Source organism: Streptomyces lavendulae subsp. lavendulae, from assembly GCF_002803845.1.
Classification (GTDB): Bacteria; Actinomycetota; Actinomycetes; order Streptomycetales; family Streptomycetaceae; genus Streptomyces; species Streptomyces lavendulae.
Genome location: NZ_CP024985.1, coordinates 7,941,015 through 7,996,821 on the forward strand (window position 1 = coordinate 7,941,015; position 55,807 = coordinate 7,996,821).

A 55,807-nucleotide genomic window follows, 5' to 3' on the forward strand; every position below is an offset into this window, starting at 1 on the left:
TGGGGCCAGGCCCTCGGCCACCGCGCCTACCTGTGGATGGTGGCGGGCCGCCGCGAGGCCGCCCGCACCCTGCTGCGCGGGGCCCCGCTCGGCGCCGCGCTCGCCACCGCGGCCGCCGCCGTCCCCGCCCACGGCTCCCCGGTGATCTGGGCGGCGGCCGCGCAGTCCCTCTACCTGGCCGCCGCGGGCGTACTCCTCGTCCTGAGCCGGGAGACGCTGCTGCTCGCCGCCCTCGCCCCGCTCGCCGTGGGCGCCGCCGTACTGCCCTGGTGGGAACCCGGACCACTGGTGCGCACCGGACTGACCCTGCTGGCCCTCGCCGCCACGGTAGCCGCCGCCGGCCGGACCCTGCGCACCGAATACGCCACCGCGCCCGCGGCGGGCGAAGGCGCCGGGCCACCACTGGTGCGCTCCCTGCCCTACGGCCTGTTCGGACTGGCCGCCGCCCTGCTGGTGCTGCTGGCGGGCCGCCGCGAGCCCTACGCGGTGATCGTGCTCACCGTCAGCATGGGCCCCGCCGAATGGCTGCTCTACCGCTACCGCGGCCTGTCGGCCACCGCGCTCGGAGCCTCCGGCAGCCCCGTCGGCTTCCGGCTGCGGTCGGCCGGGGTCCTGGCCCTGTGCCTGCTCCTCTACACCCTCCCGCTGATACCCGCCGCACTGCTCACCGGCGCCGGACCGGCCACCCTGCCCCTGCTCGCCGCGACCCTGTGGACCGCCCTGCTGCTCCAGGCCTTCGCGGTGGCCTGGGCCCCGGCCCTGATCTGCCTCGTGGCCGCGGGCACCGCCGGCGCGGTCACCCTGTTCCGCCTGCCCCCGGGAGCGTCCGTCCTGCCGCTCTGCTGCGCCGGGGCCGCGCTGTGCCTCATCGGGTGCACGCTGCGGCTCCTCGGCCGGCCCGCCTCCCACGCCTGACGACCCCGTCCGCACCGGACCGCACCCGCACCACCCATCGAAAGGAGAGGTCGGTTGACCTCCGCACCGCTCGCCGCCGTCACCGGAGCCGAAGGCTTCATCGGCTCCCACCTCACCGAGTCCCTCGTCGCCCGCGGCTACCGGGTCAGGGCCATGGCCCAGTACAACTCCTTCTCCTCCTACGGCTGGCTGGAGACCCTCGCCCCCGACGTCCTCGACCAGGTGGAGATCGTCCTCGGCGACGTCCGCGACCCCGGCTCGGTCCGCGGCCTGCTCGAAGGCGCCGACTGCGCCTACCACCTCGCCGCCCTCATCGCGATCCCGTACTCCTACCGGGCCCCGCACAGCTACGTGGACACCAACGTCACCGGCACCCTCAACGTGCTGGAGGCCGTCCGCGCGCTCGGCACACCGCGCCTGGTGCACACCTCCACGAGCGAGACGTACGGCACCGCCCGGACCGTCCCGATCACCGAGGACCACCCCATCAACACCCAGTCCCCGTACGCCGCTTCGAAGGCAGGCGGCGACCGGCTCGCCGACAGCTACCACGCGAGCTTCGAAACGCCCGTGGTGACCCTGCGGCCCTTCAACACCTTCGGCCCGCGCCAGTCCATGCGCGCCGTGATCCCCACCGTCATCGGCCAGGTGGCGGCCGGCGAACGCGTCATCACCCTCGGCGACCTGCGTCCCACCCGGGACTTCAGCTACGTCAAGGACACCGCCGCGGCGTTCCTCGCGGTGGGCACCGCACCCGCCGAGCGGGTGGTCGGCCGCACCTTCAACTCCGGCACCGGCACGGAGATCTCCGTCGGAGACCTGGTGGCACTGATCGCCAAGGTGATGGACGTCCCGATCGAGGTGCGCGAGGACACCGAGCGCCTGCGTCCCGCCGCCTCCGAGGTCATGCGGCTCGTCGCGGACGCGAGCCGGCTCACCGCCGCCACCGGCTGGGAACCGGGCCACAGCCTGGAACAAGGCCTGGCGCACACCGTCGAGTTCTTCCGTGACCCCGCCAACCTCGCCCGGTACAAGACCGGCATCTACAACGTCTGACCCCACCGGACCCCGCACCCCCACGCCCACCCCACCGCCACACCCACGTCCCCCCACCACGGCCCGGCACACGACTGATGGAGGAACTCCCCATGTACGCAGTGATCCTGGCGGGCGGCAAGGGCGTCCGGCTGCGCCCTTACACCACGGCCCTTCCCAAGCCCCTCGTCCCCATAGGCGACCAGCACGCGATCCTGGAGATCGTGCTGCGCCAGCTGTCGTCCGCGGGGTTCACCCGCTGCACCATCGCCATCGGCCACCTGGGGGAGATCATCCGCGCCTATGTGGGCGACGGGTCCCAGTGGGGGATGGCCGTCGACTACGCCACCGAGGAGAGCCCGCTGGGGACCATGGGCCCGCTGCTCAACCTCCGCGACCGCCTTCCCGAAAGATTCCTCGTGATGAACGGTGACGTCCTCACCGACCTCGACTACGCCGACGTGCTGCGCCGCCACGAGGCCTCGCGCGCGCCGCTGACCATCGCCACCTACCCGCGCAAGGTGCACGTCGACTTCGGGGTGCTCACCACCGACGCCACCCGCGTCGTCGGCTTCACCGAGAAGCCCAGCATGGACTACCGCGTGTCCATGGGCGTGTACGGCCTCAGCCGCGAGACCCTCGACGGCTACACCCCCGGCCTGCCGCTCGGCTTCGACGAGCTCGTCCTGGACCTGCTCAAGACCCAGAACCCGCCGCACGCCTACGAGTTCGACGGCTACTGGCTGGACATCGGGCGCCCCGACGACTACGACCGGGCCAACGCCGAATTCACCTCCCGCAAGTCCCTGCTGCTCAAGGGAGCCTGAGCACGTCATGCGCATTCTCGTCCTGGGACGTACCGGCTATCTCGGCGCGCACGTCGCCGACCGGCTGGGCGCCCTGCCGGATGTACGGGTCCTCGGCGCCGGGCGCTCGCCCGGCGCCGGGTTCGGCATCGACCTCGCCGCCGACCGGACCGAACGGCTGGTCAAGACCCTCGCGGGGGCGGCCCCCGACGCAGTGGTGAACTGCGCGGGGGCGACCGGCGCAGACCCGGTCACCCTCGCCGAGGTCAACTCCCGCGGCCCCGCCGTGCTGTGCGCGGCCCTGCGGGAGGCAGCCCCGCAGGCCCGCCTGGTCCACCTGGGCTCGGCGGCCGAGTACGGGCCGGGCGCGTTCGGCGTCCGGGTGGGGGAGTCGGCGGCCACCCGCCCGGTCACCCCGTACGGAGCCACCAAACTCGCCGGGACCGTCACCGTGGCCACCTCCGGCCTGGACGCGGTGGTGCTGCGCGTGGGCAACCCGGTCGGGCCCGGCGCCCCGGCCACCGGGCTGCCCGGCAGGATCACGGCCCTGCTGCGGGAGGCCGGCCCGGACCCGGCGGCGGTACTGCGGCTGGGCGACCTGTCCGCCTACCGCGACTTCGTGGACGTACGGGACGTGGCCCGCGCGGTGGAGCTCGCGGTCACCACCCCCGGCCCGCTGCAGTCGGTGCTGAACATCAGCACCGGCGAGGCCGCACCGGTCCGCGAGCTGGTGCACGGGCTGGCCCGCCGGGCGGGCTTCCGCGGGCGCATCGAGGAGAACGCGGGAGGCGCGCCCGGCTCCGCCCGCTCGGCCGACGTGTCCTGGCAGTGCTCCGACGTCACGGCGGCCGAGCGGGTCCTCGGGTGGCGTCCGGCCCGTCAACTGGACGACATGCTCGCCTCGTTGTGGGAGGCGGCCCCCCGGAGCGGCAGCCCCGCGCCATGACCCTGCTGGTTCCGCTGTACGTACACCCGGCGGAGGACCCGGGGGCCTGGGCGCGGCTGATCGGAGCCGCGCCCCGGACCTACGCGGTGGTGCTCAACCCCGCGAGCGGTCCGGGCCCGCGCCCCGATCCCGCATTCACGGCCGCCGCCTCGGCCCTGCACGCGGCCGGGGCCCGGCTGCTGGCATACGTCGACACCGCGTACGGGCAGCGGGACGCGGCGGAGGTCAACTACGAGATCCTGCGCTACCGGGAGTGGTACGGGGTCGACGGCTGCTTCCTGGACCGGGTGACGGCGGACCGCCGGGGGCTGCGCGCCTGCCGCCGCCTGGTCCGGTCGCTGCGCAGCCTGGGGGCGGGCACCGTCGTCCTCAACCCGGGCGTCCATCCGGACCCCGGCTACCTCCGCCTCGCGGACCTGGTCGTCACCTTCGAGGGCGACTGGAGCACGTACGTCGGGGCGTTCAGCCGGCCCGGGTGGACCGCCCGCCACCCGCCGGAGCGTTTCTGCCACCTCGTCTACGGGGTCCCCGAGGCCCTCGTCCCGCTCGCGGTGCGCACCGCGGGCGAGCGCGGGGCGGCGGTCTCGGGCCCGGTCACCGGAGGTCTCCCCAACCCCTGGACCGAGCCCACCCCGGCGCTCACCGCCCCCGTCGGCTGACCTCCCGCCGGACGGGCCCCCGCGTCACCCCGCGCCGGGGCCCCCGGCGACCCGGCGGGCGGCGGGGCCGGCGGGCGGCAGCGCCGTGGTGCCGGCGCCCCCGGGGTCCGCGGTGGCCCCGTGGAGCGGGCGGGTCCCCTCGGCGGCGCCGGCCAGCCACTGCCAGATCCGGGCCCCGGCGTCGGCGGGCGGCGGTGCGGACTCCCGGCCGGAGATCCAGGTCGTGAGGGTGAACCGGTGGTCGGCGAACCGCCCGCTGGGGCAGGCCGACGGGACGACCTCGTGGAAGGCCGCGGAGGGGAAGAAGACGATCGTGTCGTGCTCGGGCTCGATGGTGCGGTACGTCTCCGCCGGCCGGGCCCGGTGGCCCTCGACCATCGTGTCGTGGAGGCGGAGCTGGCCGCCGCCGAAGCCGCGGGGCCGGCGGTGGAGGTAGTAGACCGCGGACACGGCCGTGCTCACGTCCCGCACCCGTGACGCGTCGGTGTGCATGCCGTAGTGGCCGCCGTCGCCGTGCGCCGTCAGGACCGTCAGGGACCGGTCGAGCGCGGCCCGGTGGCCGAGGGACTCCTGGACGAGCGGCAGGCAGTCGGCCAGGTGCCGGCTGAACACCGCACTGGTGACGGGGAGGACCAGGGAGTCCCTGCCCTTGCGGGACTCCTCTCCGGTCAGGGGGTCCAGTACGGTCCCCGCCGTGAAGTCGCCCTGCCGCCCGATCGCGTACTCCAGCAGGGCGTCGGCGCGTTCGGCGCCGAGGAAGTTCTCGAAGCGGCACACCGGCGCCGGTAACACCAGGGCCGGGGACCATCGGTCGGAGGAGGGCAGGATCCGGGTGCCGATTTCCGTCGCAGTGGCCGGTTCCTTCGCGAATCCGCTCATGGCCCGGAACCGTACGCCCGCCCCGGGTCACGGCGAAGGAGCACAGGGGGGCGCACGGGGGAACGTCCGCGGTGCCCCGTACGTGCGCCCCGGCGCGTGGGGGCCGCCCGGCGGGCCGGGTCAGTGGAAGACGCCCGCCCGGGCCGCCGCGCACGCGGCGCGGGCCGCACGGCGGGGGAGTTCCGGGTCGGGGGTGCTGCGCAGGAGCAGCAGCTCCTGGTAGAGCGGCGCCGTGGCCGTGACGAGCAACGCGCGCGCGTCCACGCCGGGCCGGAGCTCGCCCCGTTCCACCGCCCGGTCGGAGACCTGCGCCGAGCGGGCGTAGCGGCCCTCCCAGAAGCGGGTCAGCGCGCCCGCGGCCTGTGCCGAGCGGAAGGAGGCGGCGATCAGCGCGATGGTGAGGTTCCCGCCGGAGCCGGAGCCGGAGCCGGAGCCGTAGCCGGAGCCGTAGCCGGAGCCGTAGCCGTCGGCGGCGTCGGCCCCGCCCGGCCGCAGGGCCTCGTAGACCTCCTGGTTGAGGGCGGTGAGGTCGTCCTCCAGGGACCCGGTGTCGGCCGGCCGCCAGCCGTCGTCGGCGGCCGCGTCGAGGACGTCGGCCAGCAGCCCGCCGACGTCGCGCCATCGCCGGTACACGGTGGTGCGGTGGACCCCGGCCCGCTCGGCGACGGCGTCCACCGTCAGCGCGTCGTACCCGGACTCCACGAGGAGCGTTCCGACCGCCTCGACGACCTGGGCCCGGACGCGGGCGCTGCGTCCGCCCGTCCGGCGTCGGGCGGCCTCCGGACCGGACTCGGGAAGATCGCTTGCGTTCTCGGGGGATGTCATGTCACGATCTTAACGCAACATCCGTCGCTTTAAGGAGTTCCGATGGACATCCGTCGTATCCGGCCCGCCGGCCGCCGCACCGATTCCGCCCCCGCCCGCCCCTCCCACCACCCGGAGACCCTCCATGACCGCGACCGACACCTCCGCACGGCTCACCGCGCTTGACGTCACCAAGGCCTACGACGGCCGCCTCGTCCTCGGTTCCGTCACCTGCTCCGTCACGGCGGGGGACCGCCTCGGGATCGTCGGCGAGAACGGCTCCGGCAAGTCCACCCTGCTCCGCATCCTGGCGGGCGCCGAACGGCCCGACAGTGGAAAGGTCTTCATCCGCTCCCGGGGCCAAGTCGGCCACCTCGCCCAGGAGGAGGAGCTGCTCGCACACCTCACGGTCCAGCAGGTCATCGACCGGGCCCTCGGCGAACTGCGCGGCATGGAAGCCGGGCTGCGCCGGCTGGAACGCCGCATGGAAGACGGCGACACCTCCGTCCTGACCGACTACGCCGACCTGCTGACCACCTACGAACTGCGCGGCGGATACGAAGCCGACGCACGCGTCGAACGCGCCCTGCACGGCCTCGGCCTGCTGCGGCTGCGCCGCGACTGCCCGGTCGGCGCACTGTCCGGCGGGGGCCGGGTCCGGCTGCGCCTCGCGACGCTGCTGGCCGCCGAGCCCGAAGTGCTGCTGCTCGACGAACCGACCAACCACCTGGACGACTCCGCCCTGACCTGGCTGGAGGAACACCTGCGCACCCGCCGCGGCACCACGGTGGCCGTTTCCCACGACCGCGTCTTCCTCGACCGCGTCACCACCTCCCTCCTGGAGGTCGACGGCGACACCCACACCGTCGTGCGCCACGGCAACGGCTACACCGGCTACCGCGCCGAACGGGCCGCCGCCCGCGAGCGCGCGGAGCAGGCCCACGAGGCCTGGACCACCGAGGTCGCCCGGCTGCGCGACGCCGCGGCCGGCACCGCGCGGCGGGTGGCGCCCGGAAGGGCCCGCAAGGACGGCAACAAGATGGCCTACGACCGGGCGGCCGGCCGGGTGCAGCAGTCCCTGGCGAGCCGCGTGCGCCAGGCCGAGGAACGCCTCGGCCGGCTGCTGGCGCAGCCGGCCCCCCGGCCCGCGCCGCCCCTCCGCTTCACCGTCGTCCCCCAAGGCGGCGAAGCGCGCGGCACGCTGCTGGCGGCGCACTCCGCCGAGGTTCCGGGGCGGCTGGCGCCCACCAGCCTGACCCTCGGCCCCGGCGACCGCCTCCTGATCGGCGGACCGAACGGCGCCGGCAAGAGCACCCTGCTCGACCTGCTCGCCGGAACGGCAGAACCCGCGCACGGCCGCGTCGAACGCCGGGGCCGTATCGGACTGCTCCACCAGCTGCCGGACCCCGGGCCGGACGGACTCACCGTCCTCGCCGCCTACGGGCAGGGACGCGCCGGACACCCGGAGGAACACGCCGAACAGCTGCTGGCGCTCGGGCTGTTCCACCGCGACCGGCTCGGCGTCCCCGTCGGCAGCCTGTCGGCCGGACAGCGGCAGCGGCTCGCGCTCGCGCGCCTGGTGACCGAACCGTACGACGTCCTGCTCCTCGACGAGCCGACGAACCACCTCTCCCTGGCCCTGGTGGAGGAACTGGAGACGGCCCTGCGGGACTTCCCCGGCGCCGTGGCCGTCGTCAGCCACGACCGGATGCTGCGCGCCCGCTGGCAGGGCGCCCGGCTCGACCTCGCGGCGGCCGCCCCCGCCGACGGCCGCTCAGCGGCGCTCCCGACGCCCGCCGCCCACGCGGCCTGACCCCGACGCCCGACGCCGCCCGTCCCGAGAGGACCAGTATGCCCCGCACCCTCGCCCCCGACCGCTCCTTCCCCGTCTCCCACCCGGGCTCCGGCCCGTACGCCCTGACCGTCGGCGCCGACGGCGCGCTGTGGTGCACGCTGGTGCACGCCGGCCGGATCGCCCGCCTCACCCCCGACGGCCGGCTCGACGAGTTCCCGCTCGACTCGGACTCCTGCGGACCCTCCCTCATCACCGCGGGCCCCGACGGCGCGCTCTGGTTCACCCGCATGCGCGACGACCGGATCGGACGGATCGACGTGGACGGGCACGCCCGCTCGTACGCCCTGCCCACACCGGGCGCGGGCCCGTACGGCATCGCGGCCGGCCCCGACGGCGCCCTCTGGTTCACCCAGTTGCACACCGACCGGATCGGCCGCATCGACACCGGGGGAGCGGTCGTGGAGTTCCCGCTGCCCGGCCTCGCAGGGGCCTTCCCCTCCATGATCACGGCAGGCGGCGACGGCGCCTTCTGGTTCACCCTCAACCAGGCACACGCCATCGGCCGGATCACGACCGCCGGCGAGGTGACCCTCCATCCCCTGCCCACGCCCGGGGCGGCTCCCGTCGGGATCGCCGCGGGAGCCGACGGCACCCTGTGGTTCACGCAGATCGGCGCGGGCCGCATCGGGCGGATCACGACGGCGGGGGAGGTGAGCGAGTTCCCGCTCCCGGACCGTTCCTGCCGCCCGCACGCGATCACCACCGCCCCCGACGGCTCGGTGTGGTTCACCCTGTGGGCGACCGGCCGGATCGGCTCCCTCACCCCCGGGGGAGACCTGGTCGAACACGCCCTGCCCGACCCGGCCTGCGAACCCCACGGCCTGGCGTTCGGCCCGGACGGCGCGCTCTACACGGCCCTGGAGGTCGGAGAGGTCCTGCGCCTCGTCCGCGGCGAATCGTGAACCGGGAACCGCGCCGGAGCCGGGCGGCCCGGCGCGGGAGGAGCGGCTTCGCCGAAGCGGTCAGGCGGCCGTGAAAAAGGTGTCGGGCACGCCGTCGAGGATGAACCCGTTGTCGAAGCGGACGCGGAGCGTCACGCGCAGCCGCTGTTCCAGGTAGGCGGCCCAGTCGGGTTCCAGGGCCGCGATCTGCTCTTCGAGCCGCTCCCTGCTCTGCGCGGGCATGTCCCGGCCGAAGGAATCGAGCAGCGAGGCGAGCCGCTCGTACTCGCGGGCCCCGTGGCTCGGCCGGTCGTGCGTTGCCACCTCCACCACGGTCCCCGGCGTGCCCGCCGCCAGCCACAGGGACCCCACGGCTCCGCCCGCCGCCTCCTCGTCCCCGGGGCCGCCTTCCGGGCCGTCCGCGGTGGCGTCCGTGATCGCGACGCGGTCGCTCAGCCTGGTGTCCGCCGCCAGCTCGACCCGCAGGCCCTCGTGGAACGTCATCGGTACTTCATCCCTCGGATCGGTGCACGGTGCCCGCAACCCCGGGCGGTGCCATTATCCGTACCGGACCGGCCGGGTCCGGCAGGGCCGCCGGTCGGCCTACACCAGGGCGCCGTCCCTGGCCACGATCCGGCCGCCGCGCACCACCACGTCGCGCCGCGGCACGTCGACCACGGCCTGGGGGACGCATTCGCCCTCGACGAGCACGAAGTCGGCCGGGGCGCCGGGGGCGAAGTCCGCGTGCGCCAGCCCCATCACGTCGGCGCCGCCGTGCGCGCCCACGGCGAAGCAGGACGTCAGCTCCTCGTCGAGACGGGCGTCGGTGGTCCAGCCCAGGAGGTGCGCGCGGTGCAGCATGTCGGCGTTCCCGAACGGGCTCCAGGAGTCGCGGACCCCGTCCGAGCCCAGGCCGACGCGGACGCCGTGCTCCCGGAGCCGGGCGACGGGCAGCACCAGGGACTCGCTCGGGGCGACCGTCGTCAGGGCGATGTCGAGCTCGGCCAGATCGGCGGCCATCGCGTCGAGGGCGGGCTCGGACAGGAACGGCAGGCAGAAGACGTGGCTGACCGTCACCCTCCCGCGCAGCGACAGCGCCCGGGTGCGCTCTACGACGGCCCGCAGGACTTGCGTGCCCATCTCGTCCCGGTCGTGGAGGTGCAGGTCCACACCGACGCCGTAGCGGTCCGCGAGCCCGAAGACCAGGTCCAGCTGCTCGTCCAGGGCGTGGTCGAAGCCGATCGGGTCGATGCCGCCGATCAGGTCGACGAAGCCGCTGCGCGCCGCGTCCTCCAGGAGCGCGGCCGTTCCCGGGGCCCGGACCACACCGTGCTGGGGGAACGCCACGATCTGCACGTCGAGCGCACCGGCGAGGCGCTCCCGGGCCTCGGCGACGCCCTCGACACCGGCCAGGCCGTACGCGGGCGCCACATCGGCGTGCGCCCGCATGGCCCGGGTGCCGCGCGTCACCGCGTGCGCCATCAGCCCGTAGGCGCGCTCGCCGACCGGGCGGGGCTGGGCCCGGTGGAGCTCCACGTCCTGGTCGCAGTAGCCGGCGATCCCGGTGGCGGGCCGGCGCGAGACCCAGTCGCCGCCCCAGCTCGTCTTGTCCGGGTGGATGTGCGCGTCGACGAGCGAGGGCAGCGCCATGCGGCCCCCGCACTCCACCACCTCGGCACCCTCGGGCGCGGGGGCGCCGGAGACGCGGCCGTCCACGACCACCAGGTCCACGGGCCGCCCCATCCCGAGGGGACGCACGTCACGGAAGACCACGGACATGGGGGCTCCTTGGGGCAGGGGATGCCGGGCGACCCTTTTGTATACCAGCCGGGGATCGGCTTACAAGAATCCCCGGACCGAGACCCGGGAGGACTGACCCCTCAATCTGTCTTGGTATACAAACAGGTGTCCCCGAAGAGCGACTGCAAGGCCACCGAGCGACTGTCCCGCACGTGCAGCAGCGTGCTCGCGGCAGCGGCCTCCTCGTCACCCGCCGCGATGCGCCGGAAGATGTCCGCGTGCTGCGCCCTCATGTGCCCCGGCTCCGCACGCAACCCGAAGAGCAGACGGAGCTGCCAGTCGAGCTGCTCCATCGTCCGCGCCAGCAGCGGATTGCCGCTCAGCGCCACGATCCGTTCGTGGAAGGCGGCGTGCTCGGCCACCTCCCGCGCCCCCTCGTCCGCCGTCGCCGCCCGCTCGGCCCCCTCCAGTGAGGCCCGCAGGGCGGCCAGCCCCGCCGGCTCCCCGGGGAGGGCCGACGCCACCGCACGGGCGGCGAGCCGCGACGCCTGCACGGCGAGCGGCTCCCACACCTCGTACAGCCACCGCACGTCGGCGCGCTCCAGCCGGCGCACGCGCACCCCGCTGTGCGGCAGCAGCTCCAGCAGCCCCTCGGCGACGAGGGCCCGCAGCGCCTCGCGCACCGGGACCCGCGACATCCGCAGCTCCTCGGCGACCTCCCGCTCCACCAGGCGCGAGCCCATCGGATAGCGGCGGTCGACGATCCGCTCCCGCACCGCCTCCCGCGCCTGCGCGCTCAGCGGGGTGCGCGCGACCGGGGCACGCCCCCACTCCGCGGGTTCCCGCCCCGATGCCGTTCCGCCGCCCGCCACGCCCACCGGTCCTCCGCTCGTCGTGCCCCGGGCGAGGATACGGGCCCGCGCCCGTCGCGGAATCCGCCGCCGGGGCCCGCCGGTGGTCGTGAAAGAGACGGCCTAGCGGGACCACACCGTGCCGCGGGCCTCGTACTCCATCATCTCCTCGACCCCCGTCGCCGCGTCGGCGCCCAGTTCGCGGCGGACGAGCCACAGGGCGAGTTCGAGCCCCGAGGTGATGCCGCCGGCCGTCACCAGATCGCCGTCGTCCACGACCCGCGCCCCCTTCAGCACACCACCCTGCCGCTCCAGGTCCGGGCGCGCCCTGTGGTGGGTGGTGCAGGGCCGGCCCCGGGTCAGTCCGGCGGCCGACAACAGCATGACGCCGGTGCACAGGGCGCCGATGGTGAGCCCGGGACGCGGTGCCTCCCGGAGCGCCTGCGGCAGGACACCGCTGCGGATCTCGGCCCACACCCCGGGATCCTCACGCCGGGCGTAGCCGCCGCCCGGCACCACCACGACGTCGGCCTGCCGCGGGTCCCAGCCGTGCTCCACGCCGACGCGCGTCCCGTACGAGGCCCGGACCGTGCCGGGGCGGGACGTGCTCACGTACCGGACCTCCACCGGCCGCTCCGTGAAGAAGCGGGCGGCCGAGAAGACCTCGTACGGGGCGGCGAAGTCGAGCTCCTCCACCCCGTCGAACATCACGATGTGCACCCTCAGGGGCTTCACGCCTCCGCCCCCGGCCGCGGAAGCGGCCGGGGCCCCCGCGATCCCGGCCACCCCCGAGACCGCTCCGGTGGCCCCCAGTGCGGTCGACGCCCGGAGCACGTCCCTGCGGTTCAAGCTCATTGCGGCACTCCTCAGTGTGGTTCGCACGGATCGGGGGCGGCCGGACAGCGGCCCCGTCGAGGGGGTCGGGGGCGCCGGTGCACGGGTTCCCGAGGACTCCTGTGGCGCGCCCCACACCGGGCCCCACACCGGGCCCCACACCGCGCGCCCCGCACCGCTCCCGCACCGTCCGCGACCCGGGACGCACCCGCCGCACACGGTCCGTGGCGTCCCCCGGCGAACCGGGACGATCGAACATACGATGGGCGCAACCGGCGCAACCGGCGCGTGCGGCTCGCCGCGCCGCCGGTCCGGACCGCTCGGGTGGGTGGGAGACATATGGCAGAGGTCGCCGACGCAGCGCGGACCGTCATCCTGACCGTGGACGACGACCCGGGAGTCTCCCGCGCCGTCGCCCGCGACCTGCGGCGACGCTACGGCGCGACCTACCGCGTCGTGCGCGCCGAGTCCGGGGAATCGGCGCTGGAGGCGCTGCGCGAGCTGAAGCTGCGCGGCGACCTGGTGGCCGTCATCCTCGCCGACTACCGCATGCCGCAGATGAACGGCATCGAGTTCCTCGAACAGGCCCTCTCCGTGTACCCGGGTGCCCGGCGCGTCCTGCTGACCGCCTACGCCGACACCAACGCGGCGATCGACGCCATCAACGTCGTCGACCTCGACCACTACCTGCTCAAACCCTGGGACCCGCCCGAGGAGAAGCTCTACCCGGTCGTCGACGACCTCCTCACCGCCTGGCGCACCAGCGACTACCGGCCCGTCCCCGCCACCAAGGTGGTCGGACACCGCTGGTCGGCGCGCTCCTCCGACGTGCGCGAGTTCCTGGCCCGCAACCAGGTGCCCTACCGCTGGTACTCCTCCGACGAACCCGAGGGGCGGCGCCTGCTGGAGGCCGCCGGGGCCGACGCGCAGCGGCTCCCGCTGGTGATCACCCCCGAGGGCACCGTCCTCGTCGAGCCGGAGGCGCCCGAGCTGGCGGCCCACGTGGGGCTCGCGACGACCCCGGCCGCCGAGTTCTACGACCTCGTCGTCATCGGCGGCGGTCCGGCCGGCCTCGGCTCGGCCGTGTACGGAGCCTCCGAAGGGCTGCGCACCGTACTCGTCGAACGCTCGGCGACCGGCGGGCAGGCCGGGCAGAGCTCCCGCATCGAGAACTACCTCGGCTTCCCGGACGGGGTGTCCGGCGCACAGCTCACGGACCGCGCCCGCCGCCAGGCCGGCCGCTTCGGCGCCGAGATCCTCACCGCCCGCGAGGTCACCGGGCTGGAGGTCAACGGCGCCGCGCGCGTCGTCCGCTTCTCCGACGGCACCGCGGTCGCCGCGCACAGCGTCATCCTGGCGACCGGCGTGTCCTACCGCCAGCTCCACGCACCGGGCTGCGACACCCTGACCGGCTGCGGCGTGTACTACGGCTCCTCCCTCACCGAAGCCGCGTCCTGCCAGGGCCAGGACGTCTACATCGTGGGCGGCGCCAACAGCGCCGGACAGGCCGCGATGTACCTGGCGCGCGGCGCGAAATCGGCGACCCTGCTGGTGCGCGGCGAGTCCCTGAGGGCCTCCATGTCCCACTACCTGATCCAGCAGATCGAGGACGCCCCGAACATCACGGTGCGCACCCGGACCGTGGTCGACGAGGCCCACGGCGACGGGCACCTGGAGCAGCTGACCCTGCGCGACGTGGACACCGGCACGACCGAACTCGTCGACGCCCAGTGGATGTTCGTGTTCATCGGCGCCGCCCCGCTCACCGACTGGCTCGACGGTACGGTGCTGCGCGACGAGCACGGCTTCATCCTCGCCGGGCCGGACCTCACCCCCGACGGACGGCCGCCCGCCGAATGGGAACTGGACCGGCCCCCCTACCACCTGGAGACCAACATCCCCGGCGTGTTCGTGGCGGGCGACGCCCGCGCCCAGTCCGCCAAACGCGTCGCGTCCGCCGTCGGAGAAGGAGCCATGGCCGTGATGCTCGTCCACCGGTACCTGGAGCAGTCGTGAGCGGCCGGGCGCTGCCCTGCGCCCCGCAGGAGATCGCCACGCTGTTCCTGTTCGAGAAGCTCACCCCCGAGCAGCTGGGGAGGCTGTGCACCGAGGGACGGGTCGAGTGCTTCGACCCCGGCCCCGTGTACACCGAGGGCGAGCCCGCCACGTGCTTCTACGTGATGATCGAGGGCACCGTCGTGCTGTCCCGCCGGGTCGGCGGCGACGACGTGGAGGTGAGCCGCACCTCCCAGCGCGGGGTGTACTCCGGCGCCATGCAGGCCTACCTGGGGGACCGGGTCCCGCAGCTCTACACCAACTCCATGCGCGTGACCGAGCAGACCCGGTTCTTCGTCCTGCCCGCGCAGTCGTTCGCCGACGTCATGCGGGAGTGGTTCCCGATGGCCGCGCACCTGCTGGAGGGACTCTTCTTCGGCTCGAAGAACACCCAGCGGGCCATCGGACAGCGCGAACGGCTGCTGGCTCTCGGCTCGTTGTCCGCAGGCCTCACCCACGAGCTCAACAACCCGGCCGCGGCGGCCGTCCGGGCCACCGCGACCCTGCGGGAACGGGTCGGCAAGATGCGGCACAAGCTGGCCGTCATCGCCCGGGGCCCCTACTCCCGCGAGGCGCTCGCCGAGCTCATCGACATCCAGGAACGTACCGCCGAACGCGTGGCCAAGGCGCCCGTGCTCAGCCCCCTGGAGGCCTCCGACCGGGAGGACGAACTCGCCGACTGGCTCGAAGACCACGGCATCCAGGAGGGCTGGCGGATCGCACCCACCTTCGTCCAGGCCGGACTCGACACGGACTGGCTGGAACAGGTCGCGGCCACCGTGGCCGAGGACATCCTGCCCGGTGCCATCGGATGGCTCAACTACACCGTCGAGACCGAGCTGCTGATGGACGAGATCGACGACTCCACCACCCGCATCTCCCACCTCGTCGACGCGGCCAAACAGTACGCGCAGCTCGACCGCGCGCCACACCGGTCCGTGGACGTCCACGAACTCCTCGACAGCACCCTGCTGATGCTGTCGGGCAAGATCGGCCCCCGGATCCGGGTCGTCAAGGACTACGACCGCTCCCTGCCCGACGTGCCCGCCTACCCGGCGGAGCTCAACCAGGTGTGGACCAACCTCGTCGACAACGCCGTCTACGCGATCGGGAGCACCGGCGGCGACGGCACCCTGACCGTCCGCACGGCGCGGGAGGGCGACCGGCTGCTCGTGGAGTTCCGCGACACCGGCCCCGGCATCCCGGCCGACGTCCGCAGCCGCATCTTCGACCCCTTCTTCACCACCAAACCGGTCGGCGAGGGCACCGGTCTCGGCCTCGACATCTCCTGGCGGATCGTCGTCAACAAGCACCACGGCAGCCTCCAGGTCGAGTCCGCGCCGGGCGACACCCGCTTCCAGGTACTGCTGCCGCTGACCACCCCGGAACCCGAGACCACCGAGGAGCCCCCATGACAGGCATCGAGGGATTGGACCCGAGCGTCCCGCCCACCGGCACGGGGTGCGCCGACTGCGACGCGGCGGGCGGCTGGTGGTTCCACCTGCGGCGCTGCGCCCAGTGCGGCCACATCGGCTGCTGCGATTCCTCACCGGCGCAGCACGCCACCGCCCACTGGAAGTCCAGCGGGCATCCCCTGGTGCAGAGCTTCGAACCGGGCGAGGACTGGTTCTGGGACTACGACGGCGCCGAGCTGTACGCCTCCGGCCCGGACCTCACGCCCCCGGTCGCGCACCCGGCGGACCAGCCGGTACCGGGCCCGGCCGGCCGGGTCCCCGAGGACTGGACCCGGATGCTGCACCGCTGAAGGCCGCCCCACGGCCACCGGGGCGCGGACCGGTCGATGCCCGCGCCCCGATGGCCACGCTGCGATCAGGTGTTGATGCAGGTGTTGGCGGCGGCCGGGTTGAGGGCGCCGATGACGTTGATGCTGTTGCCGCAGAGGTTGATCGGGATGTGGATGGGCACCTGGATCACGTTGCCGGAGAGGATGCCCGGGGAGCCGACGGCGAAGCCATTGGCATCGGCATCGGCGATGGCGGTGCCGGTGGCGCCGAGGATGCCGACCGCGGCGAGGGCGGCGGCGGCGATGGCGGTACGGATGCGCATGTCACTCCAAGGTCGATGACGGAACGTCGAAGCAGGATCACACCGCGTGAGGGGGCCTTCCGTCGGGCATTCACCCGACCCGGGCGTGTTGCGCGGCTCCGGGTGACGCACCCGCGTGCCGGGCGCGCGCGGCCGGGTCCGGGAGGGGACGGCCGGGTCCGGGAGGGGGCGGGCCGTCAGCGGAACCGGCCGCCGTCAGCGACCCGTGGCCCTGCCCGACGTCAGCCGGGCCGCCTCGATCTCGGCCCACACGGCTTTGCCGTCCTCGTGGGTGCGGGTGCCCCAGCGGTCGGAGACGCGCTCCACGATGTACAGGCCGTGGCCGCCCGGGAGGCCGGGCCGCGGGGCCGGCTGGCGGCGGGGCGGTGTCGTAGAGCCGTCGAAGACCTCGACGCGCAGGAACTCCCCGCCTGTGAGCGCGAGTTCGGTACAGCCCCCGGCGTGCAGGGATGCGTTGGTCAGCAGCTCGGAGACGAGGAGCAGGGCGTCCTCGGAGGTCTCGGTCCCGTCCCAGCCCCAGTCCAGCAACGCCCGGCGCGTGAAGTCGCGGCCCTTGGCCACGTGGCCCCGGACGCCGGACAGGGCGAGCCGACGGCGCTGCCGCGCGACGGGCGGAGCTCCGGCGGGCAGTGGCTCGCCGGTATCCGTGCCGATGGTCTCCATCGTGCCCTCCCACCCCCACCCGTTGACGTCGGTCTCTCGGACCTCTCGTGTACCCACCGCGCCCGGGAACATCCGGGAATGCCGGTGACAGTGTAGGCGACCACCGATGTCAGCGGGTGGCCGCGCGCATCCTCAGTGTGAGGTCGCCGTCCGGGTCGCGGACGCCGCCGGCTCCCCGTGGCGCCGCCGGCCGCCGGACTTCTCGGTTCCGCGCGGCCGTTGCCGTACGTCTCCGCCAACGGCCTTATGGGGAGGCGGTGTCGGGCCGTAGGAGCCGGACGGCGCGCCCCTCGGTGCTCTCGCGGGGCCGATGAACAGGCATACTCGCCTCCGGGGGGCCTTAGAGGTGACGATCCGGGAGGCGCACATGACCGGGGCACGGGACACGGACCACGAGGGCGTGGTCGCAGCAGGCCATGCGGCCGGAACCGGATGGGTGGTGATCGCGCGCGGGGAACTCGACCAGGACACACTGCCCCCTCTCCAGGAGGCACTCGTCTCCGCCGCCGACCGGTATCCGCTGGTGGTGCTCGACGCCGCGGGGGTCACCTTCGGCGACTCGTCGTTCCTCAACCTGCTGCTGCAGGTGCACCACCTGACGACCCTGCGCATCGCCGCCCCCGGGGACCGGCTGCGCCGCCTCTTCGCCCTCACGGGCGCCGACACGGTGCTCTCCGTCCACCCGGACGTCGAGCACGCCGTCTGCGCACCCTGACCGCCCGGCCGGCCGAACCGGCCCCCACCCGTCCGCGCCCCGGAGCGGCGGTCATTGCCCGGGCCGGAAGTCGGGCAGGATCAGGGCACCGTCGCCGGCCAGGGCGAAGCCGGGGTAGTGGGCGATCTCCCAGGCGTGGCCGTCGGTCCGTTGCGGGTTCCTCAGTAGCGCAGCGCCCTGCCCGTGCGCGCGGTCACCGTGCCGGAGAGCTTGTGCGTGCTGCGGGCCGTGCCCTGCCCGGTGCCCTTGCCGGGGACGTCCGTCACCGTCACCACCACCGTGTCCAGGAGGTTGCCGGCTTCGTCCTGGAACTCGACCTGTACCGCGAAGGACTTCTTGCCGTCGTCGGTGTTGCGCACCGTCACCGGCACCGTCGTGTACCCGTCGCCGTCGGTGGCGACCGGGCCCAGGGTCACCTGCTCCTTGGCGTTGACCCCGTCCTTGACCTCCGCCAGCTTGTCCTTGGCCACGGCCGCCGCGGACTCGGCGGCCTTGCCGGCCTCGGCGGCGGCCGAGGAGACCGCCGCGCCCGCCGACCGCACCGCCGCGGCGGCGCTCGACACGGCTCCGGACGGGCTGCCGCCGCTGTCCGAGCAGCCGGCGGCGCCGCACGCCGTGACCGCCGACAGCAGCACGGCCGCCGCACCGCGCCTCCACGTGTCCGTCGCCATCACGCCTCCAAGGGGTTGCGGGACTCCCAGTCAACGGCCCGGCGGCCCGGATGCCCACCGGTGAGGGCATCCGGGTGAGGGCGTGGGCCCCGCCGTCACAGGGAGCGGACCGCCGCCAGACGGTGTTCGTGGACGCGCAGGTGGAGGGCGGCGAGGTCCAGCAGGGGAGTGGGCACGCCCAGCGCGCGGGCGCGGACGGTGAGGTCGGTCAGGACGTGGTCCGCCTCCGTGGGGGCCCCGGCGACGAGGTCGCGGTAGAGGGAGGGGGTGAGCGGGGAGCCGGGGGTGGTGACGGTCGCCTCGGTGAAGGCGAGTTCGGCCCCCGGCACGGGGTGACCGGCCGCCCGCGACACGGCCGCGGCCTCGGCCAGCAGGGCGGGCCCGAGCGCGGCGCCGCCCGGAACGGAGTTGACCTCACCGACCGTGCCGCGCATCAGGCAGGTCAGGGCGGCCAGCGTGGAGATGAACACCCACTTGTGCCACATCGCCGCGACGATGTCCTCGGTCGCCGGTGAGTCGATTCCCGCGTCGGCCAGGACCGCGCGGATCGCGTCCACACGGGCGGAGGGCCGGCCGTCGGTCTCGCCGGTCAGGATGACCGCGGGCGGTGCCATGCGCAGGATGTCGCCGTCCGCGTTCAGGGTGGTGACCACCTTCGCGACGCCGCCGAGGACCGCCGCGTCCCCCAGGGCCGCGGCGAGCGCGTCGAGGTGGGCGATCCCGTTGAGCAGGGGGACGACGGCGGTGTCCGGGCCGACGGCAGGAGCGATGTCGGCCAGGGCGGCGTGCAGCGCGGTCGCCTTCACGGACAGCAGGACCAGGTCGTAGGGCCCGCCCGGGGCGTCGGCCGTCACCAGCCGCGGCGTGAGGTGGAGTTCCTCCCCCTGGCCCTCGACGCGCAGGCCGCGGGCCTCCAGGGCCTTCGCGCGCGCCGGCCGGACCAGGAAGGAGACGTCCTGGCCCGCCGTGGCGAGCCGGGCGCCGAAGAAGCCGCCGACGGCGCCCGCGCCGACCGTGAGGATCCTCATGAGGACTGCCTTTCGTGGGTGGGAACATGAGCGGGAACGGGCACCGGACCGGCGCCGGGGGCGTGGTCCGGGGCCCGGTGACGCGAGCGGGGCACGTACCGGGAGACCGCCACACCGGCCAGGCAGAGCAGCCCGCCGAGCAGGGTCAGCCAGGCCGGCACCTCGCCGAGCAGGGCCCAGCTCAGCAGGACGACGACCGCCGGCACGGCGTACGTCGTCGCGCCCAGCTTTCCGGCGGGCATCCGGGCCAGGGCGTAGGTCCAGGCGGTGAAGGCGAGAGCGGTCGGCACCACACCCAGATAGACCATGTTCAGCGTCGCGGACAAGGGCGCCCCGGGGAGTTCCGTGAACAGCCGGCCGCTGAAGGGCAGGCAGGCCACGGTCCCGGTCAGGCAGCTGAACGCGGTGATCTGCAGGGGCGTCCCGTGCGAGAGCGCGGGCTTCTGGGCGATCACGCCGGTCGCGTAGGCGACCGCCGCGAGCAGGCAGAGCCCGACCCCGAGCACCGAGGTGGAGCCGCCGTCACCGGACGACATGGAAAGGCCCACGACCACCGCACCGGCGAAGGACACCGCCATCCCGGCCAGCAGCCGCGGCGGCAGCGCCTCGCCGAGGAACCGGGCCGCGAGCAGCGCCATGAGGATGGGGCCGGTGTTCACGAGCAGGGACGCCGTCCCCGCGTCGACCAGCCGCTCACCCCAGTTCAGCGCGACGGTGTAGCCGCAGAACCACACGACCCCCGACAGCAGGATGCCGCGCCACGCGGCGCGGGGCGGCAGGCCCTGACGGCGTACGAGGAGCAGGACGGACAGCGTCAGCGACGCGGCCAGCAGCCTGCCGAGGGCCAGGGCGCCGGGGGAGTAGGCGGCGCCCGCGCTGCGGATGGAGACGAAGGCCGAGGCCCAGGCGAACACGGTGAAGGAGACGGCGCCGACCGTGACGAGGCCGACCGGGAAGAGGGGGCGGGAGCGGGACGTCATGCGCCCACCCTAGAGGGTGAACATTTCGGTGTCGACCGAAATGTTGATGGATAGGGGTTCGGCCCCGCCGACAGGGGGCTCAGCTCCACGCGTCGGGCGTGATCCCCAGGAGCTCGGCGAAGGCCCGCTCCCCGGCCGCGGTCACCTCCAGCGCCCGGCCGCCGCCCTCCGGACGCACCACCCACCGCCGCTCCAGCGCCCGCGCGCGCAGCCGCGCCCCGGCCAGGCCGCCGAGGTGGCGCCGCCGCTCGGTCCAGTCCAGGCAGGAGCTGACCTGCGGCCTGCGGCCCTCGCCGGTGAGGTCGACACCGGCCGCGGCGCACCAGGCCCGGCCGTCGTCCGTCAGCTCGAACACGCCGTCCGTGCGCAGCAGTCCGCGCCGCTCCATCGCGTCGGTCACCGCCATGCCGAGCCGCCCGGCGAAGTGGTCGTAGCAGGTCCGGGCGCGGGCCAGTGGATCCGGCGCGGCGACCACCGGTACGGCGTGCGCCGCGTCCCGGTCCGGGATCGCGTACGAGGCGAGCGCGTCGAGGAGGCGGGCCGTCGCCGCGTCGGCGACGCGCACGTAACGGTGCCGGCCCTGCCGCTCGGTGACGCAGATGCCCGCATCCAGCAGCCGGACCAGATGGCCGCTGACCGTGGACGGGGCCACGGCGGTGATCCGGGCCAGCTCGCCCGCGGTCCAGGCGCGCCCCTCCAGCAGGGTCATGCAGATCGCGGCCCGCGTCTCGTCGGCCAGGGCCGCGGCGAAGGCCGCCAGGCGGGCGGCGGGGGCCGGTGCACCCTCCGGGGGTGTGGTGAAAGGCGATGCGTCCATCCCTCCAGGATGCCCCATCGCTTCGGCAATCGCCGAATGATCCGGCGTTCCCGGCGCACAGCGCCCCGCGCGGAGGGGTCAGTGCCCGGCGGCGGCCTTGACCAGGGCCACGGACAGGCCGATCGCCGCGTCCAGGGCACCGGCCAGCAGGGCGACGGCCGGACCGCTGCCCATGCGGACGCCGCCGTACCACCCCCAGCCGAAGAGGCTGGCCACGTTCACCCCGGCCGCGGCGTACAGGGCCGTCTGCAACTCCATCACGCCCAGGACGGCCGAGCCGATCAGGATCAGCGGGCCGACCGCGGACAGCAGCAGCGGGCTGCCGACCCACAGCATGCGCCGCAGCTCCGCGCCGGTGGCGAGCCGCCCGTGGACCACCCGGTGGGCCTGCTGGTCGGCGACGAGGCTCGCCAGCCACAGCCCGACGGCGGCGGTGAGCACGGTGGCCGTGGCACCGAAGGCGTCGACGTGCTCGGACGCGGCCAGGCCGATCACCACGGAGATCATCGTGATGGTCGCGTACAGCCGTTCCTTCAGCCGCGCCGCGGACGCCTCGGGCGTCGCGGTGGCCGCGGTGGCGGCGGGGCCGGGCCGGTCGGACCCGGTGCCGTGCCCGTCGTCGCCGGTGTCCTCGTGACCCATGGCGTCAGCGTAGACGTTCAGCCGTCGGACCGGCCTGCTCTCCCCGCCGTCGCGGCGACCGCCGTCAGCAGCACCAGGACGAGCGCCAGCACCCACTCCGGCCCGGGCCCGGAGTGCAGCAGGCCGCCGACGAGGGCCCCGCAGGCGAGCACCGCCACCGACAGCGCGCGCCGGGGCGCGGCCGGACGCCAGGGGTCCGCGGCCAGCCCCGTCAGCGTGCGGGTGACCACCGTCGTGGTCAGATCGGGCAGCCCGAGCCGGTGCACCACCGCGTTCTGCAGCCCCATCCCGGCCGCCAGCGGAACGAGCACCGGGTACCGGCCGAGGTCCCACCCCAGCGCCGCCAGGGCCACGGCCACGAGCGCCGCCTGCCCGGCCACCAGCGGGCCGAACAGCCGGGCCGGCCGCGCCTCGCGCCGCCACCACCCGCCCGCCCCGGCTCCGCCCAGGAACGCGGCCAGGGCCGTCGCGGACGCGGCGGCCGACAGCCCGGCCGAACCGCTCAGCGCGAAGCCGAGGAAGACCACGTTGCCGGTCATGTTGGCCACGAACACCCGGCCGAGCCCCAGGAAACTCACCGCGTCGACCAGACCGCTGGCGAAGGTCAGCACCAACAGCAGTGGCCCCAGGTGCGCGTGGGGGTGCCCCTCGGGGAAGAGCCAACCCCTCGCCCGGCGCCGCCGCGCGCTCACCCCGGGCCCCTGCGGGAGCGTCCCGCGTCGGCGTCCATGCCCACCAGTGGATCATCCGGGCGCGGCGGCCGCGACCGGCGCCCGAGCCCCCGCCGCGCCCCACCGCCCGTTCAGGGGCGAAAACGCAGCGGGTGGTCCGCGGGCACCTCCACGACGGCGATCCGTACGCCGTCCGGGTCGGCGATCCACATCTCGATCAGCCCCCACGGCTCGCGCACCGGGGGCCGCAGCACCGGCGCGCCCCGGCCGCTCAGCTCCTCGTACGCCGCCCGGACGTCCGCGACCTGCATCCACAGGCTCAGTCCGGGCGCGGGCGGTTCGTCGGCGCGGCCCGACACCTCCAGGAAGCCGCCGCCGAGGAAGTAGACCGTGCCCCGCTCGGGACCCGTGCCGAACTCGCGGTAGACGGCGAGACCGAGGGTCTCGCCGTAGAAGGTCCGCGACCGCTCGGGATCCGTGGGACGCAGCAGCACGCGGCTGCCCAGTACGTGCACCATGCTCCCGGACTCCCTTCGCCGACCCGCGCTCCCGACAGCTTGGCACGCGCCGGTCCCGGGCGGGTGCCTATGGCCCTTCGTCGTAGGTGCCCGCCTCGATTTCGAGGGCGAGTTCCTGGAGGACCTCGATCGAGGTGAGGTCCGTACGGCCGTTGTCGTGCGCGATCGCCAGGCTGGTGAACGCCAGGCTGAATCCGGAGACCATCGTGTGCAGGGCCGGTCCCAGCGCCTGGGCCACCAGGGCCGCCACCTGCTGCGGGGAGGCGTCGGCGGGGACGCTGATCGACGGCAGCATCTCGTTGAGGAGCGTCGTGGCCACGCCGGCCGTGGCCGTGGGACCGTCCCCGGCGGTGTCCTCTCCGCTTTCGACGGCCCGGCGGACGTCCTGGGCCTCGGTGAGGATGCCGATGACCCGCTTGAGTACCTCTGCGCGTTCCATCCTGCGCAGCGTAGCCCCGGGCCCGTCGAGCGGGTGTGAGGGTGCGCGGCTTCCGGGGCCACCGCACCATGACCGTGTACCCGTACCCCGCGGCGAAGGAGACGGCCATGCCCTCGGGCCCCGCGCCACACACCACGTCCTCGGCCCCCGCAGGCGCCTTCGGTTGCCGGCTGCTGCTGGTGCGGCACGCCAAGGCCGAGCCGAAGCAGGAGTCGGTCGAGGACATCGCGCGTTCCCTGAGCGAGCGCGGCAGGGCCGACGCGGCCCGGCAGGGCCGGTGGCTGGCGGAGTCCGGACCCGCGCCCGCCCTGGTCCTGTGCTCCCCGGCCCGCCGCACGCGCGAGACCTGGCAGTTGATGGCCGCCGCCCTGGCCGACCCGCCGGACGCCGTGTACGACGAGCGGCTCTACGGTGCGGAGCCGAACGTGATGGTCACCGTACTGGCGGAACGGGCGGCGGGGCTCGGGTGCGTGGCCCTGGTCGGCCACAACCCCGGTGTGCAGGAGATGGCTTCGGCCCTCTGCGGGTCCGGCAGCCCCGGACTGCTGGAGGCACTCGCGGGCGGCTTCCCGACGGCGGGGGTGGCGGTCGTGGACCTGCCGGGCGGCTGGGACGCCCTGACCCCCGGCACGGGGACCCTGACGGCCTTCCGTGCACCGCGCGGCTGATCCGCCCCCTTCCTCGTGTGTTCCGCGTACCGGCTCCCTCGGGACCCCGTCCGGGTGATGATCGTCCGAGCGCGACGGACGGGCGGGCCGGCCTCACATTCCGGGGCCGTGTCCCGTCGGAGACGGTGAGACGCTGACCGAACGAGGAAGCCGGCGAGACCATGACCACGAGATCCCCGTCCGAGCCCGGACACCAGCCCGAGCACGGGCCGCACCCCGATCCCGCCCTGGGCGCGATCATGAGCGAGCGCCGGCAGCTGATCAACCTCGCCTACCGGCTCCTCGGCTCCCTGGCCGAGGCCGAGGACGCCGTGCAGGAGACCTACACCCGCTGGTACGCCATGTCCCGCGAGCAGCGTGACGCCATCGGGTCGCCCGGAGCCTGGCTGACGAAGGTGGCCGGCCGCATCTGCCTCGACGTGCTCCGGTCGGCGCGGGCACGGCGCGAGAGCTACGTGGGCGAGTGGATACCGGAGCCGCTGCCCGACCGCGCGGAATGGGCGGCCGGGCGGCCCGGTGACGGCGGGGGACACCCCGCGGACCCGGCCGACCGGGTCACGCTCGACGAGTCGGTCGACATGGCCTTCCTGGTCGTCCTGGAATCGATGACCCCGGCCGAACGGGTCGCGTTCATCCTGCACGACGTCTTCCGCTACCCGTTCGCCGAAGTGGCCGCCATCGTCGGACGTACGCCGGCAGCCTGCCGGCAGCTGGCCGCGTCGGCCCGCCGCCGCATCGGCGCCGCACCGGCCCCCGTGGCCCGGCCGACGGCCCGGGCGGGCGTCATCAGGGACTTCAAGCAGGCGTGGGAGGCCAAGGACATCGCCGCCCTCGTCGCCCTGCTCGACCCGGCGGCCACGATGACCGCCGACGGCGGCGGCCTGGCCGGCGCGGCGCTCCGTCCGGTGGTGGGCGGCGAGCGGATCGCCCGGTACGTCGTGGAGATGGCCGGCCGGGCACCCGCACCCGGTCTGACGCTCCTGGAACGTTCGGTCAACGGCAGCCCGGGTCTGGTCGCCCAGTACGGCGGTGCCACGGTGACGGTGGCCGCGTTCGCCGTCGCGGAGGACCGGATCACGCACATCTGGGTGGTGCGCAACCCCGAGAAGCTCCGGCCGTGGAGCGTGTGACGCCGTCATCGGGCGCGGTCGACGAAGTGCACGTCGTACCGGTCCTGCTCGGGGAGCAGGTCGTCGAACGACTGGAGGCCGTGCTGGACGCGGCCGAGCGTGCGGAAGTACTCGAAGCGCTCGACCGCCGGTCCCAGCACGGCCAGCAGCTCGGCCGGTCCGTCCGCCGTGGCGCCGAAGGCGTGCGGCAGGCCCGGCGGGACCAGGACCGTGCCACCCGCGCCGACCGTCTCGACGGCGCCGTCCAGCCGGAACTCCACCGTGCCCGCGAGCACGTGGAACAGTTCCGCCGAGTGGGAATGGAAGTGCGGCCGGGCGCCGGCCGCGCCGGGCCCCAGGGCCAGCCGGTTGGCGCCGAGCGGGCCGCCGTCCGTCAGCAGCGTGAACCCGCCGCCGTGCGGCAGGGGCACGTGTTCGGCGTCCTCCGCCCGGACGACCACCGCCGCCACCGCCACCGACGTCGCCGTTCCCGTGCTCCGCTTCCCGTCCGCCGTCATGGTCATGGGTCCTCTCCTCCGTACCGGTTCGACACCTCCATTCGACCCGGGGAAGGGGCCGCGAACCAGAACCGTTCGCGCACTGCAGCGATCATCGTTCGTGACGAATGGACGCAGGAGGGGGAGCGGGATGGAACTGCGGCAACTGAGGTACTTCGTGGCGGTGGCCGAGGAGGGGGGTTTCGCCCGCGCGGCCGAACGGCTCCACATCGTCCAGTCGGCGGTCAGCCAGCAGGTGCGCCGCCTCGAACGCGAACTCGGCCTGACCCTCTTCGAGCGGACCACCCGGCGGGTGTCCCTCACGGTGGCGGGCGAGCGGCTGCTGCCGGAGGCGAGGATGGTGCTCGACGCCGCCGAGCGGACCCGGCGGGTGGCGGCGGACCTCGCCTCGGCGGGCACCGGCACCCTGCGGCTGGGCACCGTGCGCGGGCCGGGGCAGAGGGTCTACCGGCTGCTGGCCCGCCTGGCCGAACTGGCCCCGGAGGTCCGGGTGCGCGTGCGCAGCCTGACGGTCGCCGAACGGCTCGCCGCGGTCCGTACCGGAGCCCTGGACGCCGCGCTCGTACGCGCCCTGCCCGCGGCCCCCGGCCTGGAACTGCTCCCGCTCTGGGAGGACCCCTTGTACGTGGCCCTCCCCGCCGGGCATCCGGCCGCCGCCCTGGCGCGGCCCGCCCTGCGGGACCTGGCGGACTTACCGCTGCGGCTGGCGGCCCGCGAGCACAACGCGCCCTTCCACGACCTGGTGACGGCGGCGGTGCGGGCGGCCACCGGCGCCGCCCCGCCGGCCGGTCCACCGTTCACCGACCTCCAGGACACCCTGACCGCGATCGGGGCGGAAGGCGGACGGGCCCCCTCCTGGACGGTCTTCTACCGGGTCGGCGGCCTCCCCGAGGTCGCCGGTACGGCCATCCGCCCGCTGGCGTCCCCCGGGGTCACGACCTCGCTCGCCGTCCTGCCCGGCCCGCCGGGGGCCGCCCTGCGCGCGCTCCTGGCGGCAGCGGCCGACACCGGAGCCTGACCGGGGCGGGGCCGCCCGCTCAGAAGGTCCACCGCGTGTGGCTGTAGACGCCGTCGTCCCGGCCGAACCCGTACGCCGTGTCCGGGGCCACGGCGAACACCGTCACGGCGCGCTCGCGGAACGCGTCGCCGATGCCGTGGAAGGTGCCCTCGGGAGAGGTGATGTGCGGCCCGTACTTCGCCTCGTACGCGGCGATCACCTCCTCCAGCACGGCCGGATCGGAGACCGGCTCGGCCTTGCCTTCGACGACGAGGTCGAGCCCCGCGGTGAGCGAGTTCCCTCCGGTGGTCAGCGCGCAGTGCCCGTCCCGGGCGAGGTTCTTCGCCTTCTGCTCGTCCGGGCCGGTCGAGAAGTACAGCACGCCCCGGTGCCAGGCGGCGATCACGGGCGTGACGTGCAGCCGGCCGTCGGGCCGCACCGTGGACACCCAGAAGATCTCGGCGGCCTCCAGGTGGCGCCGGGCCTCGGACCATTCGGTGGGGGTGACGTCCGCGGCGCCCGGGCGGGGGTGGAGCGCGGAGCTGTAGCGGGCGTCGAGCTCGGTCGTGGGCTGCTGCGAGGGTTCTCTTGTCGACATGGCGGATCTCCTTCCTCACGCCACCAACGACCGCCCACCCGTACCGGAACCGCCGGGCGCCCCGACACCACCCTCCTGGCGCCGTCCTTCCCGCGCCGCCCTTCGGGGCGGCGCTCTCAGGAGCCGTCGATGAGCCGCTGGAGACCGGGCGCGTACAGGTCCGCGAGCCGCTCCGCGGAGGTACGGGCGCCCGCGCCGTCCGGCCGGTGCAGGCTCAGCGTGGCGCCCAGCCCCAGCAGCTGGCCGGCGATCAGCTCGGCCCGCAGCTGTGCGTCGGGGCCGGTCAGGGACGCGGCCAGCCGGTCGGTGACCTGCTCGCGGAAACGCGCCCGCAGCAGGGTGCGCTCGTCCTCGATGCCCAGGGAGAACACGACCCGCAGCAGCGGGTCGCCGCGGAGCCGGTCCCGCAGCTCGATCATGGTCAGCACCAGGTGCCGGCCGAGCGCGGCCGGCGGCGCGGCGAACAGTTCGTCGGCGGCCGTCCGGAAGTCGGCGACCGTGTTGAACAGGGCCTCCTTGCTGCCGAACCGCTTCACGATCAGCGACGGGCTCACCCCCGCCGCGGCGGCGATGCCGCGCATGGTGACCTCGGCGTACGGCCGCAGGGTGAACGCCCGGCGCGCGGCCCGCACGATGGCGTCCCGTCCGCTCTCGGCGCCCGACTCCCCGTCGGCCGCGGCCGACCGGGCCGGGGTGGATTCGTCGGTGGTGCTCATGCGCTCTCCCGGGCGGCGGTCACGGACGGTGTCACCGTGACCGTACCGCCCCGGGCGCCGCGGCCCCGCCGGGCAGCGTTTCCAGGCCGGTCCGACGGCAGGAACAGCGTGGCGACGAGGGCGGCCAGCGCCGCTCCGGCGGCGATCAGGAAGATCAGCAGGTAGGCGTGCAGGGTCGGGGCGGTCCGGCCGCCGGCCACGAAGGTCACGTGGGCCAGCACGGCGGCGACCACGGCACTGCAACAGGCCTGGCCGACCGAACGCATCAGGGTGTTCAGCCCGTTCGCGGCGGCCGTCTCGCTCACCGGTACGGCCCGCATGACGAGGGCGGGCAGCGCCGAGTAGGCGATCGCGGTCCCGGAGGCGACCACCGTGGCCCCGGCCACGATCAGCCACAGGCTGTGGCTGGTGAAGAAGCGGAGCACGTAGCCGACCGCCATGACGACGGCGGCGATCAGCAGGGCGGTACGGGGCCCGTACGCGGCGGAGATCCGTGCGGAGACGGGGGAGAGGGCGACCATGGCCAGCCCGCCGGGCAGCAGGCACAGGCCGCTGACCACGAGGGAGGCACCGAGCCCGTACCCCGTGCTGGTGGGCTCCTGAACCAGCTGGCCGGTGACGAGGGAGTTCGCGTAGAAGGCGAAGCCGATCAGCAGGGCCGCGACGTTGGTCAGCAGGACGGCGGGCCGGGAGGAGACCCGCAGGTCCACCATGGGGGAGCGGGTGCGCAGCTCGTACCGGCCCCAGAGCAGGCCCACCACCACGGACCCGCCGAGCAGGCCGAGGGTGCGCGCCGAGCTCCAGCCCCAGTCGGCGCCCTGGGTGATCGCGAGCAGCAGCCCGACGAGGGAGCCCGTCAGACCGAGGGTCCCCAGGAGGTCGAAGCGCCCGGGGGAGCGCACGGGGGACTCCGGGACGATCCGCAGCACCAGGAACAGATCGAGCAGACCGAGGGCGGCCGACGCCCAGAACATGGTGTGCCAGTCGAAGTTCTCCATGACCACCGCTGCCACCGGCAGGCCGATGGCCGCACCGATGCCGAGGGTCGAGCTCATCAGCGCGATCGAGGGCAGCACCCGCTCGGCGGGGAGCTCGTCGCGGATGATGCTGATGCCCAGCGGGATCACCGCGAGGGCCGCGCCCTGCAGGGCCCGGCCGGTGATCAGGACGCCGATGTCGGAGCTGACCGCGCACAGGACGGACCCGAGGGTGAGCACGCCCAGCGAGGCCAGCAGGACGCGCCGCTTCCCGTACATGTCGCCCACGCGGCCGAGTACGGGGGTGAAGACCGCGCCGGTGAGGAGGGTGATGGTGACCAGCCATCCCGCGGCGCCGGGACTCGCCCCCGTCAGCTCCGGGACGTGCGGCAGGAGCGGGACCACGAGGGTCTGCATGACGGCGACGACCATGCCGCAGAAGGCGAGGACGGGGACGACGAACCGGGACGGGGCGGAGGCCGGACCGGGGGCGGCTATCGCGGGGGGCATGCTGCTCCAGACGGGTTGCGAGAGCGGGAGCCGGGTGAGTGCACAACTGTTCACCCCATGGGTAAACGACTGTACACCCCGGGGTGAACGGTTGTGCACCCCATGCCTCGCCCTGCCCCTTCCCGCCCCGCCCGCCCCGCCCGCCCCTTCCCGCCTCCACCCCCGCCGCCTGCCGCGTCAGGCCGTGGTGCCGGCCGGGCCGTCCGGGCCGTCCGGGCGGCAGTAGCGGCGGACCGGCTCCGGATGCTGCGGGAAGCGCCGCAGCAGGTCGTCGACCCGGCCCAGGGTCATGTCGGCGAAGTCGAACCCGGGCGCGACGGCTTCGCTGATCAGGCCGTGGTCCCCGGCGGTGAGGTGCGAGGCCTTCCAGACGCCCCCCGGGACCGCCAGCGTGAGCACCTGCCCGCGGCCCGGATCCTGGCCGAGGACGGCGGTGCTGTGCCGGCCGTCCGGGTGCAGCAGGTGGTACGTCACCGGATCGCCGTGGTGGTGGAAGTGGAGGATGTCGGAACGGTTGAGGTGCCAGTGCCCGATCGGCGACCAGTGGGTGAGCAGGTAGTGGATGGATGTCATCGTGTAGCGGTCGCCGTCCGGCGTGCGGACCGGCGGCCGGTGGTCGGCCTGGAAGGTCCGCCTGAAGTACCCGCCCTCCACGTGCGGCTCCAGGCCGAGGGCGTCGATCCAGTCGTGTGCCGTGGGCACGGTGTCCTCCTCTGATCGGGTGTCCGGTCGGACCGGTGAACGGCCCACGGCGTGCGGCCGCCGGATTCACGGTAATGGAATCGGATCGAGGATCGACCGAGCGTTCCGCGCGCTCTTCCGGTCCAGAGGAATTCGAGAGGAGATCCAGCGATATTGCGGTGGGAATTTCCCTTCCGCTCGTATTCTCGGTTGCGTGCCCGATGCCCATCTTCCCATGCAGGGCGCTCAATACGGCACCGTCGAATTTATCTGGGAATGAGGGTCCCGCCGTATGCCGGACACCTCGTCCTCAATTCACGGCGACATCGAACGTGTGGTGCGGCGGACGGCTGCCGCCAGGTGGAACGGATGGAATTCGAATGGAACGGGAAACGAATACCCTGACCGTCAGACGGCCGGAACGCCCCGTGGCGCCCGCGGCCGACGGCCCGGTCTCCTTCGCGGCGACCACGGTCGAGGTGACCGGCGCCCCGGAGGACGGCCCCCACCTCCTGCACCGCGCGGCGCGGCGCCTGTGCGAGGCCGCGGGCCCGGGAGCGGTACCGGTCCATGCCGGCGGCGAACTCACGGCACGGCTCGCACCGGGTCTGCAGGCGTCGATGTTCGTCTCCACCGAGATGCGCGGCGACGGCGCGGGAACCTCCCTGCTGCGCCTGAACCTCCGCCTCTCGGGCCGCGGCGCGGCACCGTCGACTGCCTCGCTGGACCACTGGGCCGAGATCTGGCACCGCCAGGCCTTCTCCGCGCCCGAGGTGGAGCGGGTCGCGGGTGAGCTGCCGCTGATGAGCGCCGCCGTCGGGCGCCTGCGGCACGGGAAGCCGCTCGCGGGCTGCGCGGTACTGGTCACCGGGCACTTCCTGACCGACCTCGTCCACCTCGTCGGCTGCCTCGCCGAGCTCGGGGCCCCGCTGGACGCGATGACGGTCCTGCGCAAGGACTACGCGTACCAGTGGCGCCACCGGGTCCACGGCCACCTCGTCGACCAGGGCGTACGGGTCGTCGACGCCGCCGACCCCCGGGCCGTGGAGGAGCACGCCGAGCGCGCCCGCGGGCTCGGTCTGCGCTGCCTCGCCCTGGACGACGGCGGCTACGTCGCGCCCGCGCTGCTGGACCGCGCCCGTCAGGGGTCCCCGTGGCCCGCCGCGGCGGGGGACTGGGCGGGAGTGGTCGAACAGACCATGTCCGGGATCTACAAGCTCCGGGGCCGCGAGGCGGAGCTGCCCTTCCCGGTGTTCTCGGTCGCCCAGTCCCGGCTCAAGGGCCGCATCGAGTCGTACTGGATCGCCGAGAAGGCGGTCAGCACGGCGCTGGAGCTGCTGCCCGTCCTGAAGATGGAGGGACAGCCCGCACTGGTCATCGGCTACGGCAACGTGGGCTCCCAGATCGCCGCCCTCCTCACCCAGCGCCGCATGCGGGTGGCGGTCCACGACGCCGACATCCTCCACCTCATCGACGCCCACGAGAGCGGCTACGTCACGGACCGCGACCTGGCCGTCCTGCTGGAACGGCACGAGCCCCTGCTCGTCTTCGGGGTCACCGGCCGCACCAGCATGTCGACCCGGGAGTTCGAAGCCCTCCGGCGGCCCGCCTACCTCGCCAGCGTCAGCAGCCGCGACATCGAGTTCGACCTGCCCGCGCTCGACGCCCTGGCGGCCCGGAACCCGGCGGCCCGGTCCGTGACCGGCCCCTCGTCCCGTACGCACACGCTGCCCGGCGGCCTGGACGTCACCGTGCTGGCGGGCGGCCGGCCGGTCAACTTCCACGAGACGGACAGCATCAGCAACCTCCACTCCGACCTCGTCTACGCCGGCATGCTCACCGGGGCCTGCGCCGTCGCCACCCGGCAGGCCCCGCCCGGACTGGACCCCTCATGGGCCGATGCCGTCCTGGAGGAGTCCGGCCTCCTCCAGGACTACTACGAGCGCTACGGCCCCGCCGCCACCGCCCGCCCGGCCCCCTGGACGGCGGCCGACCGCCGCTGACCCCCGCCCGCCGGGCCGTGCCGGCGGGCCGGCGCGCGGTCCACCACGGACAGGCCCCCGCCCCGGTCCTGAGGGAGTCGTGGACGAAGTGCACCGCGTGCAGGTCCAGCAGGTCCAGCAGGTCCAGCAGGTCCACCGTGCAACCCTCGGCCGCCGGCCGCTCCCGCGCCCGCCGGGCCAGCCCGGCCGTCAGGGAGTCGGCGCGGTGGTGGGCCAGGATCACCAGGGCGTGCCGCCGGGTACCGGCGCTCCGGCCGGTCGCGGCGCTCACCGGGCCGCGATCCCGAGCCGGACCAGCATCTTGCCCGTGTTCGCCCCGCCGAGGACGCCGAGCAGGGCATCGGCCGCGTGCTCGATGCCGTCGACCACCGTCTTCTCCGTACGCAGGGTGCCGTCGGCCAGCAGACCCGCGGCCTTCGCGATCCACTCCGGGAACAGGTCGAGGTGGCTGGTGACCAGCATGCCGCGCAGCGTCGCCTCCTGGGCGGCGGCTCGGAAGAGGTTGTCGGGCCCGGGGACCGGCCCGGTGGCGTCGTAGCCGCTGATCGCACCGACCATGGCGATCCGCCCGCCCGGCCGGATCGCCGCGATCGCCGCCCGGAGGTGGTCGCCGCCGACGGCGTCGAGGTAGACGTCGATCCCGTCGGGCGCGGCCCGTTCGAGCTGGCCGGACAGGTCACCCCGGTGGCGGTCGAGGGCGGCGTCGTAACCGAAGACGTCCAGCAGCTTCTTCGTCTTGTGCGGGCCGCGCGCCGAACCGATCACCCGGGCCGCACCCAGCTGCCGGGCGACCTGCCCGGCGATGCTGCCCACCGCACCGGCCGCCGCCGAGACGAAGACGACGTCGCCCTCCCGCACCGGCGCGGTGCGGGTGAGCGCCGCGTACGCGGTCAGGCCGGTGGCGCCCAGAGCCCCTAGGTAGTCCTCGGGCGCGGCGGCCGAGACGTCCACGACGGTTGCCGCGGCCCCGTCCAGGACGGCGTACTCGCGCCAGCCGAGGAAGTGCGAGACCGTCGCGCCGACCGGCACGGACGCGGAGCGGGAGGCGACGACCTCGCCCACCGCGCTCCCCTCCAGAGCGGCGCCGAGGGCGAACGGGGCCATGTAGGAAGGGGCGTCGTCCATCCGGCCGCGCATGTAGGGGTCCACCGACATCCAGGTGTTGCGGACGAGGACCTGGCCCTCGGCGAGCGCCGGGACCGCGGCGTCGGCGAGCTCGAAGTCCTGCGGGACGGGGGTGCCGACGGGGCGGGCGGCGAGCCGCACCTCACGGGAGACCGCGGGGAGCGGGGCGGGGCCGGTACCGGTGAGGCCGGTGTGGGTCGGGGGGACGCTGCGGTCGGTGCTCATGGTGTTCCTTCCGTCCGGACCGCCGGGTCGCGGTCACGGGAACACCGTGCGCCGGGCCGCGCACGAACCGCTGACGGTCCGCGCACGGCGGGGAAACCACCGGCCTGGCGCCGCCCGTAGGATGATCATCATGCGTTTCGAGGTGCTCGGACCGGTGACCGTACGGACGGACGGGGGAAGCGTCGCCCGCGTCCCCGAGGCGAAGGTCCGCACCCTGCTGGCCGCCCTGCTGGTCCGCCGCGGACGCCCGGTGCCGGTGGACCGGCTGGTGGACGACCTGTGGGGGGACGCGCCGCCCGCCGACCCCGTCAACAGCCTCCAGACCAAGGTCTCCCAGCTGCGCCGGGCCCTGGCGGGGGCGGAGGAGGGCGGCCGCGCCCTGGTCGCCCACGGCCCGGCCGGCTACACGCTGGACGTTCCCGCCCCGGCGGTGGACGCGGGCGTCTTCGCCGAACTGGTCGCACGGGCCCGCCGGGAGGAGAGTGCCGCGCAGCGCGCGGCCCTGCTCACCCGGGCGCTCGGACTGTGGCGCGGTCCCGCCTACGCCGACCTGGCCGACACGCACTTCGTCCGCGCGGAGGCCGCCGGGCTGGAGGAGCAGCGGGTCACCGCCCACGAGGAGCTCGCGGAGGCCCGGCTGGAACTGGGCGAACACGCCGAACTCGCCGACGGGCTGGCGGAGCTGGTGGCCCGGTATCCGCTGCGCCAGCGGTTGCGTGCCGCGCAGATGCGGGCGCTCTACGCTGCCGGCCGGCAGAGCGAGGCCCTCGCGGTCCACGGGGAGGTGCGCGAGCGCTTCGCGGAGGACCTGGGGATCGACCCGGGGCCCGAACTCGCCGCACTGTACGGGGCGATCCTCCGTCAGGACCCGGCTCTGACGGCCCGGCGCCCGCCCGACGAAGGGGACGCCGGTGCGCTCCCCGCGCACGCCGCACCGGCGAAGCCGCACGCACCGCCCGCGGTACGCCCCGTCGCGGGCGCCGTGCCCACCCCCGTCGGCTCGCTGGTCGGCCGCGAGGACGCCGTCGCCCGGGTGTGCGCCGCCGTCCTGGCGGGACGTCTCGTCACGCTCACCGGACCCGGCGGGGTCGGCAAGACCCGACTGGCCCTCGCGGTGGCCGCGCGGCTGGCGGCCGGCCCGGGTCCGCACCCGGACGCGGAAGGCCCGTACCGCGACGGGATCCGCTTCGTCGAACTCGCCGGCGTACGGACCGGGGTGGCATCGGCCGTGGCCGCGGCCCTGGGCGAGCGGGAGGACGTCGCGGGAGGCGGCCCCGGCGGACGCCCGGCGGACGACCGCGAGGAAGCGGTCGGCAGGTGGCTCACGGGCCTGCTGGCCCCGCGCCGCATGCTGCTCGTCCTGGACAACTGCGAGCACGTGGTGGACGAGGTCGCGGCCCTGGTCTCCCCGCTGCTGCGGGACGCGCCCGGCGTACGGGTGCTCGCGACGGGCCAGGAGCCCCTCGCCGTCGCCGGGGAGGTACTGGAGCCGGTCGCGCCGCTGTCCGGCCCCGAGGCGGTACGGCTGTTCGCCGAACGGGCGGCGGCAGGTGCGCCCGGCTTTGCGGTGACCGGGGAGAACGAGGAGGCCGTCACCCTGATCTGCCGTCGCCTGGACGGCATCCCGCTCGCGCTGGAACTGGCCGCCACCCGGGTGAGGGCCCTGGGGGTGCACGCGCTCGCCGACCGCCTGCACGACCGGTTCCGCCTCCTCAACCAGGCGCGCAGGGACGCCCCGGCCCGCCAGCGCACCCTGCGCGCGATGATCGACTGGAGCTGGGGGCTGCTGTCCCCCGCCGAGGCGACGGTGCTGCGCCGGCTCACCGTGTTCTGCGGCGGCTTCACCCTGGAGTCCGCGGAGGCGGTGTGCGCCGGCGGCGGGACGGCCCGGGAGGACGTCCTCGACGTGGTGGCACGCCTGGTGGACTGCTCGCTCGTCACGGTGTCCCACGGCGGCGCGGGCGACCGGGCGGGCTCCGGCCCCGCGCGGTACCGGACGCTGGAGTCCGTCACCGCGTACGGCCGCGAACGGCTGGCGGAGGCCGGCGAGGACCGGACCCTCGGGCAGCGGCACGCCCGCCACTTCGCGGACCTCGCCGAGCGGGCGGCGGCCGGACTCCACGACCGGGACCAGCGCGCCTGGCTGGACCGCCTGGACCTGGCGGCGGCCCTCGACCACGCGGTGGAAGCCGGGCCGTCCGGGCTCGCGGCACGCCTCGTCGAGTCCCTGGCCTGGTACTGGTTCCTGCGCGGCCGGATCGCGGAGGCACGCGCCGCGCTGGCGGCGGCCCACGGACGCGCGGAGGCCGACGGACGCGCGGAGGCCGACGGTGCGACCGGCCGGGAGGCGTCGCTGCGGACCCTGCGGGCGGCGTTCGAGGTGTTCGCCGGCGGCGACGACCCGGGCCCGGCGGTATCCGCCGACGCCGGTCCGCGGGCCCGCTGGCTGCTGGAGTTCGCCCGGCTGTGCTTCACCGGCGCCGCCACCGCGCCGGACGACGGGGTCCTGGACACCCTGCCGGACACCTTCCGCACCCGGGGCGACCGGTGGGGCGAGGCGGCCGCGTACAGCGCCCTCGCCACCCGCGCCCTGTACCGGGGCGACCTCGGCCACCTCGACCGGCACGCCCGCGCCGCCGCGGACCTCTTCGACCGGCTCGGCGACCGGTGGGGCCAGTTGCAGAGTTCCGAGCAGCTGGGCGTGCTCGCCGAGGTCCGCGGCGACTACCCGACGGCCGCCCGGCTGTACGAGGACGGGGTGCGCACGGCCAGGGAACTGGAACTGTGGACGACGGTCTCCTTCCGCCTGGCCCGGCAGGGCCGCATCGCCCTGCTGACCGGCGACCTCGCGGGGGCGGAGCTGCTGCACGAGCGGGCCCGGCGGATCGCGGTGGAGCACTCGCACCGGCCGGCGGAGCAGTTCGCGGTGATCGGCCTGGCGCTGGGTGCCCGTCGCGGCGGTGACCCGGCCAGGGCCGAGACCCTGCTGCGGCCCTGGCTCGACTGGAACCGGAGGCTGGGCGTGGACGCCGGAGCCGCGCTGGTCCTGGCACAACTCGGCTACGCGGCCGAGCTCCGGGGCGACCCGGAGCGCGCCCGGTCCCTGCACGAGGAGGGCCTCGAAGCCGCCCGCCGCACCGGCGACCCCCGGGCCCTGGCCCTGGCCTTCGAGGGCCTCGCGGGCGCCCTGACGGCACCCGCCCCCGACGCGCCGCCCCACCCGGCCGTCCCCGCCCCGGCCCCGGGCGAGCGTCGGACCGACCTGCTGCGGGCCGGTGAACTCCTGGGCGCCGCCCACACCTTGCGGCAGTCCGTCGGCACACCGCTGCCACCCGCGGAACGCACCGACGTCGACCGGGCCACCGCCCGGCTCCGCGACGCCCTCGGCGAACCGGCGTACATCCGCGCCTTCACCTGCGGCCACGACCACCCGGAACGCCACGTCGACGGGCCCGACGCGGCCTTCCCGGGGTGAACCGGGCAGGCCGTACGGGTGACGCGACGGCAGCGTCCGCGCGCCCGCGCACCGGAGGCGACTACAACCGTCCTGTGATCCCCCTCCGTTCACACGCACACCGCGCCGGTCCCCGCGCGGCCCGGCGCCCGGTCCCGGCGGCGCTGGCAGTGGCGGTCTGCCTGTTCGCGTCGTTGGTCCCGGCCCTGGTCCAGCCGTCAGCCCGGGCCGGCGGCCCCTGCACGTCCGAGGCCGACGGAACGCAGATCCTCTCGAACGAGCAGTACGCCCTGTGCTTCGGCGAGCCGCAGGACCGTCGGCCGGAACACCGGGTCGCCCCGCCGAACGCCTGATCACGGCCCGGCTTGAGGGCTGGCCCCATCGGCGTAGCGTGAAAAGAGACGCCCGGGGCCCCGGCGGACGTCGCCGGTGTGTGCGCGGGCGCGAGGAGCGTCGGCCATGGCAAAGATTTCCGTGGACCAGCTGCGCGAACGGGTGCGCGGCGCGGTCGTGACCCCGCAGGACGCGGCCTACGACGAGGCGCGCAAGGTCTACAACGCGATGATCGACCGGAAACCGGCCGTCGTCGTGCGTTGCGCCGGCGCCGCCGACGTCATGGCGACGGTCGACTTCGCCCGGGAGAACGGGCTGGACCTCGCGGTGCGCGGCGGCAGTCACAGCGTGCCCGGCTTCGGCACCTGCGACGACGGCGTCGTGGCCGACCTGACCGGGATGCGGGGGGTCCGGGTCGACCCGGGCGACCGGACGGCGCGCGCCGAGGGCGGAGCGACCTGGGGCGACTTCAACGCGGCCACGCACGTCTTCGGCCTGGCGACGACCGGCGGGATCATATCCACCACCGGCGTCGGCGGACTCACCCTGGGCGGCGGCATCGGCTACCTCTGCCGCGGGCAGGGCCTGAGCTGCGACAACCTGGTCTCCGCGGACGTGGTGACCGCCGACGGCCGACTGGTGGTCGCCAGCGAGGACGAGAACGAGGACCTCTACTGGGCGCTGCGCGGCGGGGGAGGGAACTTCGGGGCGGTGACCTCGCTCGAATTCCGGCTGGCCCCGGTCCAGGACGTGTACGGCGGGCCCATGCTGTTCGAACTGGCCGACGCCGGTGCCGTGCTGCGCGGCTACCGCGAGCTCATCGCCGACGCACCCCGGCAGCTGGGCGGCTTCCCCGCCTTCCAGATCGCCCCGCCCCTGCCCTTCATCCCCGAGGACCGGCACGGGGAACCCTTCATCCTGATCGTGGCCTGCTGGGCCGGCCCGATCGGGGAGGGCGAGCGGGCCGTGCAGCAGTTCCGCGAGTTCGCCCCCGTGGTCGCCGAACACGTCGGGCCCATGCCCTATCCCGCGCTGAACAGTGCCTTCGACGCCCTCGTACCGCCCGGGCTCCAGCACTACTGGAAGGCCAACTTCGTCACCGAGCTCAGCGACGCCGCGATCGAGGCCCACCTGGTCCACGGTCCCCAGGTCCCGGTGGTGAACTCGACCGTCCACATCTACCCGATCAACGGCGCCTGTCACGACGTCCCGCAGGACGCCACGGCCTTCGCCTACCGGGACGCCTCGTTCGCCACGGTCATCGCCGGCATGTGGCCCGACCCGGCCGACAACGAGGCCAACACCGCCTGGGTGCGCGGCTACTACGAGGCGACCGCTCCGCACTCCGAGGAGGGCGGCTACGTGAACTTCATGGCCGGCGACGACCAGGACCGGGTCCGGGCCAACTACAAGGGGAACTACGACCGGCTGGTGGAGGTCAAGCGCGCCTACGACCCGGACAACCTGTTCCACCTGAACCAGAACATCAAGCCGTAGCAAGCCCCGCCGCACACGGCGAAGTGCGGACCGTCGGTCCGACCGACGGTCCGCACTTCGCCGTGTGCGGCCTGGTTTTCGTCAGCAGTCGCCGTCGTCGTAGCCTCCGCCCCAGTCGTCGTCGTTGTCGTACCAGCCGTTGCCGTGGTCGTCGTCCCAACCGCCGCCGCCGTGGACGTAGGTGACGGACGTGACGGGGTGGGTGGGCATGGCCGCCGAGGCCGTACCCGCGGCGCCGAGCGCCGCGCCGCCGGCCATCAGAACACCGATGGCGGACACGGCGAAGAGCCGCTTCACTCTGAGTGCTTGCATGGTTCAGAACCCTTCTCGCAGATGTGCCGCTCGTAACGGCACGAGATTCGTCCTGCCTCCTCTCGTGGAACGTGCACGGAGTTTTCCTGTGGTCTGATGAAGATGAGGTATGCGCATCCGCCGTCAACGTGGCTTCGTAGGCCACGGACCCCCTGCCGGCACGCGATTCTCAAGCCTCGCGCATCGCTGCGGGCAGAGAGCGGATCCCGCGGTTGCGGCCGTCTTCTCTCCATGCTAATCACCTCCGCGCTACTCGTCATCTCGGGCCGCGGACCGAGATGACGGCGGAGCCCGGCGCCGCCGGTACCGGAACCGGCCTTCCCCGTGGGGTATACGTCTCCTGGGGTTCGCCCGATCCCCGCGATGGAGGTGGCGGTGTGGAGCGTACGACGTGCTGCGTCGTGGGGGGCGGGCCGGCCGGGATGGTGCTGGCGCTGCTGCTGGCGAGGGCCGGGGTGGAGGTGACGGTGCTGGAGAAACACGGCGACTTCCTGCGGGACTTCCGCGGCGACACGGTGCACCCCTCCACCCTGTCGCTCCTCGACGACATCGGCCTCGCCGAACGGTTCGCCCGGCTGCCCCAGCGCCGGGTGACCTCGGTGCAGCTCCCCATCGGGCCGGACCGGTCCCTCGTCACGGTCGGGAACATCGGGGCGCTCCACGGAAAGTACAACTACATCGCGATGGTGCCCCAGTGGGACCTGCTCGACCTGCTCGCCGACGAAGCGGGCCGGGAGCCCTCCTTCCGGCTGCGCATGTCCACGGAGGCGACCTCCTACCTCATGGAGCGCGGGCGGGTCACCGGCGTGCGGTACCGCACCGCGGACGGCGGCACCGGCGAGCTCAGGGCCACCCTCACCGTGGCCTGCGACGGCCGGGGCTCCCTGGCCAGAAGCCTGCCCGAACTCGGCCTGGAGGGCTTTGCGTGCCCCATGGACGCCTGGTGGTTCCGTCTGCCGCGCGGTGAGGACGACCCCAGCGGGCTCCTGGGCGGGCTGGGCGACCGCTTCTTCACGGCGCTGATCGACCGCGGCGACTACTGGCAGTGCGCGGCCCTCATCCCCAAGGGCACCGACGCGGAGCGGCGCGCGGAGGGCCTGGAGCGGTTCATGACCCGCTTCACGGACGCCGTCCCGTGGCTGGCCGGCCGGAGCGGCGCCGTCACCTCCTGGGACGAAGTGAAACTCCTGGACGTACGGCTCGACCGCCTGCGCCGCTGGCACCGGCCGGGGCTGCTGTGCATCGGCGATGCCGCCCACGCGATGTCACCCGTCTTCGGCATCGGCATCAACCTCGCCGTCCAGGACGCGGTGGCCGCGGCCCGCCACCTCGTGCGTCCGCTGCGCGAGGGCACCGTAGGACTCCACGACGTGCGCCGGGTCCAGTTCCGCCGCTGGCCGACCACCGTGGCGACCCAGGGCCTCCAGCGCGTGGCCCACACCCAGGTCATCGAACCGCTGCTGGCCGGCCGCACCGCCTTCGGCGATCCCCGCCGGGCCAAACGGCTGACGGAGCTCGTCACCGACTCGCGGTGGCTGAACCGGATCCCCGCCTACTTCATCGGATACGGGGCCCTGCGCGAGCGCCCCCCGCGGGAATCCCTGCGCGCGACCGGGGCGCCGAGAGAGTAATGAGGCTGTGACCTGGGGGGATTCAGTTCACGAGGGCTGATCGCAGGCCGCGGTCCTCGACACGCGTCCGATGGCGCCGCTCGACGAGCTGTTCCCCGCCGAGGTGAAGGGCGCCTCCGGTGCGGCCTTCACCCGGCTGGGCTCGAAAGCGCTGGAATCCTGCACGGAGCCGGACAGCGTCGGACCCCGGCTGGCCGCCCTGATCGAGGACGGCGCGGGGTGCGTCGGCGAGCAGATCGCCTTCTACAAGGACGACCGGAACAACCAGTTCAACATGGCCGTCTTCACGATGAGGGACCAGCGGGACTCGCTGCGGGTGGCGACCGAGCTGGCGATGGCCTTCGACGACTACCAGGTGGCCGTCCAGGCCCCGCCCGCCGGTTCCGGCCTGCCGGCCCTGCCCGCGGACAGCGGACTCGTACAGGCCTTCACCGGGCACGGCCGGGTCATGGTGGTCGCCTTGGGCCAGTGGTCCGACGGCCGCACCGCCGACTTCCAGCGGCTCACCGACGGCATGGCGCCGCTCCGCGACGAGGTGTCCCGGAGGGTGGCCGCCCACGAGGGCACGGGCTGAGTCCCGTCCGTCCCGCCGGGCCGAACAGTGGGAGGCTGTCCGTGCCGCTCGGTCGAGCGCAAGGCGGCGCACGGCCCCCCGGTTCCGTGTGCCGCCCCTGTCGCCACGCAGGACAGAGGGAGTTCGCCGTATGCAGATCCGGTGCACGCAGCCCCGCTGGGCCGAGTATCCGCGCGAACGGGTGGCATGGGCGGCGGCCCTCGCCCTGATCGTGGTGACCGCACTCCTCGGCAGCCCGCCCGCGCGCGCCACGGAGGTCACGGCCGCCGTGGCGCCCGTACCCGTCCTGTCCTGGGGCCCCTGCGGGGCCGCGGCCGGGGACGACCCGGACGACGGCTTCCGGTGCGCGACCGCCCGGGTGCCGCTGGACCACCGCCGGCCCACCGGGCCCACGATCCCGCTCGCCGTCACCCGGCGGCTCGCACCCGACCGGACCCACCGCACGGGCGTCCTCGTGCTGCACCCCGGCGGGCCCGGAAACTCCGGGGTGGACTTCGCCCGTGACAGCTACGACGCGCTCCCCGCCGCCCTGCGCGACGCCTTCGACGTCGTCGGGTACGACATGCGCGGGGTGGCGCGCAGCCGCCAGGTGGAGTGCTGGAACGACGCGGAGTACGCGGCCGCCGTCGACGCGGCACGCGGCGCACCCGGCCCCGGGGCCCTGCGGGGCGCCGTCCGCCAGGGCCTGGACTTCGCGACCGCCTGCCGCCAACGGTCCGGTGACCTCGTACCGTTCGTCGGCACCGGCTCGAACGCCGGGGACCTCGACCTCCTGCGCCAGGCCCTCGGCGAGGAGGAGCTGACCTTCTACGGCCGCTCCTTCGGCAGCTACGTCGGCACGGTGTACGCGGCCCGGTTCCCCGGCCGCGTGCGCGCCATGGTCCTGGACGGGGCCTACGATCCGCGGCGCTACGCCGACGCGCCGTACACCTACGACGCCGTGCAGTTCGAGGCCCTCGACGCGGCCGTCGGCCGGTTCCTGGACTGGTGCGCACAGAACGCCACCACCTGCGGATTCGGCGAAGGGCAACCCCGCCGGGCCTTCGAGGCGCTCAAAGGGGACCTGGACGCCCACCCCGTCATCACCCCGAACGGACGCCGGGCGACCGGCTACACCCTCGCCTACCGGCTGATGTTCAACATCAACTCCGGCAAGGAGGTCTGGCCCCACCTGGGTCAGGCCCTGCAGGCGGCGCGGTCGCGCCGGCCCTCGTTCCTGCTGAACCCACCCTCACCCGCGTCCTTCGCCTTCCTCAACGCCAATCTGGCCGTCGAATGCGCCGACCGGGTCTACCCGGCAGGCCGCCCGCTCCTGGGCGCCCTGATCGGCGCCCGGGCCGCCACCGCCCCCCTGCTGGGACCCCCCATCGGCCTCGGACCGCCCACCTACGACCACAACCACGCGCCCGCCTGCGCCCAGTGGCAGGCGGAGCGCCCGAGCCGTTACGAGGGCTCCTACCGGGCCGCCGGCTCCGCCCCGATCCTCGTCCTCGGCACGACCGGCGACCCGGACACCCCGTACCGGGACGCCGTGGCCCTCGCGGGGACCCTCGACAACGGACGCCTGCTGACCTTCGCCGCCGAAGGACACACCGCCTACAACCGGAGCGAGTGCGTCAGCACCCTGGCCACGGCCTACCTGGCCACCCTGGCCCTGCCCGCGCCGGGCACCGTCTGCGCGGACGAGACGCCCCCGGAACCGCTCGGCCGCAGCACCGCGGCCATCGCGGTCGACGAGACGCGTGACGTGATCCCCACCCCCCGGTACATGGCTGGGCGGGTCGCCGACGGGCTGCGATGATGCCTCTGTTCGCCAGACGGCCCTGCCGGCCCACGCCCATCACCACGTGGGGAGCGCGACGGGGGTCCGGACACTGGTGACGATCCGCCGCTACCGCGCCCCCACCACCCGCTGCGTGCCGACCCTGGGGCGTTCGAGCACACCCTGGTGGGCCTGCCGGCCGTCCGTGGCGCATGGCTGGGCGAGATCCTCGGCGACCTGGCCGGCCACATGAGGGCCCGTCTCTTCTGGTCGTGCCGAGGGCGTTTCGGGTCGATTCCCCGCCCTCTTCAACGTATAGCGCACCCGGGGGCTTGCGGCAAGACCCCGATCGTCCCGGAGAATCGGCGGCCGAAAGCCAATGACCTGCGGAAACGGGAGTCGCGAAATGCGTGTGTTGTTGACGACGTGGGGATCACGCGGGGACGTCGAACCGCTGGCGGGACTGGCGGTGGAACTGCGGGCGCGCGGTGCGCAGGTGCGGGTGTGCGCGCCGCCCGACGAGGAGTTCGCGGCGCTGCTGGCGCGCGTCGGGGTGCCGCTGGTGCCGCTCGGCCCGACGGTGCGCTCGGTGGTCGCCGGTACGGAGCCGCCGACGGCGAAGGACGCGTTCCGGCTCGCCCCCGAGCTGGTCGCCGCCCGGTTCGACATCCTCACCGCGGCGGCCGAGGGGTGTGACGCGCTGCTGGCGACCGGTCTGATGCCCGCCGGCGCGCGGGACGTGGCCGAGAAGCTGGGCATCCGTTACGTGTACGCCTGCTTCCACGTCTTCGGGATCCCGTCGCGGCACTTCCCGCCCGGGTCCCGGCCGGGCCGGGAGTCCCCGCGGGACGAGACCGACAACCGGGTGCTGTGGGAGCAGGACGCCCAGCGGGTGAACGCGCTGTACGGCGAGGCGGTGGCCCGCCACCGGGCGTCGATCGGTCTGCCACCGGTGGACAACGTCCGCGACCACGTGTTCACCGACCGGCCGTGGCTGGCGGCGGACGCGACCCTGTGCCCGTCGCAGGGCATGACGGACCTCGACGTCGTGCAGACCGGGGCGTGGATCCTGCCCGACGACCGCCCGCTCCCGGAAGGGCTGGAGGCGTTCCTGGACGCCGGCGAACCACCCGTGTACGTGGGCTTCGGCAGCATGGCCGCGCACGCCCCGAAGGACATCGCCCGAGTGGCCACCGAAGCGGTCCGCGCGCACGGCCGCCGCGTACTGCTCGCCCGCGGCTGGGCCGGACTCGCCCCGGTCGACGACGCCGGCGACTGCTTCGTCGTCGGCGAGGTCAACCAGCAGGCCCTGTTCCCCCGGGTGGCGGCCGTCGTGCACCACGGGGGCGCGGGCACCACGACGGCGGCGGCGCGGGCCGGCGCGCCCCAGGTGGTGGTCCCCCGTATCGCGGACCAGCCGTACTGGGCCGGACGCGTGGCCGAGCTGGGCATCGGCTCGGCTCACCACGACCCGACGCCGACCCGCGACTCGCTGTACGCCGCGCTGACCACGGCCCTGACCCCGGGGACCCGTGCACGGGCGCGGGCCCTGGCCGCCACCCTGCCCGCCGACGGGGCGGCCAGGGCCGCGGAGTTGCTGCTCGACGCGGCCGGCGGGGAGGGCGCGCCCGCTTCCGGATGACCCTCCCGCGCGATGAACCGGGGATGACTCCCCGCTTCGTGGTACTGTTCCCCCCATGAAGCGGGGAGTGCTCCCCGTTTGTCGACAGGGAGGAACCGCCATGCCCGCCCCGACGCTTGAGGAACTCGCCCCCGCCGGAGTCGACGTCATCGCCGACCCCTACCCGGTCTACGCCGCGCTGCGCGAGAAGGGCCACGTCCACCGCGTCCACGTGCCCGGGACCGGTGACGTGTGGCTCGTCCTCGGACGCGACGAGGTGCGGGCCGCGCTGACGGACCCCCGCCTGCGCAACGACATACGGCACTCCGCCTCATGGGAGAGCGACGGCGGGAACGCCATCGGCCTGAACATGCTGCAGACCGACGCCCCCCGGCACACCCGCCTGCGCTCCCTGGTCGCACGCGAGTTCACCGCGGGCCGGATCGACGCGCTGCGGCCGCGCGTGCGGCGGATCGCCGACGGGCTCCTCGACGCCTTCCCGCCGGCCGGGACCGCCGATCTGGTCGCCGGATACGCCCTCCCGCTGCCGCTCACCGTCATCTGCGAGCTGCTCGGGGTACCCTCCGGCGACCAGCGCCACTTCCACGCCTGGTCCACCGAGCTCGTGGCGCCGTCCTCGCCCGCCGCGGCCGCCGCCGCCGGCGGGGAGATGGCCGCCTACTTCGCCTCGCTGATCGCCGCCAAGGCGGATGCGCCCGGGGCGGACCTGATGAGCGCCCTGGTCCGCGCCTCCGCCGAGGAGGACGGGCTCTCGCCCGAGGAACTGCTCGGCATGGCCTTCCTCCTGCTCGTCGCCGGACACGAGACCACGGTCAACCTGATCTCGGGCGCCGTCCTCAACCTGCTCCGCCACCCGGACCAGCTCGCCGCGCTGCGCGCCGACGCGAGCCTGCTCGACGGCGCCGTCGAGGAAGCGCTCCGCTACGACGGGCCCGTCGCGGCGGCGGCCTTCCGGCACGCCGCCGAACCGCTGGAGATCGACGGGGTCCGCATCCCCGCGGGCGACAGCCTCATGCTCTCCCTGGCCTCGGCCTCCCGCGACCCCCGGTACCACCCGGATCCCGACCGCTTCGACATCCGCCGCCCGGCCGGCGGGCACCTCGCGTTCGGCCACGGCATCCACCACTGCCTGGGCGCCCCGCTCGCCCGCGTCGAAGGCCGGATCGCCCTGGAGACACTGCTGCGCAGGATGCCGGACCTCGTCCTGGCCTGTGACCCGGACCATCCGGAGCGCCGGTCCGGTGCCATGCTCCGGGGCGTCGCGGCCCTGCCCGTACGGTGGTCGCGGCGGCTCGATGGGTGACGCTCCGCCCGGTGGGGCTAGCATCCGTACCGGACGGCGATCCCCGGTACGTGCGTACGCGCCACCGGCGACACAAGGAGTGGACATGACACCGGGCACCCAACGGCCCGCGCCGGTACGGCGCGACGCACGGCGCAACCGCGAGCTGCTCCTGGCCGCCGCGCGCAAGGCCTTCGCCGCCGAGGGCCTGGAGATTCCCCTCGACGAGATCGCCCGCCGGGCCGGCGTCGGGAACGCCACCCTGTACCGGAACTTCCCCACCCGTGCCGCCCTCATCGACGCGGTGTTCCAGGACGCGCTGCTGGACACCATCGCGGCCGGGGACGAAGCGCGCCGCGCGGCGGACCCGTGGGCCGGGCTGGCCGGCTACCTGGAGGCGGTCTTCACCGTACTGGCCACCGACCGCGGGGCGAACGACCTGATGACCACCGCCATCGAGGGCGTGACCTCGCTCGATTCCGTCCACGCCCACAACCACGAAACCATCACCCTGCTGGTGGACGGCGCCCAACGGGCCGGTGCCATGCGCCCCGACGTCACCGTCGAGGACGTGCTCCTGGGCCTGGCCACGCTCGGACGCTCCGTTCCTTCCCTCGCCGCCGCGGGGCCCCCGCACGCCTGGCGCCGGCAACTGGCGCTGTTCCTCGACGGCCTGCGGGCCGGGAAGCGCCCCACGACCGAGCTGCCCGCCCCGGGCATGACCGCCGGGGACCTGGCGGCCGTCCTCCTCGACCTCGGCCCGCACCGCCAGACCTGAGGGCGGGGACCCGGGAGGGGAGAAACGAGACGCCGGGGTGCCCTGGGGCACCCCGGCGTGACGTCGAGGGCGAGGAAAGCGGACGGGCTAATTTCGGGTAAGAAGGAGAAGGAAGCCCGTCCATGGCCTCGCCGAACCGAACGCTACCACTCAGCCCGGGATCAGAGCACGCAGGTTTTCCGGCGTGACGACCAGCGAATCCGGGTGCAGCCCGTCCGGACGTTCCAGCCCGATGTACGTGACCGGGCCGTCCGGAACCGTCGTGCCGTCCCACACCGTGACGGCCCCGGCGCCCCCGGCCATCAGCCCGGTGAGGTAGCGCACCGTGAGGGGCTCACGCTCGACGAGGGCGCGCACCAGCACCGCGACCGACACCCGGTTCCCCTCGACCCGGTTGGCGTTCGGGTTGCCCCGCAGGTACAGGTGGAGCCACTTGGCGCGCCAGCGGCCGTCGCTCCCGCGCACGAACGCCAACGGCAGCGCGACCCTGCCGGGGCCGCGCAGCTCCGACTTCATCCGTACGGTGCGCGCCTCGAAGGGGCGGCCCTCCTGCTCGGCGTCGCGCAGCATGAAGCCGAAGAGCGACTCCTCGGCCTCCTCGAAACCCTCTCCCGAGTAGATGTTGACCTGCGGGACGATGAACGTGCCGCGCACGGCGTCCAATCGCAGGTTGATGAACTCCGAGGCACCGTCCGGCGCGTTCGTGATGTCGCCCGAGTGCTCCCCGCCGACATCGGTGAGCGCGGTGAACGACAGCCAGGACAGGGTCTCGTACGAGGCGTCCAGCATCAGCGCCGACAGGTCGTAGTCGGTGCTGCGGCTCGTCTGCTTCCAGTGGACGAAGAAGCGCAGCAGTTCTCCGTCGACCGGTGAGAGGGAGCCGCGCGGCAGCACCCCGAGACCGGCGGCCGTCGCCCTGCCGCTGAGCGGGAGCGCGACGTCGAGGACGTCCGGGTCGATCAGCAGGTGCCCGGCCTCCGGGAGGCGGCGCCGCGTCTCGGCGTCCAGCACGCCGATCAGCCGCTCGCGCTCGCGCGACGGCACGGGCGCGCGGTCGTCGGTAGTGACCCAGGCCCGGCCCTGGCGATTGACGAAGACACGGCGGCCGCGGGCTTCTTCCGCACGGTTGTGGAGGTGCTCGCGCACCGCCAGCAGGACCCGCCCCGCCACCCGCGGAACGCTCTGTTCGACGGCGGCCACGACCGCGTCGCGCTCGTCCTGGACGCGGCACGCGCGCAGCAGCCGGTCCAGGGACCGCAGCAGCCGGCCGGGAGCGGCCGTCAGCAGCCGCGCCGCCCCCGTGACGTCGTCCACGGCGAGCAGCGCCTCGACCCGGCTGTCGAACGACCGGGCCTCCTCCTCGCCCCGCGCGACGGCGAACACCCGGGCGGCGTGCGGCCAGCGCGGGTACTCGTGCGGGTGGAGGCGCTCGCCGAGGCGCTTGAACGCCTCACGGTGGGCGGTGACGTCGGCGAGCTTGGCCGGAGCCGCCGCCACCACCGCGTCCAGGGAAGCGAGCAGGGCGCGGCGGACGGGCCTGGACAGGGACCGCAGCCGGGTGGGCTCCACCAGCGTCACGTCGCCGTCCGACAGCGCGCAGGCCAGCCGGAGCACATCCGTGACGGTGTTCACGAGGAGCTCGGCACCGGCGCCGAGGCGGGCCAGGTTGACGACGGCGCGGTTCTCCCGGACCGGGATCGCCTCGGGCTGGAGCCCGTCGACGCAGTGCCCGGCGAGCGCGGAGAGGTCACGCAGGCCCTCCTCGCCCAGCGGGGTGGTGCTGCCCGCCAGGGCCAGGTACAGGGCGGTGACCTCCTCGTCCGGGGTGCCGCCCGGGTGCAGGACCGTGACGCGGTCACCCGCGGCGGCGATCAGCTCCTCGTGCGCGGCGAGCATCTCGGCATGGGTGTGCCGGTAGTTGCCGTACGAAGGGAGGGTCAGCAGGTCGACCACACCGGTGCGGAGCTGGGCGACGGTGCCGTCGCGCGAGGCCTCGTCGGCGAGCGCCTCGGCGACGCACCGCTCCCAGAAGTCGGCCGTGTCCGGCACGTTGGCCGGGAAGTCCACGAAGTAGACGTTGTGCCGTACGTGGTCGCCCACCATCTCGCGGACGGTGTCCAGCGTGCGCGCGGCGGTGTCGAGGACCGTTTCTGCGGACAGCCCCGCCAGGCGCTCCAGCAGGGCGGCCGACAGCTTGAAGCCCACGGACATCAGCGCGGCGTCGAACTGCCGCGCCGCCGCGCCGCCCCGGCCGAGTGGGCCGTGGGGCAGGGGTATGCGGTGGGTGTGCCGGACGACCAGGCGTTCGAAGGGGTGGATCATCCGGGCATGATCCCAGAACCGCGCGGGGGACACATACACGTTTTCGAACGCGCCGGTGCATTGGAGTGGCCCGCGGCGCGGCCGGTGGCGTGGCTTCCGCCCGGCCCGTGGCGGCTGCCTAGGGTCGTCCCGACCAGGCCGTCCGGGACGCGGTCGGCCCTTTCGCACCATTCGGAACAGGTGGGTGAATCGTGGCACGCCTCACGGCCGAGTCGCAGTCGCACGTACCCGAACCCCAGGCGGGCGCGGTCCGCAGCCGCGGGCGGCTGACGCGGCGTCTGGCCGCCTTCGCCGGAGTGCTGCTCCTGTGCGCACTGCCCGCGCGAGCGGCCGGAGCCGACCAGCCGCACGACGTAGGCCCGCACACCGGCCCGCCGTTGTACGTGTCCGACTACGGCAACAACCGCGTGGTCACGCTGCCCGTCGACGCAGGCGCCCAGACGACCCTCCCTCTGGACGGCCTGGTACGCCCGACAGGACTGGCCTGGGACCGTGCGGGCCGCCTCTACGTCTCCGACACCGGGAACAACCGCGTGGTGCGGTCGGCCCCGGACGGCAGCGGGCAGTCCACCGTGCCCACCGAGGGCCTCTCGCGCCCCCTGGGCCTGGCCGTCGACGCCGCCGGGGACCTCTACATCGCCGACAGCTTCAACGACCGCGTCGTGAAGGTGCCGGCCGACGGCGGCGGCCAGACCACCGTTCCCACCACCGGGCTGCTGCACCCCTGGGGGCTGGCCCTGGAACCCGACGGGGACCTGTACGTCTCCGACTTCGTCAACGACCGCGTGGTGAAGGTGCCCGCCGACGGGAGCGGCCAGTCCACCGTCCCCACCTCCGGCCTCTCGCAGCCCACCGGCCTGGCCCTGAACACCGCCGGAGACCTCTACGTCTCCGACAGCGGCAACAACCGCGTGGTGCGGATCGCGGCGGGAACCGGCGAGCAGACCACGGTGCCCACCACCGGCCTGAGCAGCCCGCTCGGCCTCGCCCTCGACCAGCACGGCGCCCTCTACGTCGCCGACGCCTTCAACAACCGGGTCGTACGCGTCCGTCTCACCGACGGCGCACAGAGCACCGTGGACTCCACGGACCTGAACACCCCGACGGGCCTCGCGTTCCCTCCGCGTTCCGCCCGCCCGAAGCGCTAGAACCCTCCACCCGCGGCGGCCGTACCCGCCCCGGGTCCCCGATCCCTCGGAAGGCACCGCCCTCCGCCACCACCCCGACGACCTGATGTCATAGCCTCCACACTGACCGACCGGGGAGCACGGCCGGGTTGTCGGGCGTTGGAGCGTGGGAGGCGCGGTCTCTTCGGACACACCGCGCCACCCGAGGGAAGAGGAGGATCCGATGAGCACGGCCGACGAGGGACGGCAGTGGCCGGACGAGGCCAGTGTCGACAACGCGCGGACGACGCTGCTGCAGCTCCTCGCGCGGGCAGGGGTCCCCTCCGACGACGCGCGGGAACTGATCGGCCTGGTGGAAGCGGGCGCCCTGGCCCTCGCCTACGAGGAACTGAGCGGCAGCGACCGCGGCGTGCCGGGGGACAAGGGCGAGGAGTACGGCACGGGCTGGCTCGACGGCGCCGCGGACACGCTGGAGGAGCTCGGCGCCGTCGCCGAACGGACCCTCCTGCGGGTCGTGGGCCCGGAGGGGCCGCAGGGCCCGGCGGGGGAGCGCCCGCGGGCCGGACGCATGGAGGTGGAACGGGCGCGGGTCGCGCTCACGCCCCTGTACCTGTCGTTCACGGCGGTCTCGGAACTGGACCCGGAGGTGACCGAGGAGGTGCTCGCCGCCGTCCTCGCCACGATGACGGTCCGCCAGCGGGCCGGGTACGCCGGCCGGCTCACGCGGTTCGCCGCGGCCCACCGGTCGCGGCTGGAGCGGATGTTCGCGGCGTTCGGACCGGACAGCGCCATCACGGTGCACGGCCGCTACTCGCTCCTCCACTCCGCCACGAGCCTCGCGGTGCTGGAGCGTCTCGCCACCGTGCCCGGGGAACTGCGTGAGGAGTGGGACGCGGCGGAGCTGCCGCCCGCGTGGCTCGACGGGCTGACCACCGCCTGGGACGCCCCTGCATGACCGCGGGCCGGCCGTCGCTCCGGGCCCGGACGCGCACCGGGCCGGCCGGAGGGACGGGGCCGACCGGATTCGAACCGGCGTCCTCGCGGTTTTGGAGACCGCGCGCGTCGACCTCTGCGCTACGGCCCCGTCCGCCCGGCATCGTAGGCCACCGAGCGGCCCGCAGGCCTCCGCGTCACCTGCCGTAGAGGAAGAAGCGGGCGGGGACGAAGACCTCGTGCCCGGTCGGGAAGCGGACCCGCACCCCGGCCTGCGTCCAGGTGGTGGATTCGATGCCGTCCTTCCCCAGCGCGGTGTCGATGTCCACCCAGTGCCCGTAGGTCTGGACGTTCTCCCTGCCGATCACCATCTTGTACGAGTGCCGCCCGGACGGGGTGTGGGAGTGCACGAGCGCGAGCGAGTGCGGGACCCGGTCGGCGTAGACCACCCCCGAGGGAGCGTCGCTGCGGTACGTCACCTCGGTCCGCGGCCACCACAGGACCGTCATGACCACGGAAGTCAGCACGACTCCCGCCACGCCGCCCAGCAGTGCCGGGCGGATTCCGGCCCTGCGGCGGCGCCCTGCGGTCGGATCGGGTCGGTCTGCGGTGAGCGCGTCGATGATGCCCCTCCAGGATCGGCCCCGCCCCGGACCGGCTGACCGGAGGCGGCTCTACGGGTAGGACGCGCAACCGGGGGCGATCGGTTGTGGACGGCTTCTTTCCCGCTCACGGCCGGTCACGTTCGGTGAGATCCGGGGGGTCCGGCGGTGAGCCGTCCCATAGGACCCAGGTCACATACGAACCGGCGTCGTAGGCCCCGGAGGCCCCGTGGGCACCCGCTCGGAGGGGGGCCGGCGGGCCGCCGCTGCGAGGGTGGCTAGTAGGCGGGGTCTTTGCCAGGCGGTCGGGGCGTCGGTAGAACTGGATGAGTCGCCGGGCGGCACGGGTGCTTCACCCGCCGCCCTGGATCCCCTCTCCTTTGCGTGAGTGGTTCACGCACGTCTTCGGCGTGCCCGCGACGGTCCTTGTCCCCTTCGGAAGGTTCCCTCCGTGTCCAACGCCGTCATCCGCCGCATCGCCGCTTCGAAGAAGACCCTCGCGGGTACCGTCCTCGCCCTGGGTGTCGCCGGCTCGATGCTGGCCACCGTTCCCGCGCAGGCCGCCCCGATGAACGCCAAGGCGATCGCCCAGCAGATGATCAAGGACCCGGCGCAGTTCGCGGCCTTCGACAAGATCGTCTCCCACGAGAGCGGCTGGGACTTCACCGCCACCAACGCCTCCTCGGGCGCCTACGGCCTGGTCCAGGCCCTGCCGGCCTCGAAGATGGCCTCGGCCGGCTCCGACTGGAAGTCCAACCCGGCCACCCAGATCAAGTGGGGCCTGGACTACATGAACTCCCGCTACGGCAGCCCCGTCGGCGCCTGGAACTTCTGGCAGAACAACCACTGGTACTAAACCACCCGTGGACCGCGCACAGCGCACCGAAGACACACGCACACACAAACGCATACGCAGACGAAAACGCCCGGCCGGGACCAACCCGCCGGGCGTTTTCGCATGCCCGGGCGCTTCGGCCCCGGGCCGCTCCCTCCCCCGGGCGGGGGAGTGGGGATCAGCCCGGGAAGGGATGTGGGGGTCGGCCCGCCGCGGCGAGGCTCGTGTCATGACTTCGAAGATCCTGACGTCGAACGTTGCGACGGTCTGTGGCTGGTGGGCGGGTGTCGCGGGTGCCCTCGCGGTCGGGGCCGGGCTGCTGGAATCCCGGCCGCCGCTCGCCGTGTGGGCCCTCGCGGGAGCGGCGGCAGCGGCGGGCGCGGGGCTCGCCGCACGGGCGCGCGTACCGCTCTGGGCGGCGTGCGGGCTGTCCGTCACGGCCGGCTGCACCCTGCTGATGGACGTGATCGCGCTGCTGTTCGGGCAGCGCGTGGACAGCGTGACGGGGGCGGTGGCCCACGCGCTGGGCCTGGTGGGAGCGCTGCTCACGGGCGCCGTCGCCATGGCAGTCACCGGGAGGCGGGACGTGGCCGCGGGAGCCCCGACAGGTCCTCCGGGACGGTGGATCCCGTACCTCGGGGTGCTGACCTTCCTGCCGTACGTGGCGATGAAGCTCCACTGGGCCCTGGGCGGCACCTTCGCGGGGGTGAGCGGGGCCGAGGTGCTGGCGGAGTCCGAGCGGAACGGGGCCTCGGGGCTGTGGCTGACCCTGGAACGGTGGGGGCTGGACGCCACCGTACTGATGGCCCTCGTGGGGATCCTGCTGCTGTTCTGCCTGATCCGGCCGTGGGGCCTGCGCCTGCCGCGGTGGCTGCCGCTGACCCCGGCACTGATCGGGACGGCCACGCTCGTGCCGTACGGGCTGCTGGGGCTGGGATACCTGGTGCTGGCGCAGACGGGAGCGGTCGGTATCTCTTCCGGGGCCTTCCACTCGGAGGACGACACGCTCCTGGTGGCGTGGATCGGGTACACGGCCTTCTCCGGCTACGGGGTGGCCCTGCTGGCGGCGACCCGCTGGTACTGGCGTCGCACCCGTGAGCACGGAGGGCCTACGCCTCTCCGGCGGCCCTGATCCGGTCGAGAACCACCGTATAGAGGGGGCGCCGGTCCGGCCGGGCGTTGCCGGCGGCGTGCCGGAGGGCGGGGACCGCCGCCGTACCCATGCCCACGAGCCCCTCGGCCGCGGCCTTGCGGACGGCGGGATGGGGGTGCCCCAGCAGACCGGTCACGGCGGGGGCCGCGGGTGCCCAGTTCGCGTGGCAGAGCGTCCGGACCGCTGTGCGCACCAGGTCCGGCTGGGGGTCGTCCAGCAGGACCGACGTGTGGTGCAGGTAGGTGGGGCGGTCCAGCACGGCCCGCGAGGTCCGGTGGGCGTGCAGGCGAACCCCGGGCTCGGGATGGTGGAGCAGCCCGTCGATCAGCTCCCGCAGCGCCGGGTCCCGGTCCGCGTCCGGACCGCGGTGTCCCGCCACCAGCCGCGTGAGCGCCCGGCGCACCTCCACCGGATCGCCGCCGCGGGCCAGCTCCAGCAGCTCCTGCCGCGACGGAGGCACCGACGCCTGCGCCGGCGCGGCCGGGGCACGGCGGCGGAGCGCCGCCAGCGCGGCGGCGTCCTGCCGCGCCGCGTCCGGGCGGCGCAGCGGACCCTCGACGAGGAGCAGCCGGCCGGCGAGGTCCTCGCGGCCTTCGGTCCGCAGCCGGCGGCGTACCCGGCTCAGCGCGGGGGTGCGCAGCAGGGGGCGTCCGAGGAGCAGGTCGAGGAACCCCCACGCGCCGGCGTCGAGGCGCTCGCCGAGCCGCTCCGCCAGTACGTCGGCGGGGACCGCGCGCAGCGCCCGCCCGGCCGCGGAACTGCCGGACGGCGGGTCGTTCTCCCACCATTCGAGCAGCAGCGGGACCAGCGGTTCCAGCTCCTCTGCTTCCAGCCGGGCGGCCACGAGCGCCACCCGGTCGTGCAGGATTCCGTCCGCGCGCAGTTCCGCCTCGTCGACGGCGGGCAGCGCGCGGGCGGGGACGGCACCGAGGGGGAGGTCGACGCGGCCCCGCAGGTACGCGCGGAGCACGGCCAGCCGGGCCTCGGGCTCCGGCCACCGCGCGAGCGCCACGGCGGCGGCCCGCCGGCGGTCCGGAGCGGGGGCCCCGAGCATGTCCAGCAGGCGCTCCCGCAGTGCGGCGGAACGGGGCTGGTCGAGGTCGTCGACGCGTACGGTCCGCGGCGGCGGCACCGTGGCGCGGGCGGTCTCGGCGATGGTCCAGGGGGGCGCGTCGAGGGGTTGGACGTCCGTCATCCAGTCGACGAGCGCGGCGCGCACCTCGGGGACGGCAGCGGGGTGGACGCCGATCAGGGCGTCCAGGGTCTCCCGGGACCCGGGGGCGCCGTCCCGCCGTTCGCGGAGTCCGCGCAGTTCCTCCAGCGCCTTCGGCGAGCGCACCGCGGCGTCGAGCGCGGCGCGCCAGGGTCCCGCCCCTGCGGCGGCACGGACCCCGGCTGCGGGGGAGTGCGGGACGGCGAAGGCCTCGCGCAGTACGGCGGCCTCCGCCTCCCGGGGGTCGGCCCCCAGTCGGGCCGCGGCGAGCGCCTCATCCAGGTCGGACCGGACCGGTACGGCGCCCAGGGCGCGCAGCAGCGTCAGGGTGGACCGGCTCCCGGCGGGTGCGGGGGGCAGCGCGCGCACCGTGTGGGCGACGGCAGCCTTCCCGGCCGCCGCGAGGGTCGGCGCGACCGCTTCGAGCACCGCGAGGAGGGCGTCCCGGTCCGCGGCCGAGGCCGCGTCCGGCCCGGAGAGCCGGGCGAGTGCGGCGAGCCCGTCGAGGAGGACGTCCGCGGACCGGCCGAAGGCCGTCAGTTCCCCGGCCGTCCACGGCGCGGGGCAGAGCCGCAGGGTGAGCCGCAGTACGGGACGTGCCCGGACGGCGGGTTCGCGGCCGGCCAGGCGGAGCCAGTCCGCCAGCATCGGCCGCAGCGTCCGCAGCCGGTCGGGGCGGGGCGGTTCGGGCCGCGCGGCGAGACGGAGCGCGGCCGAGGAGTCCCACCCCTGCTCCGTCAGCCTCCTGACGTCGTGTTC

Annotated in this window: 54 protein-coding genes and 1 tRNA gene (2 of these 55 only partly in view); 28 read left to right on the forward strand and 27 right to left on the reverse strand. The window is 74.5% G+C overall.

What is annotated here, in order from left to right; all coding sequences use genetic code 11:
* The 5 genes from SLAV_RS35605 to SLAV_RS35625 form a co-directional block, all read left to right on the forward strand.
* Positions 1–915: the 3' portion of a hypothetical protein gene (locus SLAV_RS35605; RefSeq protein ID WP_030230376.1), read on the forward strand. It extends 540 nt beyond the left edge of the window; the window shows 915 of its 1,455 coding nt (coding positions 541–1,455); its start codon lies off the left edge, out of view; it ends in the stop codon at positions 913–915.
* Positions 916–969: 54 nt separating this feature from the next.
* Positions 970–1,971, forward strand: a complete 1,002-nt coding sequence (locus SLAV_RS35610) for a GDP-mannose 4,6-dehydratase (protein WP_030230379.1) — start codon at positions 970–972, stop codon at positions 1,969–1,971.
* Between the two features lie 92 nt (positions 1,972–2,063).
* On the forward strand, positions 2,064–2,777 hold the full coding sequence (locus SLAV_RS35615) for a nucleotidyltransferase family protein (protein ID WP_030230382.1): 714 nt from the start codon (positions 2,064–2,066) through the stop codon (positions 2,775–2,777).
* A gap of 7 nt (positions 2,778–2,784) precedes the next feature.
* Positions 2,785–3,702, forward strand: a complete 918-nt coding sequence (locus SLAV_RS35620; protein WP_030230385.1) for an NAD-dependent epimerase/dehydratase family protein — start codon at positions 2,785–2,787, stop codon at positions 3,700–3,702.
* Positions 3,699–4,361 (forward strand): spherulation-specific family 4 protein, encoded by a 663-nt coding sequence (locus tag SLAV_RS35625; RefSeq protein WP_030230387.1) that lies wholly within the window; start codon positions 3,699–3,701, stop codon positions 4,359–4,361. Before SLAV_RS35620 ends, SLAV_RS35625 begins: the two co-directional genes overlap by 4 nt.
* Positions 4,362–4,385: 24 nt before the next feature.
* Here the strand turns inward: SLAV_RS35625 and SLAV_RS35630 are convergent, their stop codons facing one another.
* Complete coding sequence (locus tag SLAV_RS35630) at positions 4,386–5,240, reverse strand: 2OG-Fe(II) oxygenase (protein WP_030230390.1); 855 nt, start codon at positions 5,238–5,240, stop codon at positions 4,386–4,388.
* A 120-nt stretch (positions 5,241–5,360) separates the two neighbouring features.
* Positions 5,361–6,065 carry a TetR/AcrR family transcriptional regulator gene (locus SLAV_RS35635; RefSeq protein WP_030230394.1) on the reverse strand — a complete coding sequence of 235 codons (705 nt, stop codon included), beginning with the start codon at positions 6,063–6,065 and terminating at the stop codon, positions 5,361–5,363.
* Positions 6,066–6,189: 124 nt separating this feature from the next.
* Between SLAV_RS35635 and SLAV_RS35640 the strand changes: the two genes are divergently transcribed.
* Together SLAV_RS35640 and SLAV_RS35645 are read left to right on the forward strand one after the other, a co-directional pair.
* The gene (locus SLAV_RS35640) at positions 6,190–7,857 is read left to right on the forward strand and encodes an ABC-F family ATP-binding cassette domain-containing protein (RefSeq protein ID WP_030230398.1); all 1,668 of its coding nucleotides are present in this window, start codon (positions 6,190–6,192) and stop codon (positions 7,855–7,857) included.
* Between the two features lie 38 nt (positions 7,858–7,895).
* Positions 7,896–8,801, forward strand: a complete 906-nt coding sequence (locus tag SLAV_RS35645; protein ID WP_030230400.1) for a Vgb family protein — start codon at positions 7,896–7,898, stop codon at positions 8,799–8,801.
* 60 nt (positions 8,802–8,861) lie between these two features.
* Here the strand turns inward: SLAV_RS35645 and SLAV_RS35650 are convergent, their stop codons facing one another.
* The 4 genes from SLAV_RS35650 to SLAV_RS35665 all read right to left on the reverse strand — a co-directional run bounded on the left by SLAV_RS35650 (position 8,862) and on the right by SLAV_RS35665 (position 12,220).
* Positions 8,862–9,284 (reverse strand): hypothetical protein, encoded by a 423-nt coding sequence (locus SLAV_RS35650; protein ID WP_030230403.1) that lies wholly within the window; start codon positions 9,282–9,284, stop codon positions 8,862–8,864.
* A gap of 99 nt (positions 9,285–9,383) precedes the next feature.
* Positions 9,384–10,607, reverse strand: coding sequence for an amidohydrolase (locus SLAV_RS35655; protein ID WP_051840986.1), 1,224 nt, complete (start codon positions 10,605–10,607; stop codon positions 9,384–9,386).
* Positions 10,608–10,660: 53 nt separating this feature from the next.
* Positions 10,661–11,392 (reverse strand): GntR family transcriptional regulator, encoded by a 732-nt coding sequence (locus SLAV_RS35660; RefSeq protein ID WP_030230409.1) that lies wholly within the window; start codon positions 11,390–11,392, stop codon positions 10,661–10,663.
* 102 nt (positions 11,393–11,494) lie between these two features.
* Complete coding sequence (locus SLAV_RS35665) at positions 11,495–12,220, reverse strand: DJ-1/PfpI family protein (protein WP_030230412.1); 726 nt, start codon at positions 12,218–12,220, stop codon at positions 11,495–11,497.
* A 324-nt stretch (positions 12,221–12,544) separates the two neighbouring features.
* Between SLAV_RS35665 and SLAV_RS35670 the strand changes: the two genes are divergently transcribed.
* From SLAV_RS35670 to SLAV_RS35680, 3 genes are read left to right on the forward strand one after another with little or no spacing between them, the layout of a single operon-like run.
* Positions 12,545–14,221, forward strand: a complete 1,677-nt coding sequence (locus SLAV_RS35670; RefSeq protein WP_030230415.1) for an NAD(P)/FAD-dependent oxidoreductase — start codon at positions 12,545–12,547, stop codon at positions 14,219–14,221.
* On the forward strand, positions 14,218–15,675 hold the full coding sequence (locus tag SLAV_RS35675) for an ATP-binding protein (RefSeq protein WP_030230418.1): 1,458 nt from the start codon (positions 14,218–14,220) through the stop codon (positions 15,673–15,675). The genes SLAV_RS35670 and SLAV_RS35675 overlap by 4 nt, the downstream gene beginning before the upstream one ends.
* Complete coding sequence (locus SLAV_RS35680) at positions 15,672–16,025, forward strand: UBP-type zinc finger domain-containing protein (RefSeq protein ID WP_030230421.1); 354 nt, start codon at positions 15,672–15,674, stop codon at positions 16,023–16,025. Before SLAV_RS35675 ends, SLAV_RS35680 begins: the two co-directional genes overlap by 4 nt.
* 65 nt (positions 16,026–16,090) lie before the next feature.
* On the opposite strand, the gene SLAV_RS35685 is transcribed toward SLAV_RS35680, so the two are convergent.
* Together SLAV_RS35685 and SLAV_RS35690 are read right to left on the reverse strand one after the other, a co-directional pair.
* Positions 16,091–16,327: a chaplin gene (locus SLAV_RS35685; RefSeq protein WP_030230424.1), complete on the reverse strand. Its 237-nt coding sequence runs from the start codon at positions 16,325–16,327 to the stop codon at positions 16,091–16,093.
* A 195-nt stretch (positions 16,328–16,522) separates the two neighbouring features.
* A complete protein-coding gene (locus SLAV_RS35690; protein ID WP_030230427.1) occupies positions 16,523–16,990 on the reverse strand; it encodes an ATP-binding protein in 468 nt (155 codons plus the stop codon).
* Between the two features lie 367 nt (positions 16,991–17,357).
* Here SLAV_RS35690 and SLAV_RS35695 point away from each other — a divergent pair, with 367 nt between their 5' ends.
* Positions 17,358–17,705, forward strand: a complete 348-nt coding sequence (locus tag SLAV_RS35695) for an STAS domain-containing protein (protein WP_030230430.1) — start codon at positions 17,358–17,360, stop codon at positions 17,703–17,705.
* Positions 17,706–17,866: 161 nt separating this feature from the next.
* On the opposite strand, the gene SLAV_RS35700 is transcribed toward SLAV_RS35695, so the two are convergent.
* The 8 genes from SLAV_RS35700 to SLAV_RS35735 form a co-directional block, all read right to left on the reverse strand.
* Positions 17,867–18,376: a hypothetical protein gene (locus SLAV_RS35700; RefSeq protein ID WP_030230433.1), complete on the reverse strand. Its 510-nt coding sequence runs from the start codon at positions 18,374–18,376 to the stop codon at positions 17,867–17,869.
* Between the two features lie 95 nt (positions 18,377–18,471).
* Positions 18,472–19,404: a 2-dehydropantoate 2-reductase gene (locus SLAV_RS35705; RefSeq protein WP_030230435.1), complete on the reverse strand. Its 933-nt coding sequence runs from the start codon at positions 19,402–19,404 to the stop codon at positions 18,472–18,474.
* Positions 19,401–20,384, reverse strand: a complete 984-nt coding sequence (locus SLAV_RS35710; RefSeq protein WP_063760300.1) for a DMT family transporter — start codon at positions 20,382–20,384, stop codon at positions 19,401–19,403. Before SLAV_RS35710 ends, SLAV_RS35705 begins: the two co-directional genes overlap by 4 nt.
* A 79-nt stretch (positions 20,385–20,463) precedes the next feature.
* On the reverse strand, positions 20,464–21,201 hold the full coding sequence (locus SLAV_RS35715; RefSeq protein WP_030230442.1) for an ArsR/SmtB family transcription factor: 738 nt from the start codon (positions 21,199–21,201) through the stop codon (positions 20,464–20,466).
* A gap of 78 nt (positions 21,202–21,279) precedes the next feature.
* Complete coding sequence (locus tag SLAV_RS35720; RefSeq protein ID WP_030230445.1) at positions 21,280–21,843, reverse strand: hypothetical protein; 564 nt, start codon at positions 21,841–21,843, stop codon at positions 21,280–21,282.
* A gap of 17 nt (positions 21,844–21,860) precedes the next feature.
* Entirely contained in the window at positions 21,861–22,535 is a 675-nt protein-coding gene (locus SLAV_RS35725) for a YoaK family protein (RefSeq protein ID WP_030230447.1), read from the reverse strand.
* Between the two features lie 110 nt (positions 22,536–22,645).
* Positions 22,646–23,032: a VOC family protein gene (locus tag SLAV_RS35730; RefSeq protein ID WP_030230449.1), complete on the reverse strand. Its 387-nt coding sequence runs from the start codon at positions 23,030–23,032 to the stop codon at positions 22,646–22,648.
* A gap of 67 nt (positions 23,033–23,099) precedes the next feature.
* Entirely contained in the window at positions 23,100–23,471 is a 372-nt protein-coding gene (locus tag SLAV_RS35735) for a hypothetical protein (RefSeq protein ID WP_030230451.1), read from the reverse strand.
* Between the two features lie 107 nt (positions 23,472–23,578).
* Between SLAV_RS35735 and SLAV_RS35740 the strand changes: the two genes are divergently transcribed.
* The gene (locus tag SLAV_RS35740) at positions 23,579–24,139 is read left to right on the forward strand and encodes a SixA phosphatase family protein (protein ID WP_030230453.1); all 561 of its coding nucleotides are present in this window, start codon (positions 23,579–23,581) and stop codon (positions 24,137–24,139) included.
* A gap of 161 nt (positions 24,140–24,300) precedes the next feature.
* Positions 24,301–25,269 (forward strand): RNA polymerase sigma factor SigJ, encoded by a 969-nt coding sequence (gene sigJ, locus SLAV_RS35745; protein ID WP_030230455.1) that lies wholly within the window; start codon positions 24,301–24,303, stop codon positions 25,267–25,269.
* A gap of 5 nt (positions 25,270–25,274) precedes the next feature.
* On the opposite strand, the gene SLAV_RS35750 is transcribed toward sigJ, so the two are convergent.
* On the reverse strand, positions 25,275–25,772 hold the full coding sequence (locus SLAV_RS35750) for a cupin domain-containing protein (RefSeq protein ID WP_078950349.1): 498 nt from the start codon (positions 25,770–25,772) through the stop codon (positions 25,275–25,277).
* 124 nt (positions 25,773–25,896) lie between these two features.
* Between SLAV_RS35750 and SLAV_RS35755 the strand changes: the two genes are divergently transcribed.
* Complete coding sequence (locus SLAV_RS35755) at positions 25,897–26,784, forward strand: LysR family transcriptional regulator (RefSeq protein WP_030230459.1); 888 nt, start codon at positions 25,897–25,899, stop codon at positions 26,782–26,784.
* 19 nt (positions 26,785–26,803) lie between these two features.
* Here SLAV_RS35755 and SLAV_RS35760 read toward each other — a convergent pair whose 3' ends face one another.
* The 4 genes from SLAV_RS35760 to SLAV_RS35775 all read right to left on the reverse strand — a co-directional run bounded on the left by SLAV_RS35760 (position 26,804) and on the right by SLAV_RS35775 (position 30,266).
* On the reverse strand, positions 26,804–27,361 hold the full coding sequence (locus SLAV_RS35760) for a pyridoxamine 5'-phosphate oxidase family protein (RefSeq protein WP_030230462.1): 558 nt from the start codon (positions 27,359–27,361) through the stop codon (positions 26,804–26,806).
* Positions 27,362–27,477: 116 nt separating this feature from the next.
* Positions 27,478–28,077: a TetR/AcrR family transcriptional regulator gene (locus tag SLAV_RS35765; protein ID WP_030230465.1), complete on the reverse strand. Its 600-nt coding sequence runs from the start codon at positions 28,075–28,077 to the stop codon at positions 27,478–27,480.
* On the reverse strand, positions 28,074–29,564 hold the full coding sequence (locus SLAV_RS35770) for an MFS transporter (RefSeq protein WP_051840987.1): 1,491 nt from the start codon (positions 29,562–29,564) through the stop codon (positions 28,074–28,076). The genes SLAV_RS35765 and SLAV_RS35770 overlap by 4 nt, the downstream gene beginning before the upstream one ends.
* Before the next feature lie 177 nt (positions 29,565–29,741).
* Positions 29,742–30,266 (reverse strand): cupin domain-containing protein, encoded by a 525-nt coding sequence (locus SLAV_RS35775; protein WP_030230470.1) that lies wholly within the window; start codon positions 30,264–30,266, stop codon positions 29,742–29,744.
* 359 nt (positions 30,267–30,625) lie between these two features.
* Here SLAV_RS35775 and SLAV_RS35780 point away from each other — a divergent pair, with 359 nt between their 5' ends.
* Positions 30,626–32,248, forward strand: a complete 1,623-nt coding sequence (locus tag SLAV_RS35780; RefSeq protein WP_159038068.1) for a Rossmann-fold NAD(P)-binding domain-containing protein — start codon at positions 30,626–30,628, stop codon at positions 32,246–32,248.
* Positions 32,249–32,515: 267 nt separating this feature from the next.
* Here the strand turns inward: SLAV_RS35780 and SLAV_RS35785 are convergent, their stop codons facing one another.
* Positions 32,516–33,598, reverse strand: coding sequence for an NADP-dependent oxidoreductase (locus SLAV_RS35785; protein WP_037687372.1), 1,083 nt, complete (start codon positions 33,596–33,598; stop codon positions 32,516–32,518).
* A gap of 130 nt (positions 33,599–33,728) precedes the next feature.
* Between SLAV_RS35785 and SLAV_RS35790 the strand changes: the two genes are divergently transcribed.
* The 3 genes from SLAV_RS35790 (at position 33,729) to SLAV_RS35800 (ending at position 38,882) form a co-directional block, all read left to right on the forward strand.
* Positions 33,729–37,073 carry an AfsR/SARP family transcriptional regulator gene (locus SLAV_RS35790; protein WP_063760305.1) on the forward strand — a complete coding sequence of 1,115 codons (3,345 nt, stop codon included), beginning with the start codon at positions 33,729–33,731 and terminating at the stop codon, positions 37,071–37,073.
* Positions 37,074–37,147: 74 nt separating this feature from the next.
* Entirely contained in the window at positions 37,148–37,405 is a 258-nt protein-coding gene (locus SLAV_RS35795) for a hypothetical protein (RefSeq protein WP_030230478.1), read from the forward strand.
* 106 nt (positions 37,406–37,511) lie between these two features.
* Positions 37,512–38,882, forward strand: a complete 1,371-nt coding sequence (locus SLAV_RS35800) for an FAD-binding oxidoreductase (protein ID WP_030230480.1) — start codon at positions 37,512–37,514, stop codon at positions 38,880–38,882.
* Between the two features lie 81 nt (positions 38,883–38,963).
* Here the strand turns inward: SLAV_RS35800 and SLAV_RS35805 are convergent, their stop codons facing one another.
* Entirely contained in the window at positions 38,964–39,194 is a 231-nt protein-coding gene (locus tag SLAV_RS35805; protein WP_100661136.1) for a hypothetical protein, read from the reverse strand.
* Positions 39,195–39,571: 377 nt separating this feature from the next.
* Here SLAV_RS35805 and SLAV_RS35810 point away from each other — a divergent pair, with 377 nt between their 5' ends.
* From SLAV_RS35810 to SLAV_RS35835, 6 genes are all read left to right on the forward strand, one after another.
* The gene (locus SLAV_RS35810; protein ID WP_030230486.1) at positions 39,572–40,825 is read left to right on the forward strand and encodes an FAD-dependent oxidoreductase; all 1,254 of its coding nucleotides are present in this window, start codon (positions 39,572–39,574) and stop codon (positions 40,823–40,825) included.
* Between the two features lie 70 nt (positions 40,826–40,895).
* Entirely contained in the window at positions 40,896–41,399 is a 504-nt protein-coding gene (locus tag SLAV_RS35815) for a hypothetical protein (RefSeq protein WP_030230500.1), read from the forward strand.
* A 130-nt stretch (positions 41,400–41,529) separates the two neighbouring features.
* Positions 41,530–43,200, forward strand: coding sequence for an alpha/beta fold hydrolase (locus tag SLAV_RS35820; protein ID WP_078950350.1), 1,671 nt, complete (start codon positions 41,530–41,532; stop codon positions 43,198–43,200).
* A gap of 367 nt (positions 43,201–43,567) precedes the next feature.
* A complete protein-coding gene (locus tag SLAV_RS35825; RefSeq protein WP_030230507.1) occupies positions 43,568–44,803 on the forward strand; it encodes a glycosyltransferase in 1,236 nt (411 codons plus the stop codon).
* A gap of 100 nt (positions 44,804–44,903) precedes the next feature.
* Positions 44,904–46,106 carry a cytochrome P450 family protein gene (locus SLAV_RS35830; RefSeq protein ID WP_030230510.1) on the forward strand — a complete coding sequence of 401 codons (1,203 nt, stop codon included), beginning with the start codon at positions 44,904–44,906 and terminating at the stop codon, positions 46,104–46,106.
* A gap of 85 nt (positions 46,107–46,191) precedes the next feature.
* On the forward strand, positions 46,192–46,863 hold the full coding sequence (locus tag SLAV_RS35835; protein WP_030230513.1) for a TetR/AcrR family transcriptional regulator: 672 nt from the start codon (positions 46,192–46,194) through the stop codon (positions 46,861–46,863).
* Between the two features lie 150 nt (positions 46,864–47,013).
* On the opposite strand, the gene SLAV_RS35840 is transcribed toward SLAV_RS35835, so the two are convergent.
* Positions 47,014–49,185: a TerD family protein gene (locus tag SLAV_RS35840; RefSeq protein ID WP_030230516.1), complete on the reverse strand. Its 2,172-nt coding sequence runs from the start codon at positions 49,183–49,185 to the stop codon at positions 47,014–47,016.
* Positions 49,186–49,376: 191 nt separating this feature from the next.
* Between SLAV_RS35840 and SLAV_RS35845 the strand changes: the two genes are divergently transcribed.
* A complete protein-coding gene (locus SLAV_RS35845; protein WP_030230519.1) occupies positions 49,377–50,333 on the forward strand; it encodes a virginiamycin B lyase family protein in 957 nt (318 codons plus the stop codon).
* A gap of 202 nt (positions 50,334–50,535) precedes the next feature.
* Positions 50,536–51,267 (forward strand): hypothetical protein, encoded by a 732-nt coding sequence (locus SLAV_RS35850; RefSeq protein ID WP_030230522.1) that lies wholly within the window; start codon positions 50,536–50,538, stop codon positions 51,265–51,267.
* A 54-nt stretch (positions 51,268–51,321) separates the two neighbouring features.
* Here SLAV_RS35850 and SLAV_RS35855 read toward each other — a convergent pair.
* A tRNA-Trp gene (locus tag SLAV_RS35855) sits at positions 51,322–51,396 on the reverse strand.
* Positions 51,397–51,442: 46 nt separating this feature from the next.
* Positions 51,443–51,772, reverse strand: coding sequence for a hypothetical protein (locus SLAV_RS35860; RefSeq protein ID WP_234333621.1), 330 nt, complete (start codon positions 51,770–51,772; stop codon positions 51,443–51,445).
* A 526-nt stretch (positions 51,773–52,298) separates the two neighbouring features.
* On the opposite strand from SLAV_RS35860, the gene SLAV_RS35865 reads away from it, so the two are divergent.
* Both SLAV_RS35865 and SLAV_RS42750 read left to right on the forward strand, forming a co-directional pair.
* Complete coding sequence (locus SLAV_RS35865; RefSeq protein WP_100661137.1) at positions 52,299–52,703, forward strand: aggregation-promoting factor C-terminal-like domain-containing protein; 405 nt, start codon at positions 52,299–52,301, stop codon at positions 52,701–52,703.
* A gap of 208 nt (positions 52,704–52,911) precedes the next feature.
* Positions 52,912–53,814, forward strand: a complete 903-nt coding sequence (locus SLAV_RS42750; protein WP_234333990.1) for a hypothetical protein — start codon at positions 52,912–52,914, stop codon at positions 53,812–53,814.
* On the opposite strand, the gene SLAV_RS35875 is transcribed toward SLAV_RS42750, so the two are convergent.
* Positions 53,792–55,807 carry the final stretch of a HEAT repeat domain-containing protein gene (locus tag SLAV_RS35875; protein ID WP_030242071.1) on the reverse strand. It continues 2,706 nt past the right edge of the window, so 2,016 of the gene's 4,722 nt are visible here — the last part of the coding sequence; its start codon lies off the right edge, out of view — the gene reads right to left on this strand; its stop codon occupies positions 53,792–53,794. The two genes, SLAV_RS42750 and SLAV_RS35875, sit on opposite strands and share 23 nt — an antisense overlap.

Bases quoted from the DNA above. Each gene is read 5' to 3' on its own strand.
- SLAV_RS35615 (WP_030230382.1), top strand. From the start codon at position 2,064: ATGTACGCAGTGATCCTGGCGGGCGGCAAGGGCGTCCGGCTGCGCCCT.
- SLAV_RS35620 (WP_030230385.1), top strand. From the start codon at position 2,785: ATGCGCATTCTCGTCCTGGGACGTACCGGCTATCTCGGCGCGCACGTC.
- SLAV_RS35625 (WP_030230387.1), top strand. From the start codon at position 3,699: ATGACCCTGCTGGTTCCGCTGTACGTACACCCGGCGGAGGACCCGGGG.
- SLAV_RS35630 (WP_030230390.1), bottom strand. From the start codon at position 5,240: ATGAGCGGATTCGCGAAGGAACCGGCCACTGCGACGGAAATCGGCACC.
- SLAV_RS35635 (WP_030230394.1), bottom strand. From the start codon at position 6,065: ATGACATCCCCCGAGAACGCAAGCGATCTTCCCGAGTCCGGTCCGGAG.
- SLAV_RS35640 (WP_030230398.1), top strand. From the start codon at position 6,190: ATGACCGCGACCGACACCTCCGCACGGCTCACCGCGCTTGACGTCACC.
- SLAV_RS35645 (WP_030230400.1), top strand. From the start codon at position 7,896: ATGCCCCGCACCCTCGCCCCCGACCGCTCCTTCCCCGTCTCCCACCCG.
- SLAV_RS35650 (WP_030230403.1), bottom strand. From the start codon at position 9,284: ATGACGTTCCACGAGGGCCTGCGGGTCGAGCTGGCGGCGGACACCAGG.
- SLAV_RS35670 (WP_030230415.1), top strand. From the start codon at position 12,545: ATGGCAGAGGTCGCCGACGCAGCGCGGACCGTCATCCTGACCGTGGAC.
- SLAV_RS35680 (WP_030230421.1), top strand. From the start codon at position 15,672: ATGACAGGCATCGAGGGATTGGACCCGAGCGTCCCGCCCACCGGCACG.
- SLAV_RS35685 (WP_030230424.1), bottom strand. From the start codon at position 16,327: ATGCGCATCCGTACCGCCATCGCCGCCGCCGCCCTCGCCGCGGTCGGC.
- SLAV_RS35690 (WP_030230427.1), bottom strand. From the start codon at position 16,990: ATGGAGACCATCGGCACGGATACCGGCGAGCCACTGCCCGCCGGAGCT.
- SLAV_RS35695 (WP_030230430.1), top strand. From the start codon at position 17,358: ATGACCGGGGCACGGGACACGGACCACGAGGGCGTGGTCGCAGCAGGC.
- SLAV_RS35700 (WP_030230433.1), bottom strand. From the start codon at position 18,376: ATGGCGACGGACACGTGGAGGCGCGGTGCGGCGGCCGTGCTGCTGTCG.
- SLAV_RS35705 (WP_030230435.1), bottom strand. From the start codon at position 19,404: ATGAGGATCCTCACGGTCGGCGCGGGCGCCGTCGGCGGCTTCTTCGGC.
- SLAV_RS35710 (WP_063760300.1), bottom strand. From the start codon at position 20,384: ATGACGTCCCGCTCCCGCCCCCTCTTCCCGGTCGGCCTCGTCACGGTC.
- SLAV_RS35715 (WP_030230442.1), bottom strand. From the start codon at position 21,201: ATGGACGCATCGCCTTTCACCACACCCCCGGAGGGTGCACCGGCCCCC.
- SLAV_RS35720 (WP_030230445.1), bottom strand. From the start codon at position 21,843: ATGGGTCACGAGGACACCGGCGACGACGGGCACGGCACCGGGTCCGAC.
- SLAV_RS35730 (WP_030230449.1), bottom strand. From the start codon at position 23,032: ATGGTGCACGTACTGGGCAGCCGCGTGCTGCTGCGTCCCACGGATCCC.
- SLAV_RS35735 (WP_030230451.1), bottom strand. From the start codon at position 23,471: ATGGAACGCGCAGAGGTACTCAAGCGGGTCATCGGCATCCTCACCGAG.
- SLAV_RS35740 (WP_030230453.1), top strand. From the start codon at position 23,579: ATGCCCTCGGGCCCCGCGCCACACACCACGTCCTCGGCCCCCGCAGGC.
- sigJ (WP_030230455.1), top strand. From the start codon at position 24,301: ATGACCACGAGATCCCCGTCCGAGCCCGGACACCAGCCCGAGCACGGG.
- SLAV_RS35750 (WP_078950349.1), bottom strand. From the start codon at position 25,772: ATGACCATGACGGCGGACGGGAAGCGGAGCACGGGAACGGCGACGTCG.
- SLAV_RS35755 (WP_030230459.1), top strand. From the start codon at position 25,897: ATGGAACTGCGGCAACTGAGGTACTTCGTGGCGGTGGCCGAGGAGGGG.
- SLAV_RS35760 (WP_030230462.1), bottom strand. From the start codon at position 27,361: ATGTCGACAAGAGAACCCTCGCAGCAGCCCACGACCGAGCTCGACGCC.
- SLAV_RS35765 (WP_030230465.1), bottom strand. From the start codon at position 28,077: ATGAGCACCACCGACGAATCCACCCCGGCCCGGTCGGCCGCGGCCGAC.
- SLAV_RS35770 (WP_051840987.1), bottom strand. From the start codon at position 29,564: ATGCCCCCCGCGATAGCCGCCCCCGGTCCGGCCTCCGCCCCGTCCCGG.
- SLAV_RS35780 (WP_159038068.1), top strand. From the start codon at position 30,626: ATGGAACGGGAAACGAATACCCTGACCGTCAGACGGCCGGAACGCCCC.
- SLAV_RS35785 (WP_037687372.1), bottom strand. From the start codon at position 33,598: ATGAGCACCGACCGCAGCGTCCCCCCGACCCACACCGGCCTCACCGGT.
- SLAV_RS35790 (WP_063760305.1), top strand. From the start codon at position 33,729: ATGCGTTTCGAGGTGCTCGGACCGGTGACCGTACGGACGGACGGGGGA.
- SLAV_RS35800 (WP_030230480.1), top strand. From the start codon at position 37,512: ATGGCAAAGATTTCCGTGGACCAGCTGCGCGAACGGGTGCGCGGCGCG.
- SLAV_RS35805 (WP_100661136.1), bottom strand. From the start codon at position 39,194: ATGCAAGCACTCAGAGTGAAGCGGCTCTTCGCCGTGTCCGCCATCGGT.
- SLAV_RS35815 (WP_030230500.1), top strand. From the start codon at position 40,896: ATGGCGCCGCTCGACGAGCTGTTCCCCGCCGAGGTGAAGGGCGCCTCC.
- SLAV_RS35820 (WP_078950350.1), top strand. From the start codon at position 41,530: ATGCAGATCCGGTGCACGCAGCCCCGCTGGGCCGAGTATCCGCGCGAA.
- SLAV_RS35825 (WP_030230507.1), top strand. From the start codon at position 43,568: ATGCGTGTGTTGTTGACGACGTGGGGATCACGCGGGGACGTCGAACCG.
- SLAV_RS35830 (WP_030230510.1), top strand. From the start codon at position 44,904: ATGCCCGCCCCGACGCTTGAGGAACTCGCCCCCGCCGGAGTCGACGTC.
- SLAV_RS35835 (WP_030230513.1), top strand. From the start codon at position 46,192: ATGACACCGGGCACCCAACGGCCCGCGCCGGTACGGCGCGACGCACGG.
- SLAV_RS35840 (WP_030230516.1), bottom strand. From the start codon at position 49,185: ATGATCCACCCCTTCGAACGCCTGGTCGTCCGGCACACCCACCGCATA.
- SLAV_RS35850 (WP_030230522.1), top strand. From the start codon at position 50,536: ATGAGCACGGCCGACGAGGGACGGCAGTGGCCGGACGAGGCCAGTGTC.
- SLAV_RS42750 (WP_234333990.1), top strand. From the start codon at position 52,912: ATGACTTCGAAGATCCTGACGTCGAACGTTGCGACGGTCTGTGGCTGG.